This window comes from Ensifer sp. Root31 (assembly GCF_001424825.1).
GTDB classification, from domain to species: Bacteria; Pseudomonadota; Alphaproteobacteria; order Rhizobiales; family Rhizobiaceae; genus Ensifer; species Ensifer canadensis.
In genome coordinates this window covers 396,260-449,791 of record NZ_LMCO01000066.1, presented here as the reverse complement: position 1 = coordinate 449,791, position 53,532 = coordinate 396,260, and the positions used below count along the sequence as shown (strand labels likewise).

The window sequence follows — 53,532 nt, the reverse complement described above, 5'->3', positions numbered from 1 at the left end:
CTGTCGCCCGATGAGGCAGGGGCTAAGTCGATCAAGGAAGAACCGCAGCGTCTGGAACCATGGCTCGCTGGCGTAACGACCTATGACGGGCAGCCGGGGCTGGCCGCGGTCAAAGCCGCGCTCGGTCTTTGATGGTGATCGATCAGCAGTCGTGGGCGGCCGCCAAGCGGCGAATAGAACTGCCCGGCGGCCAGCAGTTCACCTATGTCGATCACGGGCAGGGGCCGGTTCTCCTTCTCTTGCACGGCTACTCCGATACCAGCCGCAGTTTTTCCCTGATCGCGCCATCCTTAGGCGGATATCGCCTGATCATTCCAGATCTCGGCGGACACGGCGGTTCGATGCCCAGGGAAGGGATGTCGATTGCCGAACTCGCCCACGATGTCGATTGTCTGGCCGATCGCCTGGCCATTCACCAGTTTGTGCTTGTTGGTCATTCCATGGGAGCGATGATTGCTGTCGATATTGCCGCGCGCCGCCGGGAGGCGGTGCGTGCATTGATCCTGCTCTCGGGAAGCCTCAAGCCGGACTTTGGTCCGGGGACGGAGGTCGCCCGGGCGATACGCGGGCTCAAAGACCCGCTTGGTCCCGACGACGCCTTCTTCGACCGCTGGCATGCCTGCAGTCGGTCGGTCGACACGGCGTTCCTAAGGCATCTGCGCCGCGAAGCCGCAGCGATGCCGATGACGACTTGGCGAACGCTCCTTGATGCGCTCGCGGTGACGGATCTCAAATCGCGCGCGACTCATGTCAGAGCGCCGGTGCTGTGCATCGCCGGAGCACAGGATCCTCTTTTTGACATCGGGCATCGGCAGGTTCTTGCCGAGACCTTCGCCTCCGTGCGCTCCATCACGCTCGACGGCCATGGCCACAACCCGCATTGGGAGAGTCCTGCCGATGTCGCAGCGCTGATCCTCTCGTTTCTCGGCGATGAGGTCGGCCAACCCGGATCGACATCGGGCCTTTCCGCGACGCATGGGCGGCGCTAGGTATGACGCTTGAGAGTCCTTGAGGTAGAGCCATGTCCCTTCCAGTTGAAATGACCTTCGTTGATCTTCCGTCCCCGGGCGGCGCGGAAAATATGGTGCTGTCGAAGGGACCATTGCCGACGCTCAAGCCGGGCGACATTCTGGTGCGCGTCGAAGCGGCAGGCATCAACCGGCCTGATGTGCTCCAGCGCAAGGGCGACTATCCGCCGCCGCCCGGGGCGAGCCCCATTCTCGGGCTGGAGGTTGCCGGTGAAGTGGTGGCTCTCGGCGAGGGCGCGCAGGGTTTTTCGATCGGCGACAAGGTCTGCGCCCTGGCGAACGGCGGTGGTTACGCCGAGTATGCGGCCGTGCCGGCGACGCAGGCGCTTTCCTGGCCGAAAGGGTATGACGCGGTGAAAGCGGCAGCCTTGCCGGAAACTTTCTTCACTGTCTGGGCCAATGTCTTCGGCATGGCCGAGCTGAAAGCGGGGGAAACCATCCTCGTCCACGGCGGATCGAGCGGTATCGGCACGACGGCAATCCAGCTGGCAAAAGCATTGGGCGCCGAGGTCTTCGCCACCGCCGGCAATACTGAGAAGTGCCGGGCCTGCGAGGCGCTCGGCGCGAAACGGGCGATCAACTATCGCGACGAAGATTTCAAGTCGGTCGTGCTGGAGGAAACCGGCGGTCGCGGCGTAGACGTCATCCTCGACATGGTCGGCGGCCGCTATTTCGACCGCAATATTGGTACGCTTGCCAAGGATGGCCGGCTCTCGATCATCGCCTTTCTCGGCGGCGCCAAGGTCGAGGCCGCCAACATCGCCCCGATCCTGTCAAAGCGGCTGCATGTCATGGGTTCGGCGCTCCGCCCGCGAACGGCGGCAGAGAAACAGGCGATCCGCGACGGCCTGCTGGCAACCGCCTGGCCATTGCTCGAAGCGGGCAGCGTCGCACCGGTCATCCACGCGGTGCTGCCATTCGAACAGGTGGCGGACGGACACCGGATGATGGAAGAGGGCGACCACATCGGCAAGATCGTCATGACCATGCGAACCTCGTCATGACCGCGCGAAGTTCGTCGTGACCATGCGAAACGCATCATAACCTAGCTTGAGTTACGACCTTCGTCGGCCTTGCAATCCCGGGAAATTCACCTACCTTGAAATTATCGCTAACGAACAGAAAGGAAGGTGATCCAATGTCTAATGAGATTTCGGTCGTCGTGACAGGCATGGGAGAGGTGAACACGTCGAGGCGAACTTCGGCCTGATTCCCGCCTTCCTTCGGGTCCTAAGCCCGGGCCAGCCACTTGGCCAAAACTCATGGAAGGGTCGCCTCGCGCGGCCCTTTTCCATTTCTAGCCCGCCATGCAATTTCCCATCCCGATCTTCAGATGCATTCTGCGCCGGCGTGCGCGTGCGCCTGCGATGTCGTCAAATACCGAAACGCCCGACCGCCGGGATCTTGATGCCCGGTTTGGCAATGTCGAAACCGGCGACGAGGCCGAAGAAATGCAGCTCCAGGCCGCTGCGCACCCCCGCCGAAATGCCTGCGAGGCCATAGAGCGTCGCATGCAGGTCGCGGCTATCGGCGTCGATCTGGAACAGTTTCCCCTCCGGCAGGTAGTCGCGCCCGACAGCATCTGGCGGCAACACCGCATTGAGTTCGGGGACCGAGCGCAGCACATGGGCAACGAAGGTGTTTGAGTTCGGCCCCGGCCAGATCCGGTAGCCGCCGGCCGATGAATAGGGGTAGGCAGCGATTGCCGCTTCGATCTTCGGGATCAGCCTGCTCGCCTCGACGCCGCTGGCGGTCGCAACCAATCGCGGCTCGTTCGAATACCAACGGGCGTCCGCCTGATAGGCGTTCCTGCGGATCGGCTTGCCCCAGCCGACCTTGTCGTAGCGATTATAGGCCTGGGCGCCCTGTTGCTTGGTGACGATCCAGGCGTGGCTGGCGACCGCTCCCTTCATGCCGCCCGTCGTGGCGGAGAAGATATAGACCGCCGCATCCGGGCTTTGCGCCGGCTTCGGCAGGATGCCCGCCGAAGACCAATCGGCATGGCGCCAACTCTGCGGTCGCTCCTTCATATACCACCATCCGGCCGACGCTAGAGCCGGCAGAAGGTAGATGACCAGAAAGACGGCGACGAGCCTGCGGATGAATTTCATGAAAGCGCCGGTTTCCTGTTGTCCGATTCCTGCTAAATGCATGCACTAATCTAGGAAATTTGAGGGCAAGACATGTCGAATCCCGTTCTCGTCGAAGTCACGCGCGGCAATCTGGTCGAAAGCCGTCACCGCGGCCTGGTCATCGCTGTCGATAGCGAAGGCCGTACGGTCTTTTCGCTGGGCGATACCGAGAGCGGCGTGTTCCCGCGATCGGCCTGCAAGGCAATGCAGGCGCTGCCGTTGATGGAAAGCGGCGCTGCTGACGCTTACGGCTTCGGCAACAAGGAACTGGCGCTCGCCTGCTCCTCGCATTCGGGCGAGCCGGAGCATGTCGCGCTTGCCACGAAGATGCTGGCTGCTGCCGGCCGCGACGTGTCGGCGCTCGAATGCGGCGCCCACTGGTCGTCTGACCAGAAGACGCTGATCGGCCAGGCGCGCTCGATGGAGGCGCCGAGCGCGCTTCACAACAATTGCTCCGGCAAGCATTCCGGCTTCATCTGCGCCTGCTGCCATTCAGGCACTGAAGTGAAGGGCTATGTCGGCTATGATCACCCGCTGCAGCAGGAAATCCGTGGCGCCATGGAAAACCTCACCGGCGCGATCCTCGGCCGCGACAATTGCGGCGTTGACGGCTGCTCGATCCCGACCTATGCGGTGCCGCTGAAGGGGCTGGCGCACGGTTTTGCCAAAATGGCGACTGGCGTCGGTCTCGCGCCCGAACGCGCGCGCGCATCGAAGCGGCTGATCGAAGCCTGCATGGCCGAGCCTTTCTACGTCGCCGGCACGAAGCGCGGCTGCACGCGGCTGATGGAAACGGCACCGGGCCGGATCTTCGCGAAAACCGGCGCCGAAGGTGTGTTCTGCGCGGCGATCCCGGAAAAGGGCATCGCCATCGCCGTCAAATGCGGGGATGGTGCCACCCGTGCTGCCGAGGCGATGGTCACCGCTACGCTTGCTCGCTTCTTTCGGGGCGAGCCTGACGTGCACGCGGCACTGATGGCGCAGGCCAACCACACCATGAAGAACTGGAACGGCATCCCGGTCGGTGACGTCAGGGTGACGGACGCCTTCGCCGCCTGATGTCGATCGGAATGACGCGCGCGCAGGAATCCCGGCCGCGCGTTGTTGCACACGCCCCGTAGCGACCAGTACTCCGCGTCTCACGCCGACAGAAGCGCCATGCCCTTGTCGCGATAGGGGCCGAGAGCATCATCGTTCATATCTTCCGGCACGATCAGGCCGGCAATGTCTTCGGCGTTGGCGACGTGGTGCGGCGAAGCGGCATCGAACTTTTCGGCTGTCGCGATGACGAAGGTGTCGGCGGCTTGGCCAAGAATGGCGCGCTTGACGGCGGCCTCCTCGTAATCGCCGGTCGAAAACCCATGAACCGGATGGATCGCGGTGACGCCCAGGAAAAAGATGTCGACACGGATAGCGGTAATGGCCGCCAGGGCGGCCGCACCCGTTGCCACCATGGAGTGCTTGTAAAGCCTGCCGCCGATAAGGATCACATCCGCCTCATGTCTCTCCAGCTCCGCCGCAATGGTCGGGCTGTGCGTGATGATCGTCAGCCGCATCTCGCGCGGAAGCGCTCTGGCGATTTCGGCGTTGCTTGTGCCGCCATCGAGAAAGATCGTTTGCCTCGGTGCGACGAGCCCGGCTGCCTTGCGTCCGAGCCGGCGTTTGACGTTGCCAGCAATTTCCTGGCGTGTGGCAAAGTCCGGTAGGGCAGGTGTCAGCGGCAGCGCACCGCCATGCACCCGCTTCAGCAGCCCTTCGGCCGCCATTTCCCGGAGGTCACGGCGGATCGTATCTTCGGAAAGTTGCAATTCATCCGCCAGGCGCTTGGCGACGATCTCGCCATCGCGGCTTAGCCGCGCCGAGATCAACGCTCGTCTCTGTGTGGTCAGCATCATTTCGCTCCTTGACTCTTCACGATATTACACGAAATATCATGAATATTCCAGAGTTATCTGGGTGTATCGTGCAAAGTAAGGAAAAAATCATGTTGATCTTGATTGCGGGTCCCTATCGCTCGGGTACGGGCGACGATCCGGCCAAGATGGCGGAAAATTTGAAGCGTCTGGAGGAACCGTCCTATGCCCTCTTCAGGGCGGGCCATGTGCCTGTTATCGGGGAGTGGGTGGCGCTGCCGGTCTGGCATGCCGCCGGCGGCGCCAGCATCGGTGACGACCTCTACGAGGAGATCTTTCATCCCGTCGCCGGGCGCCTGCTGGCGCTTTGCGATGCCGTGCTGCGTCTGCCGGGCGACAGCAAGGGGGCGGACAATGATGTCCGCATTGCCCGGGAGCGCGGCATTCCGGTCTATTACAACCTCGAAGATGTGCCCGGCTGCAGCGAAGCGCAGGTCGCCTGAGCGACAGCAGCCCCGGCGGGTATAGCTCGCCGGGGCTGCGGATTGGTGCCGGGCATGCCGCGACGCGTGCCTTGTCGCACTTGCGCCGGCTACCCGGAAAGGCGTGGACTTATTCGTGCACGTGCGGCTCGGCGACGAAGGTCAGCGTTGCCGTCAGCCCCTTCTTGTCGGCGGCGGTATCCGCTTCGAGCGGAATTGCGTGGCTGACGGCGAGAATGTTGACGCCGGCATTGCGCAACGTCACTTCGGTTTCGCCCTTCGCGTCCGTTTTTTCGGAGACGAGCTCCGGAAGTCCGGCGTAGTCGACGGTGATTTCCTTGCCTTCGAGCGGCTTTCCATCAAGCAGCAGGCGGACGCGAAATTTTTCGCCGGGCTTCAGCCCGATCGGATTGTCGAGCGGCACGATCTGCAGTGGCTGGGCCGGGAAGGCCGGCATGTCGCCATGCACATGCACAAGCGCGATACTGTATTTCACCGAGTGGCTCGCCTGTTTGGCGCCTGGTACCTCGCTCTTCGGCTTGTTCACCCATTTGCCGTCAGCACCCTGGCTCCAGTAGCCGTTGTCGAATTCGAGCGCGAGCAGGGCCGGTTCGCCGTCGAGCTTCAGCAGGGCATGGGTGCCGGCCGGCTCGATGGTGACCGGCAATGCCGTGCCATCCTCGCCGAGGGCAGAAACGGATTTCACCTTGGCCGGATCATAGGCTTCGTCGGCGGGGCCGTGGCCGTAGATCACCGCAAGGTCGCCCCAGCGCTCGCCGATCCAGGCGCCATGCGCAAATGCCGGCGTGGCTGCGGTGGCCAGCAGACCGGCGGCAAGCAGGGAGGAAATCAAGGTCTTCATGAGTGACTCCGAAAATATGTTATAACGTTACGTTCACGTTGTATTGAAGTCATGTTCGGCTTGTCAACCGAGGAGACTTCATTTCTTCTGCGGCCCGAAGGCGGCGCCAGGGTCGCCTTGATTAGCAAGGAGAGTAACGTGCTGAAATTGTTCTACACCCCGGGAACCTGCTCGCTGGCCTCGCACATCGCGCTGGAAGAGACTGGCATCGATTACACGGCCGCGCCGGTCGATTTTTCCAAGGCGGAACAGACCAAGCCCGACTATCTCGCGATCAACCCGAAGGGGCGTGTCCCCGCGCTCGTCACCGATCGCGGCACAATTACCGAGACCCCGGCGATCCTCACCTACATTGCCCAAAGCGCTCCGCAAGCGAAGCTGGCACCGCTCGACGATGCCTTCGAGTTTGCACGGATCCAATCCTTCCTGAGCTATCTCTGCTCGACCGTGCATGTCGCCCATGCCCACGGCCGGCGTGGCTCGCGCTGGGCCGACGACCCGGCGGCGCATGAGGCGATGAGGGCCAAGGTTGCTTCGAATATGACGGATTGTTTCGAGCTGATCGAAACCAGGATGCTCGCCGGTCCCTTCGTCACCGGCGACACCTACTCGATCGCCGACCCCTACCTGTTCACGATCGCTGGCTGGCTCGAGCCGGATGGCGTCGACCCGACACGCTTCCCGAAGATTTTGGACCACCGCAACCGCATGACGCAGCGGCCGGCAGTCGCCCGGGTTCTCGCGGTTCTGAAGGGTTAAGGATCGGGGCTAACGGCCAGCGAGTCTCTCGGGCAGGTCGAGCGGGGGTTCGTCTGCCCAGGCGACGAATTCCCCGTAGCTGATCTGATCGTCGATAATGGCGCGGACGAACAGGCGGCAATAGGCTGCCGGAATCTCTGCCAGCCGCACGTCAAAATGGGACCCCAGCTTCGCCAGGTCGACATTGGCGATCCGGCCTTCGGCAATTCGCTTTTCCATCCCAAGCCTGCACCCGGTCACTGCACGGGAAAAGGCGTGGCGTTCTTCGCGAAGAGCACGTTTCCTCTGCTGCCATTCCTCGACCGTAAGGTTGTCAGCGCTGGAGGCACGGCCGAATTCGGCCACCCTGAAGTTCATCACAAGCATGAGAACAACGACAAGGCCGAGGCTTACGATGAGTCCGTTCAATGCCTTGCTGAGCCGCATTCGAAACCTTCGCTTTCAGGACACCCTGCATAGCAAATAGAAAACAAAGCTGGAAGCTGCAATGAGTTATCATGGCTATCCTGGCGTGTGTTGCCACAAGCCTGCGGTCCTTGGAAATCTGTCGGCTACATCAACATGTAATCCTTCGGTTGCGGCAATTCGGGCAGGTCGGTTTCTCCAAGCGCCTCGCGCAGATTGATCTCGATCGTATCGGCAAGCGCCACGATCGGCAGGTCGTTCGGCAGCGTGCCGAACGGCTCCTCCAGTTCATCGCCAAGCGCGTCGAGACCGAAGAAGGTGTAGGCGACGAGTGCCGTTACGAACGGCGTCGCCCACCCGAGCGCATCGGCAAATCCGAAGGGCAGGAGGAAGCAGAAGAGATAGGCGGTGCGGTGCAGAAGCAACGTGTAGCCGAAGGGAACCGGCGTGTTGCGGATGCGCTCGCAGGCGGCAAGCACGGCCGACATGCGTCCGACCGTGCCGTCCAGCATCATGTACTGAATGTCGCTGATCCTCTCAGTGGCACGCAGGCTGGCAAGCAGGCCGCCGATCTCGCGCAGCAGCAGGTCCGGGGCATTGCGGCTTGCCTTGTAGGTAGGCAGGAGATCCGCTGGCAGCCTCCGCAACGCCTTGTCGGGCTTGCTGCCCGGCCGCAGGTGGCAGACCAGCGTCTGCGCAAAGATGATCACCAGATTGAGCAAACGTGCCCGCGCGCCGTCCGCGTCACCTGCTTCGAGGATCAGTGTCTGGCGGGCAAAGTCACGCGAGACGAAAATCAGCTGCCCCCAATCCTTGCGGGCCTCCCACCAGCGGTCGTAGCAGGCATTGTTGCGAAAGCCGAGAAACACCGAAAGGGCGATGCCCAAAAGCGCGAACGGTCCGCTGTTGACGCTCGGCACCATCGTCGGGAAGGCCTGGTGCGACCAGACGACGCCGGCTGACAGGGCAAAGACGAACAGCACCTGCGGGAAGATCCGCTGGATGACCGAGCCGCGCAGAATGAAGAAGAGCTTGGGGAGGCTGGGGCGGTCGCGAACGATCATCGACGGGTACCTGTGCGGCAAGGATTTAGCATCGGTACAGGCGGGACACGAAAATTGGAAGAGCGCGCGATGTTGTCAGCGCCCGCATCCGTGCCTTGCCATGACCAGCAATGTAAATTGGCGATCTTCCCGCTGCCGTCCTTTTCGCCGCCTGCACCGCGGCACCAGTCTCCAACGATATTTCAGGCACCTTGTCGGCACGCGGGCGTCCCGCTCGTCCTTGATGAGAGCATCGAAGAGGAGACGAAAATGCGCAAGGTTGTTGCCGGCATGCAAATGTCCATCGATGGCAAGATCGATGGTCCCGATGGCTATGCCGATTGGGTCGAGTCCTGGTCGGATACCTTTGATCTCTTGCCCGAAATCGATGCCTGCGTGCTCGGAAGCGGCATGTATTCGGGCTACGAACAATATTGGAGCGCGATCAAGGCCGACCCGCACAGCCCGCTCGAATTGAGCGGAAACCTGCCGACACCAGAGGAAATCGAATACGCCGACTTCGCCCTGAACACGCCGCATTATGTGCTGTCCAACACGCTCGACGGCGTGCGCTGGGCGAACACGACGGTGCTGCGCGACGCAGCGGATGTTGACGCTTTGCGGCAACGGTCGGGCAAGACCATCTATGTGGTCGGTGGCGCGCAGACGGTTTCCGGCCTGCTCGACAGGGGCGTGATCGATGAGTTGCGCCTGACGATCCATCCGCTGGTGGTGGGGGAGGGCAAGGCGCTGTTTGCAACGATCGCGCAACGGCATCGCCTGCAGCTCAACGAGGCGAAGTCGCGCCCGGACGGCACTGTCAGCCTCGTTTATGCCGTCGGCGATTGAGCGATCCGGCTGGCTTGGGTTCAAAGGCAGGGAGCTAACGGCGTGGCATAGCAGGTATTTGTCGGGTAACGGCCCGGTGATCCGCCAGGCCCACGCGACGAGGAATGTCGAGTTAGGCCGGAAAGTCGGCTGACAGTTTCCGCGGCGCCTTCTCGCGCCAGGCGGCGATCAGCCTCTGTGTCAGGCTCGCGTCGTCGATCGCTCCAAGACGCACCAGCATCGCCGGCCATCCCTTGTAGTGATCGGTTTCGAAGAAGAGTGACGGATCGAGTTCCAGCAGCATTTCTTTTTCTTCGAGCGCGCACATGACCACCAGGGTGTCGGCGTCCTTCATGCGCGCAAAGCTCTTGCCTTTTACCAAGAGAGCGGGCGTGCCATAGGAGGTGCCGAGCGACACCTCCGGCAGGCCAGAGGCTTCGGCCAGCGTCACGACGCGGGCAAAAGGACCGTCGAGGTCTTCGCTCGGGCGGCCATTATGCGCGGCCGGAGGGTGGCTCATCGCCTGGCCGCCGAGGCGCAATCGCAATTGCCGGTCCGCGGCCAGGGCCAGCCCGGGAAGGGCAGGTCGCCGAGTTCGCGCCCGTCCATTCGTTCGAGATCGGGATGTTGCAATGGGTCGCGTGCCCAGGAGAGCGAGGCGTCCTGTCGGGTGTCGGTAAGAGATCGGGTCGGTTTCAACAGGGAGAAAATCTTCAGCATGGCGGGCCATCCTTTCGATGCTTCAGAGCATCTGCCTGTTTGACCACGATTTCAATTGAGATTGCCAAAGGGTAGGTTTAGAAAAACTATATGAAAGAATTGAATGCTATTCACCTGAACGGCTTGCGTGCGGTCGAGGCGGCCGGTCGCCTTGGCTCGCTGGCAGCAGCAGCCGAGGAATTGGGGGTGACCCCCGGCGCGGTCAGCCAGCAGATCGCCAAATCCGAGGCGCAGCTCGGCCGCATCCTGTTCGAGCGCACATCGCGTGGGCTGGTGGCCACGGATTTCGGCCGGCTGTTCCTGGCGCGGCTGAGCAATGCTTTCGGCGAGTTGGCTGAGGCGGTTGCCTCGGCGCGGCGGCGGGACGAATCGGTGCTGACAATCTCGGTCGCGCCGGTCTTTGCCGCGCGCTGGCTGGTCTACCGGCTCAATCGTTTCGCCGAGCGCCATCCTGATATCAGGCTGCGCATCGACGCGACGACCAGGCTCGTTAATCTCGATACATCGGATGTCGATGTCGGAATTCGTGTTGGTGAGGGTCGCTGGCCGGGGGTCAAATCGGAGCTGTTGCTGGAGCAGGAGGTTTTCCCGGTCTGCTCGCCGGCGATGGCTGAAAACCTGCGCGAGCCTGCAGATATTCTAAAGATGCCGGCGGTTATCGACGGCCATTCGATGTTTACCTGGGAGGTCTGGCTGCGCGAGGTCGGGCTTTCCGGTGCCGAATTGGGCGTGCGCCATACCTTCAACGAGGCATCGCTCGTGCTCGATGCCGCGATTGCCGGCCAAGGCGCGATGCTCGCCTGGCAGACGCTTGCCGGTTTCGCCGTGACCGAGGGCAGTCTCGTCGTTCCCTACGGTATCCGCGCGCGTACCGGCTACGGCCACTACTTCGTCAGCTCGCCCTCAAGGCGGGAGAGCAAGGCCACCACGGCGTTCAAACGTTGGGTGCGCGACGAGGTCGAAGAGGGCATGCGACTGCTCGACCTCAAGGCGCCACGCACCCGTTTCAAGCCACCGTCTGCGAGTGACTAATGTCGCTTCGCCGGCGTGGCGTTCGATGGCAGAAGCCTATTCGGCTTCCTTTGACCGAACCTCCATCATCGCCTTGAAAGCCGGACGAGACTGGCAGCGCGCCAGCCACGCCTTGACCTTGGGATGCCCGTCGAACAGTTCCGTCTGGCTCATGGCGTAGCGGAACACTTCCGCGAGGTTGAGGTCGGCGACGGTGAAGCGGTCGCCGACGATATGGTCCCGGCCATCGAGATGGCTTTCGAGATAGGCAAAGGCCTTGCCCAATGCGGTGACAGCCGCGCTGACCTTGGCTTTGCCCTCATCGGTGTTCTCGGTGCCGGCATCGTAGGTGAGAATGATGCGAACGGCGTGCGGCTCGACTTCGGTGGCCGCCCACATCGTCCAATTGCCGATCAGTCCTTCTTCCCGGACGTCGATGGGCGCAAGCGGCCCGCCATATTTGCGGGCGAGGTAGAGATTGTTGGCAAGCGATTCCGTCAGCACAAGGCCATCGTCGTCGATCGCCGGGATCAAGCCCATCGGATTGACGGCGAGAAACTCCGCCGACTTGGTGTTAACAGGCGCATCGTCCGCCAGCGGATCGGCCAGCCTATAGGCCTGCTTAACAGGTACGGATTTGAAGGGAATGCCGAGTTCTCCCGCCATCCAGTAATTGCGCGATGCGCGCGAGCGATAGACGCCATAGATCGTCAGCATGTCCGGTCTCCTCCTGTCATTTGCATACCCTTGTCATAGGCAATCGCGGACCGCGCAAGAAGCGGCGGGCGTTGATATCTCGCATGAAATCTTTTGCTGAACGTCGGTGCGGCGGTAAGGCCGCTTGTCTTTCAGACCTTCGCACACTAGCAATCCCAGCATCGATATGGGGGCTTGATTGGCGCGACCGCGGCGAGAGTGGATGAGGATGGACGCGGCAGTGCGCATTTTCTGCGCGCTGGTGTTCATCGTTTCCGCCCTGGTGCAACTGCCAGCGGGCGCCGCCATGCGGGCTGCACCGGATATGGCAGCCTATGTTCTGCCCGACGGCTCGCTTCCCGACCTCTGCCTGGCCGGCCATGACGATCCGGATGGCAAGGGCGGCACGAAAGCGCATGCATGCCAGTCCTGCTGTCTCGCCGCGCCGGTGCTTCTGCCCACGCCTCAGGCGTTTCACGCCAAGACCGCGCCTACGTTCCTGGCGCTCTCTTCGCCAGCAGCCAAGCTTTTGCTCGCTCGTCCGGTGCTGCTGGCTGGCTCCGGGCCTCGCGCGCCCCCACCGTTTTCCGCCTGATCTGCCTCTGAAGGGTTGAGTGCCAGCACGCGCACTGTCGACGAGGGGTTCTCGGTCGACGCGTTCGCTCCAGCGGCTGGCGCAACCACCACATCCAGACTTCAAGCAAGGGTAAGCCGCCAGCTGGTCATCGCTGGGCTTTTCCCGGGGGGACACCCATGACGACTGCATCTCTTTCCGGCGCCGCGCGACTGCCCGATGTCGCCGAGCGCGGCATTTCGCTCTACCGCGCGATCTGGCGCTGGCACTTCTTCGCCGGCCTTCTGGTCATTCCATTCATGATCAGCCTTGCCGTGACCGGCGGGCTCTATCTCTTCAACGACGAGATCGACGACACGTTCTTTGCCTATCGCAATATCGTTGCGGTGGGGGAGACGCCGCTGCCGCCCTCGGCGATCGTCGCCAACGCCGTCGAGGCGGTGCCGGGCAGCACGGCAGTTGCCTATCGCACGCCGGCCGGTGCCGATCGGTCGGCACGCGTGACGGTGGGCGTAGGCGCAGGGCGCCTGATGGTCTATGTCGATCCCTATACTGCCGGCATACTCGACATGGTCGCCCCGAGCGACGAGTTCAACCAGGTGGTCGAAGACCTGCACAGCCTCGACTTTTTCGGCAAACGTGTCGAAACGATCATCGAGATTGTCGCGGGTTTTGCGCTGCTGCTCGTCGTCACCGGCATTTATCTCTGGTGGCCACGGCAGCAGACCGGCGGTGTGATCACCGTCCGCGGCACACCGGGGCGACGGGTGTTCTGGCGCGACATGCATGCGGTCACGGGCATCGCCTCGGCGCTGCTCATCGTCTTTCTCGCCTTTTCCGGTCTGCTCTGGTCCGGTTACTGGGGCTCGACCGTCAACGGCAAGCTGACGGCGGCTGGTCTGGGCTACCCGGCCGAGCTCTGGGACGATGTCCCGACCTCGACGAAGGTGTCGACCGACGTGCTCTCCAAGGCCGGCTGGCTGGTGGAGAACGCGCCGGTCCCGATGTCGGCGGCCGGCGGCGGCTCAGTCCCGTCCATCGGGCTCGACAGGGCCGTCGCGATTGCCGACAAGGCCGGCATGCTGCCTGGCTATGAACTGGCCATTCCCGCCGACGAGACCGGTGTCTACACCGCGGCGATTTTTCCCGCCGATCTCGCCCGCGAACGCACGATGCACATCGATCAATATTCCGGCGAGCCGCTGGTCGACATCGCCTTTGGCCAGTACCCGCCACTCGGCAAGGCGATCGAATGGAGCATCAACGTTCACAAGGGCCAGGAATGGGGGCTGTTCAACCAGCTGCTGATGCTTGCGACCTGCCTGGCGATCATATTCGTGTCGGTTTCGGCGGTTGTGATGTGGTGGAAACGGCGCCCGGCCGGGCGCATCGGCGTGCCGCCGATGCCGCCGCGGCGTAGTATCTATGCCGGATTGTGGTTGCTGGCGCTACTGTTCGGGCTGGCCTTTCCGCTGACCGGCATTGCGATCATCGTAATGATCGTTGCGGACCAGGCACTGATGCTGGTTCCGCCATTGCGCAGGGTTCTGTCCTGATTTGGCATGGGGCGGCTCGCGCCGCCCCATCTTTCCGGCTATATTGAGCACCGAAATGCAACCTCTGCACGATTTTCCTTGTCTTATTTAGGGACGGCTAACCTTTGGCCGCCTATCGTTGGTTGGGGAAGTCAGACCGATCTCGACATTGTGCTTCCGGAGGCCTTGCTTGGCGAAGAACACGTCCCGCAATCCGCGTTATGCGGCCCTCAATGTGGGCGGCAACGAGGATACGCGCTGCCTGATCGATGCGAGCAATCGTCTGGCCGATGAGATGAGCCGGATATTTCCTTCCGACCCTGACATTGCCGACCGGCATTACTGGTTGGAAACGATCATCAACCACGTGCCCGACTATATCTATGCCAAGGATACCGAGGGCCGGTTCCTCATCGCCAACCAGGTCACTATCGAAGACAACGGACTGGAATCGCTTCGCGACATCATCGGCAAGACCGATTTCGACCTGCATCCGCCACATCTGGCCGAGATCATCGCCACTGTCGAGCGCCGGGTGATCGAGACGGGAGAGCCGATCTTCGGCATCGAAGAGCGTGCGATGGTGACCAAGGGTCGCGATCGCTGGCTGATGACGTCCAAGGTGCCGTTGCGCAACAAGCGCGGCAAGATCGTCGGCATCGTCGGCGTGTCACGCGATATCTCCGACCGTAAGGCGGCAGAACGTTTGCTGGAGGGCCAGGCGCATCTTCTGGAGATGATCGCCAACGGCCGGCCGCTCGAAGAATTTTTCCGCGAACTGATCCTGCTGATCGAGGCGCTGGTGCCGCGGATCCGCGGCTCGATCCTGCTGCTATCGGCCGATGGCCGTCACCTGCTGCATGGTGCCGCGCCGAGCCTGGACGAAACCTATTGTGGCCTGATCCATGGTCTCGAGATCGGCCCGAAAGCGGGCTCCTGCGGCACGGCCGCCTGGCGCGGCGAGCAGGTGATCGTTGCGGATATTCATAGCGACCCGCTCTGGGAGGATTGCAAGGAGGTCGTCACGCCCTACGGCTTCCATGCCTGCTGGTCGACACCGATCCATTCTCGCGATCGGAAGGTGCTCGGCACCTTTGCCCTCTATTCGGAAACCGTGTGCGTTCCCGACGAACCCCAGAAGGAGCTGATCGCCATGGCAGCCCATCTGGCGGGCATCGCGATCGAGCGCAAGCAGGCCGAAGACCGCATCAGCTTCATGGCTCACCACGATGCGTTGACCGGTTTGCCGAACCGGGCGCTGTTCGAAGAGCAGGTCGCCGAAGCCCTGGAAGCGTTGCGCGGAACGAGGCAATGGGCGGTCCTCGCCTTCCTCGATCTCGACAACTTCAAGCTCGTCAACGACACGCTGGGTCATGCGGCGGGTGACGAGTTGCTCAAGGTGACCGCCACGCGCATGCGCGCATCGGTGCGCAAATCCGATATGGTCGTGCGCGTCGGTGGCGATGAATTCATCCTTCTTCTGAACGGCCTGCCCTGCGAGCGCGATGTCGTGCTCGCACGCCTTGAGGATATTCGGGCGGCTATTGCTGCGCCCATGCAGATCAACGGCCGCAGCCTGCAGATATCCTGCAGCATGGGCGTTGCCTGTTTCCCCAACCAGGGCAAGACGGTCGGCGAGCTGCTCGCCAATGCCGACATGGCGATGTACCGCGCCAAGGAGCTCGGCCGCAACAATCTGCAGGTTTTCACCGAGGAGATGGCCGACAAGGCCCACGAAAAGCTGTTGAAGCAGGCGGAGTTGCGCCAGGCGATCGCGGGGCAAGAATTCCTGCTGCATTTCCAGCCGCAAGTGAATATCGAGAGCGGCCGGGTCTTTGCCGCCGAAGCGCTGCTTCGCTGGCGGCATCCCGAGCGTGGCATGATTTCGCCGGGCGATTTCATTCCGCTGGCCGAAGAGACCGGACTGATCGTGCCGATCGGCGATTGGGTGCTGCGCGCCGCCTGCCGTCAGTGCAAGGCGTGGCACGAGGCCGGGCTGCCGTTGCTGATCGTCAGCGTCAACGTTTCCGCACGCCAGTTCCGCGAGCGAAACTGGGCGGCGCATGTCGCCGCCGTTCTCGCCGAGACCGGGCTGGAGCCGCGGTTTCTCGAGCTGGAATTGACCGAGAGCCTGATCATGCAGGACGTGCCGGGCGCATTGGCGGCCATGCACGAACTGAAGGCGATCGGCGTGCATCTGGCGATCGACGATTTCGGCACGGGATATTCGAGCCTTAGCGCATTGAAGCGGTTTCCCGTCCGTCGCCTGAAGATCGACCGATCCTTCGTCGAGGATATCCCTGGTGATGTCGACGACAGGGCCATCACCGCGGCGATCATATCGCTCGCACAAAATCTCGGGCTGCGGGTGATCGCCGAAGGGGTCGAAACCCAGGCGCAGGTGGAGTTCCTGCGCCATAGCGGTTGCGACGAGATCCAGGGCTATTTTTTCAGCCGCCCGCTTGCATCAGCGGATTTTGAGGCGCTGTTGCGCCAGCCCGGCTTGAACGCCGACGGCATTTGAGCCACGCCGGCGTAACGCCGAAAAAGCTGTCGGAAACGTGATCCGACGTTTACCGACACAAGCCTCGTTCCAGCCGTAGATGCCAGCATTCTTAAATTGGGCGGGTCTGCGCGAATCGTTTCATTAATCAATTTCGTGCAGCACTCCAGTTCGTCGCGCACTCAAGCCTTTCAGAGTTCGATGTCCTCTTCAGTTATTTTCTCCCGTCGCCAGTTTCTCCGCACGTCCGGTATTGCGCTCGCCTCCGCGGGCCTTGCGAGCTGCACGTCTTCGATGAACACCGATCGCTTCCGCCAGGAAACTGCGCCGATCTTTCGCAATCCTGCTCTTGAAGGGCGTTGGGTCGATCCGCGTGCCGAGGTCATTCTGGAAGGCCCTGCCTATGGAGGTCCGTTGCCGACGGGCCTGCCGCCGCAGAGCGCCTATTTCGGCGATATCTATGCCGCTGTCGACGATGGCGGCAATCAGATCCCGGCCGTGCCTTATCGCCAGATCGATGCACGCTTCTATCGCCAGGAGGTCAGCGATCCCTTCGGCGAGCGTCCGGGCACGATCGTCGTCGATACCGGTGACAGGTTCCTCTATCTGATCCAGCCGGGTGGCAGCGCATTGCGCTACGGAGTTGGTCTCGGTCGCGAGGGCTTTGCCTGGTCGGGCCGCGGCGTCATCCAGTGGAAGAAGAAGTGGCCACGCTGGACGCCGCCCGATTCGATGATCGCGCGCCAGCCGAAGCTGGCAAAGTATTCCGCCAGCAATGGCGGCATGGCACCTGGTATCGACAACCCGCTGGGCGCCCGCGCGCTCTACATCTTCCAGAACGGGCAGGACACGCTCTACCGCGTGCATGGCTCGCCCGAATGGCAGTCGATCGGCAAGGCCGTTTCGTCGGGTTGCGTGCGCATGCTCAATCAGGATGTCATAGATCTCTATGACCGCGTGCGAGGCAAGGCGCCGATCCTCGTCGTCTGAGCTGCGCTTACAGCGCCGCAGGTTGGATCAGTCCGGGCGTTCGACCTGCGCGCCCGGTTTCTGTGCTGCGCAAGATCGGCGCGACAGCCACGATCCCGGCACGTTTCTCAAGTTTTGAAATTTCGACGTTGCCGCCCGCGATCAGACTTCGCTCTCGCCGGAGGAGAGCCGTCGCGTCAGCTGATGTAGGGTTTCCCTGATTTCACGGGCTTCCTCCAGGCTGCAGCCCGACGCCTTGCCGATATCAGCGAGAATGCCGAAAGCCTCCGTCTTGAGGTCATGACCCTTCTCCGTCAGGCTGACGATCACCTGCCGTTCGTCGCCGGGATCGCGTTGCCGACCGACATAACCTGCCGCCTCTAGCCGTTTCAGCAGCGGGGACAACGTTCCCGAATCGAGCCCGATCTCTTCGCCGATACGCTTGACCGTCATTCCGTCCTGTTGCCAGAGCGCCAGCAGCACGAGATATTGCGGATAGGTGAGGCCAAAACGATCGAGGAGCGGCTTGTACGCGCGGTTGAAGGCATGCGCAGCGGAATAGACGGCGAAACAGAGCTGTTTACCGAGCGTCAGCGCTTCGTCCGGGAGCGTGTCGAATTGTGCCGCTTTGATCGTCATCTCAGCATTGTCGCAAATTTGGGCCGAAAATGCAATTTGCAAAATTAATTTGCGCACAATTTAATTTTGCAGTATGTAATTCTCATTCGACAACGAAACGCAAAGGAGACCCCGCCAATGCCCATTCTCTATCGTACCACTGCATCCGCAACCGGTGGCCGCGCCGGCCAGGCCAAGAGCGCCGATGGCGTTCTCGACGTTACGTTGACCGTGCCGAAGGAACTTGGCGGCGACGGCGCCCGCGGCACCAATCCCGAACAGCTCTTCGCTGCCGGCTATTCCGCCTGCTTCCTCGGCGCGCTCAAATTCGTCGCCGGCAAGGAGAAGGTAAAGCTTCCGGAAGACACCACCGTGACGGGCACGGTTGGCATCGGCCCGCGCGAAGACGGCACCGGCTTCGGCATCGACGCTGCACTCGAAATCACTTCGCCGGGCGTCGACAAGGCGGTTCTCGAAGATCTCGTCCAGAAGGCGCATATCGTTTGCCCCTACAGCCATGCGACCAAGGGCAATATCGACGTCACGCTGACGGTCGCCTAGAGCCTTTGCAGGAAAGTGCGAAGCGGTTTTCCGTCAGGAAATGCTTGGAAACAAAGAGGCCGAGCGTTTGCGGCTTCGTTTAAACCGGAAACGCTCTAAGCCTCTCGTTTCGCTAATAAACAATAAAGCCCGGCTCCCGCCGGGCTTTATTGTTTGTCTGCTCAGCTTCGCGCGTCATTGACGGCGAGGGCGCGCTACCCGTTTCCTGCCGCGCGCAGCAGCATCAGGCCTTCTTCAGGAATTCGGTGCGCAGCACGAGGCCCTTGATCTTCTCGACCCGGCACTCGACTTCGTCAGGATTGTCGGTGAGGCGAATGCCCTTGACCACCGTGCCGCGCTTCAGCGTCGTCGAGGTGCCCTTGACCTTCAGGTCCTTGATCAGGGTGACGTTGTCGCCGTCGTTGAGGATGGCGCCGTTCGAGTCTTTCACGTCCATGGGATGTCCTTTCAAGATGCAGGCACGCCCTGATCCGGCGGATCAGGGCGTGCAGAGATGGTCTATTCTATCGCCGCGGCGGACAGCGTCCGCGCCGTTGCGCTGCGGCGCTTCCGCTTTAGAGGAGCCGGGGAAACGCCCTCGCTCCTGCCTTTCCGTATCTCCTGACGGAAAACCGCTTCGCACTTTCCTGGAAATACTCTAGCGCCTGCTCAGGCTGCCAAGGATGCCGCGAACCAATGCGCGGCCAACCTGGGTTGCAACGGTGCGGGCAACCGATTTCATCGCCGCTTCCACCACGGTTTCGCGTTGATATCCGGAGGAGCGCGGACGGGCCTGCTTTCCGGCCGGGGCCGCAGACTCGTCGTCGCCGAAGCCCGGAAGCGTCCAGCGGCCACCGCCGGTATCGGCTTCCACCGGCGCCTGCTCGGCTTGCTGCTGCGCTTCCGCCACCTTCTTGGCGCGCGCCGTCAGCATTTCATAGGCCGAATCTCGGTCGAAATCTTCGTCGTACTGGCCACGGACGGGGCTGACATCCATGACCTTCTGCCGCTCTTCCGCCGTCAGCGGGCCGACACGCGATTGCGGCGGGCGCACCAGCGTGCGCTCCACCATCGACGGCGCGCCCCTGCCTTCGAGCGTCGAGACCAGCGCCTCGCCGGTGCCGAGATTGGTGATGACGGTGGCGCAGTCGAACTCCGGGTTCGGGCGGAAGGTGTCGGCGGCGGTCTTCACCGCCTTCTGGTCGCGCGGCGTATAGGCGCGCAGCGCATGCTGGACGCGGTTGCCAAGCTGGCCGAGGATCGTTTCCGGCACGTCGAGCGGGTTCTGCGTCACGAAATAGACGCCGACGCCCTTGGAGCGGATGAGGCGGACGACCTGTTCGACCCGCTCGGTCAGCACCTTCGGCGCATCGTTGAACAGCAGATGCGCCTCGTCGAAGAAGAACACCAGCTTCGGCTTCTCGGGATCGCCGACCTCAGGCAGCTCCTCGAACAGCTCGGACAAAAGCCACAGCAGGAAGGTCGCGTAGAGGCGCGGGTTCATCATCAGCTTGTCGGCGGCAAGCACCGAGATCGCGCCGCGCCCGTCATTGGTCGTGCGCATGATGTCGGTGATCTTCAGTGCCGGCTCGCCGAAGAAATGTTCGGCGCCCTGCTGTTCCAGGATTAGCAGTTCGCGCTGGATCGAGCCGACGGAGGCCTTGGAGATGAAGCCGAACTGGTTGGAAAGCTGGGTGGCGTTCTCGCCCATGTAGTTGAGCAGCGCCTGCAGATCCTTCAGATCGAGCAGCGGCAGGCCGCCCTGGTCGGCGATCTTGAAGGCGATGTTGAGCACGCCTTCCTGAGCGTCCGTCGCATTCATCAGCCTCGACAGGAGGAGTGGACCCATTTCCGACATGGTGGTGCGGACGCGGTGGCCCTTTTCCCCGTAGAGATCCCAGAAAATGACCGGGAATTCCTGGAACTCGTAGGGGTTGGTCGGCAGGCCGATCTGTTCGGCGCGCTTGAGGATGAAGTCTTTGGCCTCGCCGATCGCACCGATGCCCGAGAGGTCGCCCTTGACGTCGGCGCAGAACACCGGAACGCCGGCGTTGGAAAATCCTTCGGCGAGGATCTGCAGGGTAATGGTCTTGCCGGTGCCGGTGGCGCCGGTGATGAGCCCGTGGCGGTTGCCGAATTTCAGCTCGAGATATTCGCCTTTGTTGATCGTATCATCCGGCTTGCGGCTGGCGCCGATAAAGAGCTTGCCTTCTTCCACCATGTGGGCTTCATCTCCGTTTCATCAATGAAAGCGGGCGGTTCGCGGCATGTCTGCCGGGCCCGTCATCGAAATGTGGCTCGTTCCTGTTATAGGCGGTGCTGCTCCACCCGGCAACAAGGTGATTGCGGCGCGCAACCCGAAACCAGCGGAGCTGGTGGCGGCCGATCGGTCGCATTGCCAAGCGGTCACGACCGTGAAACGATTGCCCCGAGCCGCGGAATTGCGCCGCTACGCGATGCGCGGAGAGCTGCTTGAAAGCTGGTGGATTGCCCGGCATTCCATCCATCGTCGCTTGTTATTTCGGAAGCGATCATTTACCTTGACGTCAACGTCAAAATTCAACGAGGAGTTATCCATGAATGAACTGGTCACGCGCGTAGCGGAGAATGTCGGCCTAGAGCCTGCGACGGCTGAAAAGGCTGTCGGCATGATCCTCGGCTTCCTGCAGCGCGAAGCGGCTGACGGTCCGGTCGCCCAGATGATCGAATCGATCCCGGGCGCAACCGACCTGATCGCACAGTACAACGGCGAAGGCACGGGCGGCGGCGGTCTGCTCGGCGGCCTGATGTCGGCGATCGGCGGCGGCGGTGTCATGGCGCTCGGCCAGCAGCTGATGAGCCAGGGCCTCGGCATGGGCGAGATCACCTCGCTCGCCAAGGAAACCATTGCTTTCGCCAAGGAAAAGGCTGGCGCCGATGTCGTCGACGAAGTTGTCGCCTCGGTCCCGGGCCTCAGCCAGTTCGTCTGATCTCTTTCGGCTCTGCTTGAAGAAAACCCACCGGCGCCAGCGCCGGTGGGTTTTTTGTTGTCTTGGTGTCGTACCCTCGATCGACGATAGAGCGTTTCGGGTTTGGACGAAGTCGCAGAAACGCTCTATCTCTTTGTTTTTTACGGATTTCCTGACGGAAAATCGCTTCGCACTTTTCCTGGAAATGCTCTAACCATCGGCACCGTGCTTCAGCCGCCGCGTCATCGCATCGATCTGGCGTTCCGTTTCCCGTACCTCGGTCTGATGAAGCGGCAGTCCCTTTGCCAGGCTCGGCACGACGCTGGCCATCGTCCCAGAGAAAGCAGGCCGAGCCCGCCGTATGCCCAGGTGTGGGGATCACTTCAAAATCCGCGGAAGGCAGTTCGCGATCAGCAAAACCACCGGCCATTCGGCAATGTGCCCGGATCTGCCGGCGTTCCAGGGTCCAAACAGCGGTGCGCCGAGGTGGTCTGAGGCCCAATCGCAGGAGGGCATCGCCTGGTGATGGTGGTTGATGTGCTACCGTGCGATCGCGCCCACCGAAACGAGGCCTTCGGCCTCTTCGGCCAATTGCCGCGAGGCGCAGACGAGCAGGGTGCCAGCATCGCGACGAAGTACGAAGGCGCGACCGGTGAAATTGGGGGCGAAGCTGAGCCGTTCCGCCCCGGCGCCGTAGAGGGTGTCGAACAGATGCTCCATCACGCTTTCTTCTGTTCCTTAACAGGAAGGGCGCGATCAAGAGTTGTCGCCAGCAGGATGCAGGCGAGTGCGCCGATGCCGATGAAGGCCGCACCGGAAGTCCAGCCGTAAACTTCGATCGCGGTTCCGACAGCAACAGGTCCGACGAGCTGCCCGAGATTGCTGCCTTGCATCAAGAGGCCCATCGCCATCGGTGCGGGCGCCGGGCTTGGCGACAGCATCGGTACGGTCGATATCAAGGTCGCAGGGATCAGTCCGCCAATCGCCGAAAATAGCACGCATGATGTAAACGTCAGCAAGTCACCCGACTGCGAAAGGAAGATCCAGAGGCCGGCAGCGCCCATCAGCGTGGCTGCAGTGATAACCAGACGACCGCGGCCGACGCCGCGGGACAGCATGTGGCCGGCGGCAAGATTGCCGATGACGTTGGAAAGCGTGATGAGGGCACTGAGCACCCCAGCCGTTCCAAGCGCGACGAGCAGGATCGGCAGGAAGCTGGACAGGGTGAACGTCATAAGGCTGTAGAGGGCGAAAAGGGCGAAGAGCAGCACCGGCCCTCGGCTTTTCACCGTTGCGATCACGTCCGCGTGGAAGCCGCCAGCGGATGGGCGGGGCCTGCTCTGCGAGGGCGATATCGCTGCAATGATCGTCAACAGGCTGAGGAGCGCGACGAGGCCGTTGATCCACCAGATTGCCTGCCAGGAGGCAAACAGAGGACCCGTGAGCATCGCGATTGCCATGCCCGCCGGCATGAAGCAGCTCCAGACCGCAAAGACCAGATCACGCCGCCCGGAGCCGACAATGCGCATGAGGATCGCCGGACCGGCAACGACGACGAGCAGGAAACCGAACCCCTCGAAGATGCGGGACAGGATGAGCAGCGTGAAGTTCTGGCTCGCGGCACCGGTGATGATGCCGAGCAGGAGGATGCCCATGCCGACGCCGAGCATGCGCCGGTCGCCGATGGCCGCGACCATGGCTCCGGCCGGCATGCCGCCGACAACGCCGACGATCGCAAAGACGGAGGTAAGCCAGCCGAGTGCGGTCAGGTCGAGCCCGAGATCGGCCTGCAGCAGGGGGCCGGCGATCAGCCCCTTGCCCACCTGCATTGCGGCGACCATGCCGGCGGCAACGACCGCCGTTACTGCGGTCCAGCTGGTCCTTTCCGGGACGAAAGCGACGACCGTCGACATCAGGCCACCTCCGCCACACGCGCCCGGCCGGCGACCAGCGCCCGCGCCAGTTCGGCGACGTGGCGGCCCTGGAAGCGTGCACCCTCCAGATCGTTGGTGCTTGGCTGCCGGTCGCCGCCATTGCCGTCGTCGGCGAGCGTCGAGGCGCCATAGGGCGAGCCGCCGCTGATCTCATCCATGCGCATCTGGCCCTTGAAGCTGTAGGGCAGACCGGCGATCACCATGCCGAGATGCAGCAGCACCGTGTGTGTTGCCAGGATCGTCGACTCCTGGCCGCCGTGCTGGCTGCCGGTCGAGGTGAAGACGCTGCCGATTTTTCCCACCAGCGCATCCCTGGCCCAGATGCCGCCCGCCTGATCGAGGAAGTTCTTCATCTGCGCGGCCATGTTACCGAACCGCGTCGGCGTGCCGATGATGATCGCGTCATAATCGGGCAGTTCGGCAACGCTTGCGGCGGGTGCGTCCTGGTCGCGCTTGTAGCCGGCATTGATGGCGACGGCTTCCGGTACGATCTCCGGCACCCGTTTCACCGCAACGCTGGCGCCTGCGGCCCGTGCGCCTTCCGCAACGGCTGCGGCCATGGTCTCGATGTGACCGTAGGAGGAGTAGTAAAGCACGAGGATCTTTGTCATTTCCGGTTCCCTTGTTGCGCTTGCTTCGGTCTGCGGAGCGTTCGCGGCCGCTGATGTCAGGCAGGATGGGTGCTTTCATCGATCTGAAAAAGTGATATAAAATGCATCAAACTGATCTATGGAATCGATCATGATTGACGCCTTGACCCTGGACCAGATGCGGACTTTCGTGGTGGTTGCCGAAAGCGGCAGTTTTCGCTCCGGCGCTGCCCGGCTGTCCCGCGTCCAGTCTGCCGTCAGCCACGCCATCGCCAATCTCGAGGCCGGGCTCGGGGTTTCCTTGTTCGATCGCTCCGGCCACCGGCCGGTGCTGACACCCGAAGGCCAGGCTCTGCTTGCCAATGCGCGCGATATCCTGTTGCGCGTCGATGCCATGCGTGCCCGCGCCCGCGGCCTCGGCGAGGGCATCGAGCTGGAACTGTCGCTGATCGTCGATACGCTGTTTCCGATTGTGACCGTCGGCGCTGCACTGAAGGAAATGCGGGTGGCCTTTCCCTCGGTTGCCATCAGGCTTTCGGTTTCGCCGCTCGGCGGCCCGCTCGATGGCCTGATCGAGCGACGCTTCACGCTCGGGATCATGGTGGGTGAAGATTTTCGCGATCCGGCGATCGGCCGGCAGGCGCTGACGGACGTCCAGCTGATCGCGGTGGTGGCCGCGCAGCATCCGCTGGGTCTGAACGCCGTCAACGGCGTGCTCGGCAGCCCGGAGCTCGCCGACCATCTGCAGATCGTCCAGTCGGATCCCTCGCAGCGATCGGAGGGGCGCGACTTCGGCGTGCTTTCGCCGCAGACCTGCCGAGTCAGCAACCAGGATACCAAACATGCGATGATCCTGGCGGGGCTCGGCTGGGGGCGGTTGCCGCTGTGGCAGGTGGAGCGCGATCTCGCCGAGGGCCGGCTCGTTCGCTTGCCTACGGCCTCGCTCGGCCGCAACAGCCAGGTCGCCGCCGAGGCCTATCTCGTGCACCGGATCGACGAGCCGCTCGGGCCGGCGGCGCGTGTTTTTGGCGACGCGCTTACCCGACTTTGTCGGCGCTGACGGCCGCGCCTATCTCCTGCCGGCGACGGCGAATATCAGCGTGAACATGACCAGTACCATGCCGACCCCGAGCGGACCGGCAGTGGGATTGATCAGCGCCATGAGAAAGCCGGTGGCGCCCGATCCGGCCGCGCTGCCGGCAGCATAGGCCAGCGAAAAGGCGGCACTGCCAGCCACCAGCATGCTGCCGCGATATTGCTCGCCGAGCATGGTCAGCGCTGCCGTGTAGAGGGCGAAGCTGGCAGCGCCGATCAGCGCGAACAGCGCCAGCAAGAGCGGTGCCGACGTCACCAACGGAATGGCGAGATAGCCGGTTGCCGCCACCGCGGCTGCAGTAATCGCCACCCGCCGACGCGGCAACTTGTCGAGCAAGACACCAATGAAGGGCTGCGCCAGTGCCGTCGGCACCGCAAGCACCGTCACGCTCAACGCCGCGAAGGCCTGACTGTGGCCGGACTTGACGAAATAGACCGGCATCGCCGAGATCGCCGCAATATCGGCAAAGCCGAACATCAGCACCATCAGGATCAGGGTCGGCGCGTGCCGGAAGAACGCGAACAGATCGCGCGTCGAAGATGGCTCCGGCCGCGTCCGCGCGCCCATCGTCAGAAGGCCGGTGAGGAAGGCGACGAGCGCGATATAGATCGCCAGCAACGCAAAGCCGAGCCCGCCGCTGGTGCCGAGAAGCGGGATCGCCAGCGGCCCGGCGGCAAAGCCGCCGCACATGCCGGCGCCGTAGAGGCCGGATACCCGGCCGCGCAGCCGGTCCGGGCAGGCGGTGTTGAGCCAGGCTTCGCCCAGCATGAAGACCATACTGACGAAGAAGCCGAGCGCGAAGCGGGCGATGAACCAGACCGGAAGCGAGGAGGTGGACGCAAGTGTTGCGAGGCAGAGGGAACAGCCGCAGAGGCTGGCGATGATCAGCTTGTCTGCGGAGGCAAGTCGCGTCAGATGCCCGAGCAGCAGGGTCGCCGCGGCAAGGCCGGCGGCAAAGCCCATGGCATTGAGACCGATCGTGGCGGCCGAGACGCCGCGGCCTTCCAGCGACAGCGAAATCAAGGGATAGGTGAGCCCTTGCGCGACGGAAAAGGCGGTAACGCCAAGCACGACGGCGATGATGGCCGGCCAATCCGGAGCGATGTCGCCCACCTCAACGGTTTTCGACGTCATCGGCCCCTCCCATCGACAGTGCGTCCCCTGGGGAGATCGGCATCGATCTCCCCAGGGGATCTGCATAGATCATCCGCCGCCGGTTTGGAACTCGACCGGCGGCGGATCGGCAACTATTGTCAGGCGGCCTTGTCCCACACCGGCGACAGACCCTCGGGGCTGACGATGCGGCCGTCCGGACGGGCGAGGCCATGGATCGCCGCCATCTCGCCGTCACCAAGCGCGAAGTCGAAGATGTCGAAGTTTTCCTTCAGGCGCTCGATCGTTGCTGTCTTCGACAGGGTGATGACATCCTTCTGCTGCACCAGCCAGCGCAGCGTCACCTGCGCCGCGGTCTTGCCGTGGCGCGCACCGATGTCCTTCAGCAGCGGATCGTTCGGGATCTTGCCGTTGGCCATGGCGTAGTAGGCTGTGATCGACATGCCGTGCTTGCGGGCCGTGGCGAGCACCTTCGTCTGGTCGAGATAGGGATGGTATTCCACCTGGTTGGTGGCAACAGGCGCGTCGCTGAGTTTCACCGCCTCTTCCATCTGGGCGGTGTTGAAGTTGCTGACGCCGATGTGGCGGACCTTGCCGGCCTTGTGCACTTCATTCAGTGCGCCGATGCGCTCGGCCATCGGCACGTCGCTACCACCCGGCCAATGCAGGAGAAGCAGGTCGACGTGATCCGTCTTGAGCTTCATCAGGCTCTCGTCGACAGAGGCGAGAAAATCGCGATGGGCATATTTGTCGACCCAGACCTTGGTGGTGAGGAAGATATCGGCGCGGGCGATACCCGATTTGTGGATGGCTTCGCCGACTTCAGCCTCGTTGCCGTAGATCTGGGCGGTATCGACGTGGTGGAAGCCGAGCTTCAGCGCTTCCGGCAGCACGCGCAGCACGTCGGCACCGGGCATGCGAAAGGTGCCGAAGCCGAGCGCCGGGATGTTGGCGCCGTTGGAATTGACCGAATGCATGTGGGAACTCCTTGTTTTTGCAGAACGCCCGGCCATCGGCCGGGCGGGAAAGAGGCGAGGGTATAGGTGGGCCAGTTGGCCGCTTGGTCAAGCCGGCTGGGCGACTGTTTCTGCCTTGCGATCGAGTGCGCCGCTCAGAAGCGTCAGCAGCAGCGCGCCAACGACCAGAACGGAACCGACGACCGGCGTCATGCCGAGGCCAAGCGACGAGGCAACGATGACGCCGCCAAGCCAGGCGCCGATGGCGATACCGAGGTTGAAGGCGGCAATGTTGAGCGCCGAGGCGACGTCGACAGCGCCGGGCCGATGCTGCTTGGCAAGCTGCACGACGTAGAGCTGCAGGCCGGGCACGGTGGCGAACGACAGGAAGCCGAGGCTTGCCAGTGTCACCAGCGTCAGGACTTGCGACGTGGCCGTGAAGGTGAAGAGCACAAGGACGACGGCTTGAGCAAGGAAGAGGCCAACCAGCGCCTTCACCGGATCGCGGTTGGCGATCTTGCCGCCGGCGATGTTGCCGATCGCAATCGCGACGCCGTAGAGCACCAGGATCAGGCTGACGGCGCCTTCGGAAAAGCCGGTGATTTCCTGCAGGATCGGCGCCAGGAAGGTGAAGGCGACGAAGGTACCGCCATAGCCGAGCGCGGTCATGGCGAAGACGATCAGCAGCCGACCAGAGCCGAGAACGCGCACCTGGTCGATCAACCTTGCCGGCGGCGCCTTGGTCAGCGTGTTTGGCAGCAGCGTGGCGATGGCGGCAAGCGCTATGACTCCAAGCCCGGTGACAGCCCAGAATGTGGCGCGCCAGCCGAAGGTCTGGCCGATCCAGGTGCCGAGCGGCACGCCGGTGACGATGGCGACCGTCAGGCCCATGAACATCATGGCAATCGCCGAGGCACGGCGATCCTCGGGCACGAGGTCGGCGGCAATGGTCGAGCCGACGGAGAAGAAGACGCCGTGGGCGAAGGCGGAAATCACGCGGGCAATGAGCAGAGGCTCGTAGCTCGGCGCCAGTGCCGCCGCGGCGTTGCCGATGATGAACAGCGCCATCAGTCCGACCAGCAGCGGCTTGCGCTCGATCCGGCCGGTGAGCGCCGTCAGGATCGGTGCGCCGAAGGTGACGCCGAGCGCGTAGACGCTGACGATGAGGCCGGCAAGCGGCAGGGTGATGTTGAGATCGTCGGCAACCGTCGGCAGCAGGCCGACGATGACGAACTCGGTGGTTCCGATCGCATAGGCCGCGATCGTCAATGCGAAGAGTGCAATGGGCATGACAAGACCTTTTCCCGTCCGGCTGGGAGGACCGGGCGTTTTGGTGTTGATGTGTTCGACGGGAATATGAGGGTGGAGAGCTTGCGCGATAATCCGTATAATCGGATAAACGGCTGTGAACTGAATTCATAGGTGAGTGATGGACAACCGCGCCGGTGAAATGGAGGTCTTCGTCGCCGTCTGCGAAACGCGCAGCTTTTCTGCCGCCGGCCGGCGGCTGAGGCTATCGCCATCTGCGGTCAGCAAGCTGGTCACCCGGATCGAGGATCGGCTGGGCACGCGCCTGCTGGTGCGCTCGACCCGGTCCCTGCAATTAACGCCGGAGGGTGAAGTCTACCTGCAACGCGCCCAACGCATTCTGACCGAGATCGCCGAGACCGAGCAACTGGTTGCGGCCGGCGGCCGGCTCTCTCCCCGCGGGCTTCTGCGCATCAACGCATCGGTCGGCTTCGGCGAGCGCTACATCCTGCCGCTCGCGCCGGAATTTCTCGAACGTTATCCGGAGGTGCGCCTCGATCTGACCCTGACGGACAGCCTGATCGACGTGGTCGGCGAACGGGCCGACGTGGCGATCCGCACTGGCCCCTTGCGCGATTCGTCGCTGAAGGCGCGCAAGCTGATGGAGAGCCGGCCGGTGGTGATCGCGTCACCGGCCTATCTGGCCAGACACGGCGTGCCGCAGACGCCTGCCGACCTGGAAAATCACAATTGCATTCGCTTCAACTTCCGCCGCAGCGTCGACGAGTGGGCCTTCCGTGCCCCCGGCCAAACTTCGGCCGAGCTTCTGTCGGTCTTCGGAAATCTGCAGGTCTCGAGCGGCGCGATCGTCCAGCAGCTTTGTCTCGCCGGTGTCGGCATCGGCCGTATCGGCCGCTTCCACGCTGAGCCGGACTTGGCCGCGGGACGGCTGGTTGCGTTGCTGGAGGATTATCGGCCGGACGAGATCGAAACGGTCTACGCCGTCTATGCCGGCCATGAACATCTCGCGGCCCGCATCCGCGCCTTCATCGACTTCCTGGCCGAACGGATCTGATGCATGGCCCGCGGGATGGTGTGTCTTAGTCGGCCTTGACGGCGACGACGAAGAACCTGGGAAAGCGCAACAGCACCCGGCCGTCGCTCATCGCCGGATAGGCGTCACGGATCCGGTCGGTATAGGCTGCAGCAAAGGCGTCGCGTCGCTCAGGCGGCAGCGCATCGAGATAGGGGCGCAGGCCCGTGCCCTTGACCCATTCGACGATCGCTTTGGTGTTCGCCAGCCGGTGATAGTAGATCGTGTGCCAGACCTCGATATGGGGCGCATGGCGCGACAGACGCTCGACATAGACAGTCGGTGCCGGCAACGCATTGCGGCGGATCGTCCGGCCCTCGAAGGCATCGGCGAAGTCGGCGCTGCGGGCCGTTTCTTCCATCAGCAGATGGGTCGGTTGGTCGATATTGTCGGGCATCTGCACCGCCAGCGTACCGCCGGGCGCAAGCGAAGCGGTCAGCCGTTCCAGCACGTCGAGGTGATCGGGCAGCCACTGGAAGACGGCATTGGCGAAGAATAGCGACGCGCCCTTCGGCGGCACCCAGGTCGCCAGGTCAGCCTTCTCGAAGGTCAGGCCCGGCAACCGCTTGGCGGCGGCCAGCAGCATGTTTTCGTCGCTGTCGAGGCCGGAAAGGGAGGCGTCCGCAAATCGCTGGTGGATCAGTTCGGTCGAATTTCCCGGGCCGCAGCCAAGATCGAAGGCAGGACCGGAGGGCAGGTCCGGAACCTGCGCCAGCAGATCGCGTGCCGGCCGCGTGCGTTCGTCTTCGAATTTCAGGTATTGCGACGCCGACCAAGCCATTGAGACAAAACCTCAGATACCGAATTGCAGACTTTCGAGCGAAGGCAGGATCAACGCCGGCCCCTGGTCACGATATTCGTCAGGCATGTCGGCCCGGTTGATCCAGACCGTGCGGAAGCCGAACTTCGTCGCCCCTGCAATGTCCCAGCGGTTTGACGACTGGAAGGAAACCGCATGCGGGTAAAGCCGATAGCGCGTGGTGACGAGATCATAGACCGCTGGTGCCGCCTTGTAGGTCTTCACCGTGTCGACGGAGAAGACGTCGTCGATGACGATCTCGAGCGCTGCATTGTGCACCGCTGCGGCCAGCATATCAGGTGAACCGTTGGAAAGGATCGCGAGCCGCGCTCCGCGCTCCTTCAGCCCTTTCAGAACGGCGGGAACCTCCGGGTAGCAATCGAGCGTCCAATAGGCATCAAGCAGCGGTTTCCTCAGCTTGCGGTCGGCGGAAGGGAAGCGGGAAAATGCGTAGTCGAGCGATTGCTCGGTCAGTTGCCAGAAGTCCTGATAGGCGCCCATCAAGGAGCGCACCCAGGAATATTCGAGCTGCTTGGCGCGCCAGAGTTCGGAGAACGCCTGTCCGTCCGGACCGATCTCGGCGGCATGGCGCCGAACCGCCGCATGCACGTCGAAAAGCGTGCCATAGGCATCGAACACATAGGCCGCGTGGGACATTCTTTCCTCCCGTCTGTCATCCCCGGCCACACAGCGGGACAAAATGTCATACCCCGTAAAAGCGTGGCCGAAAACAAAGGCTTACCGCATTGTGCCGGTGTTGGCACGCCGCGAATACCGTTCTTTTGCGCGATCATGTCAAAGATTTGTGCGTTGCACAACGGCATTGCGCCACCAGGCGTCAGCCTTTGCCTGGTTTCCAGACCTTTGCGGGGAAGCGGAGGGCCTGTTTGGCAAGCTTTCCCTTGAGCCCGAGCGCCGCATCGCAAAGCCCGACCACATGCCGGTTCGGCTTGGCTTCCGGCCGCAGGGCATGCAACGCCGCGGCCGCTTCCTCGGGCGACATGTACCGCGCAAGAATGCCGAGGCTCAGTGCCGTCGCGCGGCCGATGCCGCGCAGACAGTGCACCAGCAGATGCGCATCCTCAGGCAAGCCGTCGATAAAATTGAAGGCCGCCTCGATCGCGTCCGGACGGGCGGCGTCAGGAGCATCGGGGTCGGTGGCGTCGCCGAAATAGAGTTCCAGGTGCTTTTCGGGCGGCAGCTCGATCATCGACAGCAGCCGGCTCGCCGGCGCCCGCATCGAGATCAGGTGCGTCGGTGCCCAGAGCGCCCGATTGTGCCGCGCCTCCGTTTGTGAACTGATGACCATCTGGATGGGCCATCCGTTCGGATGGGCCGGATTGGCATTAAGAACGGGGCTGTAGAGTTCTTCCCCGGTGGCAGCTGCCGCTAGCGCCATGACAGGACCTCGTCGTGATTCTTCCTGTGGTGATTTTGCCCTGAAACCGGTTCTGACTTAAGGGCAAAATCGCATCCGCAGCCAAAAGCAAACAGGCTTTGGAATGTCCCCTTCAGAACCGTGTGATCACGCTGATGCCGAGATCGGTGGCGCGGTCCATCGAAACGAGGGCAGGGATCGCTTCCTCGAGCGAGATCTCGCGGCCGATCAACTGTTGCGGATTGAGCTTGCCGCCAGCGATCATCGACAGCATGGCGTCGTATCGCCAAGCCTGCATGCCATGGCTGCCATAGATCTCGAGCTCGTGGCCGATCACCTGCGCCATTGGGATTTCCGGCGTGGCATGGTCGCCGAGCATCAGGCCCACCTGCACGTGGCGGCCGCGCCGGCGCAGGTTCTTGATCGAGTTGAAGCAGGTGACGGGATGGCCGAGCGCGTCGATCGAGACATGGGCGCCGCCGCTGGTGATCTCCTTCACGGCACCTGCGACGTCGTCCGTGTCGCGGCCGTTGACCGTGGCAACGGCGCCGAGCTTCTTGGCGAAGGCGAGTTTTTCTTCGGAAATGTCGATCGCGATCGGATGTGCGCCAAGTGCAGCAGCAATCATGATCGCCGAAAGGCCGACACCGCCGCAGCCGTGAACCGCCACCCATTCGCCGCCCTTGACCCGTGCCTGGTCGGCGACGGCGCGAAACGAGGTGGCAAAGCGGCAGCCGAGGCTGGCGGCAGTCTTGAAGTCCATGTTCTCAGGCAGATGCACCAGGTTCTGGTCGGCGAAATCGAGTGCGACATATTCGGCAAATGAGCCCCAATGGGTGAACCCCGGCTGGAACTGCGCCTCGCAGACCTGCTGGTTGCCCGAACGGCATTCGCCGCAGCGGCCGCAACCGGAAACGAAGGGTACCGTCACCCGGTCGCCGACCTTGTAGCGCATCACGCCGCGGCCGGTGGCGGTCACGATGCCGGCGAGCTCGTGGCCCGGCACGTGCGGCAGGCGAATGTCGGCGTCGTGCCCCATCCAGCCATGCCAGTCGGAGCGGCACAGACCCGTCGCCTCGACCTTGACGACCACGCCGTTTTCGGTCGGCGTCGGATCGGCAAACGTGCGAATCTCGGGCGTCTTCTCAAAGGCGTCGTAGTACATGGCTTTCATCGGGGCACTCCTTGCGATGTCTGGCCGGTGCGGCGCGACCGTCTATGTGCCGCGCCATCAGAATTTCGTCGACCTCTTCCTCGCCGTCGAGCAGGCCACCTGGAACGCGCCCGATTTCGTGGAACTCTTCGCGCCTGTAGAAGCGGATGGCCGTCTCGTTGTCGGCGCGGGCGACGAGCTCCAACATCCGGATGCCGGTCGAGCGGGCATGGTCGGTCAGGTGTGCAAGAAGCTCGCGCGCCACGCCGGAACCGCGCGCCTCGCGGCGCACATAGACCATGATGATGGTGGCACGGTGCGCCATCCGGCTGGAGCGCTGGCGCATGAGTCCCATCATGCCGACAGGCTCACCCCCGTCGAGCGCGACGAAGACGGTGTTTGCGGCGAGCCTTGCCTGCCATTCCGCCGTCGACAGCCGCGCCCAATCCGCCGCGGTGGAAGCGAAGGCTTGCGGCTCGCGCTGCAGCGCCTCCAGCCGTATGCGGCGGAAGATTTCCACGTCGTCCTGATCAAGATGCCTGATGATGTGCACGTCTGCCCCTTTGCCCTGCGAGAGAGACTACGCGAGAGGCCGTTCCGGTGCCAGAATGGACGCCATGACATTTTTTGATGTACCCATTCACCCCCATGCTGCTTTTTCGAGCTATGGCGGAAGATACGGAAGACAAAACGTGAAGGAGACGCAGATGGCCGTCGATACATCCCCCCGCTCAGTGACCTGGACCTATGTCGACGGCGAATGGCTGTCCGGCAATCCGCCGCTGATCGGCCCGACCTCCCATGCCATGTGGCTGGGCTCGACCGTGTTCGACGGCGCCCGCTTCTTCGACGGCATCGCGCCGGACCTCGACCTGCATTGCCAGCGCGTCAACCGCTCGGCAACGGCGCTCGGACTGAAGCCGACCGTGAAGCCGGAAGAGATCGAGGCCTTGACCTGGGAAGGCGCCAAGAAATTCGACGGCCAGACCGCGCTCTACGTCAAGCCGATGTATTGGGCCGAGCATGGTGCGGCCGGGATGGTCGCCATCGATCCGGAATCGACCCGCTTTGCGCTTTGCCTGTTCGAGGCGCCGATGGGTAACGGCCATGGCGGCTCGTCTCTGACCCTGTCGCCGTTCCGCCGGCCGACGCTCGAATCCATGCCGACCGATGCCAAGGCCGGCTGCCTCTATCCCAACAATGCCCGCATCCTGACCGAGGCGCGGTCGCGCGGCTTCGACAATGCGCTGGTGCGCGATATGCTCGGCAACATCGCCGAAACCGGCTCGTCCAACGTCTTCCTGGTCAAGGATGGCGTCGTGTTCACGCCGGCCGCCAACCGCACCTTCCTTGCCGGCATCACCCGCTTCCGCGTCATGACGCTGTTGCGCGAAGCCGGTTTCGAGGTTGTCGAGGCGACGTTGTCGATGGCCGATTTCGAGGCTGCCGATGAGATCTTCACCTCCGGCAACTATTCCAAGGTCCTGCCGGTCACCCGCCTTGACGACCGTGACCTGCAGGCCGGACCGGTCGCCGCCAAGGCACGCGATCTCTACATGGATTGGGCCCATTCGAGCCAGGACGCCTAACGAGATCGACTATGGCGCGGGTCAGGTTGCCCGCGCCACGGTCGCGGCCCAGGTCTCGACGCTGCGCAGCATCGTCGGCGCATGCTCGGGATCGTCAACGAGTTCGGCCAGTTCCGACAGCCGGTGCACGCCGGTCAGCACCGCGATGCGCCGGCGGTCGAGGGCCCGACCCGTCAGTTCTTCATAGGTTTCGACAATCCGCGCCGTCAGATCCGGCGAAATGAAGTTCGAATAGATGAACTCACGGTGAAGCGGGCCAATGCCTGAATCGGCAAAATCATAGATGCCGTTGAGCCGGCGCTCCCCATGGTCGAAGGCCATGTTCCAGCCATGGCCATCGAAGAAGCCGTAGGTGGAGCCGTGCGGGTCGGGGCCCAGGCGCTCGAAGGCTTCGACAGTTTCCGCCGCCAACGTGGCAAGGTCGGCCGGAAGAGCCGGCAAGGCCTTGCCCCGGATCGTCTCCACCGTTGGTCCGTGAAAGGCTGCTTAGCGCCCCTGCACGATCTTTATGAGGTTGACCGTAGGTTGGCCGGGGCGGACGTCCGCATACTTCAGCCGGCCCGATGCCAGAGCGCTCGTCAACCGCTTGCAGGTCAACGCCTGGACCTTGTTGATCGGAACGCTCATGATCAACGCGCCAGTTTCGAGGTCGGATTTCGACCATCTCTTGCTGATGCAATCCTTCACAATCGCTCTCTGAAGCGCGGGGCTGCCTTGAACCGCCGTCTGCACCGTCTCATACTCGCGCTGGCTTGGGGCGCAGGAGGCTAGGGTCAAAAGGGTAAACGCGAACGAAGCAATATGGATCGGTTTCATGGCAATCTCCGGTTGGAGAATTGCCGGTAATTGTGGCGGCTGTGATTCGCAACCCTGACGTTGGGCGGTGCGGTTTCCGGCCGGTTGCTCGACGGTGAGAGCCGGAAACCGCTTGCATGAGCGCTTGTGCGCGCAAGCCCGCGCGGGCCTGCGATCACAGATCGCCGGCGACAGCCTACTTATCTGCGGCCGGTGCCACGACCGTGACGGTGTCGGCTGCCAGTTCACCGCCGATTTCCACCGTCTTCTTCTGCTTGTCGTAGACGCAGATCTGGGTGACGGCATTTTCGGCGCCCTTGGGCTTGCCCGAGACCAGCGCCAGCCCGAAGCTTTCCGAGCCGAACGGATCGACGACGACGACCGGCTTGTCGAGCGAAGGGGCGGCCGCAATGCACTTCTCCGAAACGTCGGCCCGGAATTCTTCCCAGGCATCGCCTGAGGACGCATGGGCGCCGGTCGCGGCAAATCCGGTTGCTGCCACAAGGGCAAGGGTCAGGATCGGGCGATGCAGCATGTTCAGTCCTTATTCTCAACTGGTTGCAATGGGTGCACGCTGCCCGCGAAACGTGGCGCGAATGTGCTCGGGCCGCGGGCGCTTTCAAAATGATGTTGAAAGTATATTCCGTGGGTTGAGGAAAAATTGGCATCGCATCGGTTGCCTCCGTCAAGGCCGGTGCCTATGTTCCCGCTCACAGATTTCTTTGACGAAATCCCATGCCAAGAGGAGATGCCCACATGGCTTTCGAATTGCCGAACCTTCCCTATGACTACGATGCGCTGGCGCCCTACATGTCGCGCGAGACGCTCGAGTACCACCACGACAAGCACCACCTCGCTTACGTGACCAACGGCAACAAGCTTGCCGAGGAAGCCGGTCTCTCCGACCTCTCGCTCGAGGAAGTCGTCAAGAAGTCCTATGGCACCAACCAGCCGCTGTTCAACAATGCCGGCCAGCACTACAACCACATCCACTTCTGGAAGTGGATGAAGAAGGGCGGCGGCGGCACCAGCCTGCCGGGCAAGCTCGACGCAGCCATCAAGTCGGATCTCGGCGGCTACGACAAGTTCCGTGCCGATTTCATCGCGGCTGGCACCGGCCAGTTTGGTTCGGGCTGGGCATGGCTTTCGGTCAAGAACGGCAAGCTCGAAATCTCCAAGACCCCGAACGGCGAGAACCCGCTCGTTCACGGCGCTTCGCCGATCCTCGGCGTCGACGTCTGGGAACATTCCTATTACATCGACTATCGCAACGCGCGCCCGAAGTACCTCGAAGCGTTCGTCGACAGCCTGATCAACTGGGATTACGTACTCGAAATGTACGAAGCGGCTTCCAAGTAAGCCTTCCCAAGCCTCGACTTCAGGACCCGGCGCTTGCGCCGGGTCTTTTCGTTTGGGGGTGACCGGTGGAGGCGGGATGCTCGGCCGTCACCAACGTGTCATCGCCCGGCGCTACTGCATGTTTCCTTAAATCGTCTTCGATTTAAGGATAAAAACATGCAGCAATTCAAAGTGCTACAGCAACCTTTGCGCATCTAATAGGACGCGCAGCGCTGTAGGGAGAAGCACCATGCACGCAGACACATCACCTCTCCTCCGCTTCGGCGTCATCGCCGACCCGCAATATGCCGCTGTGGAACCGAACCTCGTCCTCGGCCGCTATTATGCCAACAGCCTGACGAAGCTCGCCGAAGCGATCGAGACCTTCAACGCCGAAGACCTCGCCTTCGTGGTGACGCTCGGTGATATCATCGATCGAGGCTGGCAGAGCTTCGATGCGATCCTGCCGCTCTACGACAAGCTTCGTCATCCCAAGCATTTTCTGCTCGGCAATCATGATTTCGGCGTCGATCCGGAGAAGCTCGGGCAGGTTTTCGGCCGGGTCGGCATGCCCTCGCCCTATCAGACATTTGCGATGGCCGACTGGCGGTTCGTGTTGATCGACGGCAACGAGGTCAGCCTTTTCGCCCCGCCACCCGGCGACCCGCGGCGAACCGCAGCCGAGACGTGGATCGAGACGCTGAAATCGCAAGGGGCCGATAACGCCCATCCCTGGAATGCCGCGCTCGGCGACGTGCAGTTCGCCTGGCTGGAGGAGACGCTGCGCAAGGCGGAGGCTGCCGGCGAGCAGGTGGTCGTCATGGGCCACTACCCGGTCTATCCGCCGAACGCCCACAACATGTGGGACAGCCAGCGCATCGTCGATCTCTTCGGTCGTTTCAAAAACGTCGGCGCCTATTTCTGCGGTCACAACCACGACGGCAATTACGGCCTCGCCGACGGCACTCATTTCGTCAATATCAAGGGCATGGTCGAGACGCCGGATACGACAGCCTATGCGATCGTCGAGATCCATGCGGACAGAATGGCAATCCGCGGCTACGGCCGCGAAACGGATCGAACCCTGCAGTTGGAGACGATCATGCCCCGCCTGGTTGTGGCCGCCAGCCGCTGATCCAGAGGTCCCGCAGGCCTTCGCCTTCGCCTGGAAAGAAGTCGTCGGTCGCTTCGCAATGTTCGACCCGATCGGCGCGGAAGTTGCGGATCGCCTGACGCAGCTCGCACCAGGCGACGATATTGGCGGTTTCGGAATAGTAGATCAACGCGACCGGCCGGATCGTCCGCTCGGTGGCGCGGCCGAGTTCGTCGCGATAGTCGATGCCGAGCTTGCGTTCGTCGCGGATCGCGCGACGCACCAGTGCCAGATCGACGCCGGTAGGTGAGGGTGCCACCGTTCCCCAGGCATGCAGCGCCTGTGAGCGAAGCGCAAGCCGCAGCGGTTCTGGCACAGCACCTGTGATCTTCTGATTGACGCGGCCGGCTGCCGCCCTCAGCTCCTCGTCTCCGGTGCGCGCCAGCAGCGCCAGCGCCAGTACGATCGCCTCGGTTTCCTCGATCGAGAACATCAGCGGCGGCAGGTCGAAGCCGGGGCGCAGGATATAACCGATGCCGCGACCACCTTCGATCGGCACGCGCATGGCCTGTAGGGCGGCGATATCGCGATAGATCGAGCGCGGCGTCACCTCCAGCGTCTCGGCCATTTCAGCGGCGGTCACCGGCTTTCGGGCCAGCCGCAGGATCTGGATAATCTCGAACAGGCGCGAGGCCTTGCGCATCGAAAAAACTCCGCTGTTCCAAAACGCTCCTGACAAGACCCTGTCAGTTGGCGACGCTTATAACATTGGGCAACGGATTGAAAAATAAGCAATCCGCTCAGGCAACGATCGAACGGACCTCGGACAACTGACATGAGCTATACGGAAAATCTCTGGCTTTTCTTCACCCTTCTCTTCGGCATCATCATCGTGCCGGGCATGGATATGATCTTCGTGCTGGCGAATTCGCTGACCGGGGGGCGAGCCTCCGGCCTGTCGGCGACGGCCGGTATCATGGCGGGCGGTGTCCTTCACACCCTCTACGCGGCGCTCGGGGTCAGCGTCATCCTTCATCTGGTGCCGCAACTGTTCAACGTGCTGCTCATCGGCGGTGCCGCCTATATCGCCTGGATCGGCTATTCCCTCATCCGCAGTTCCATCACCATCGGCGGTATCGACGGCGCCGCGCGGCTGTCGCGCTGGGCGAGCTTTCGTCAGGGCGCACTCACCAGCCTGATGAACCCGAAGGCCTATCTCTTCATGCTGGCGGTCTATCCGCAGTTTCTCAAACCCCAATTCGGGCCGGTATGGTCGCAGGCGGCGGTCATGGCGTTGATGATCGCCACCACCCAGCTTGCCGTCTATGGCGGCTTGGCGCTCGCCGCCGGTCGCGGCCGCGACTTTCTCGTCGGCAGCCCCGGTGCGACGGTTCTGATCGGCCGTATCGCCGGCGTTGTTCTGGTGCTGGTCGCAGCTTTCACCGTCTGGCAGGGCTGGGCCGGCGGACGGTAGAGCCGTCACGTACAAACATGACTGCTGTAGTCATGTTATTGGAACGACGCGGTCGAGACGATCAAGAATCGCGCGGCCGCGTCAAATTATGCTGTTGTGACAAGGACATCAAAAAAATGTTACTTCCGTCGAAAGGCTAAAATGACATCATGCCGGCGCATTCAACACGAAGGCCGCAGATGCGGATTCGAATGACCGGGAGATCACGATGAAGATACGCGCTCTAATGCTTGCGGCCGCCCTCGCTGGGCTTGGCGTTACCGCCGTGACCGCGGCTGACGAACCGCAGGCGGTTCGTCAGGCCCTGATGAAGAAGGTTGGTCAGGCTGCTGGTGCGCTCGGTGGTATCGCCAAGGGCGAAAAGCCTTATGACGCTGAGATCGTCAAGGCGTCGCTGACGACCATCTCCGAGACGGTCAAGGTCTTCCCGGACCATTTCCCGGCCGGTTCCGAAACCGGTTTGGAGACGGAAGCAAGCCCGAAGATCTGGGAGAACATGGACGATTTCAAAGCCAAGGCGGCCAAGCTTGGTTCTGACACCGACGCCGTGCTCGCCCAGCTTCCGGCCGATCAGGCTGGCGTCGGTGCGGCACTCGGCATGCTCGGCAAGGATTGCGGCAGCTGTCATGAGACCTATCGCCTGAAGAAGGACTGACGGTAGGTCGTTCTCCCCGAAATTCTCAGACGATGCGCCGACTGTTTCGGCGCATCATCGCGCTGTTGCCGCAGTAAGGTTGTGGCTTGTCACGCAGTTTTGAGTGTGAGCGAACCTACTGCATGTTTCCTTAAAACGTATCCGATTCAAGGATAAAAACATGCAGCAATTCAAAGTGCTACAGCGGCCTTGGCGCGTCTGATAAGACGCGCGGCGCTGTAGCGGGTTGGGGATGCAGTTGAAAGGAAGCCTGATGGGCCGACGGATTAGAAAGCTGGTCTCGGGTCTCGTGATTCTGGGCCTTGTCGGCGGTGCGGCCTTTTGGTGGCTGACCAAGCCCGCGCCCTGGGCGGCGGCTCATTGGGAGGGTCTCGGAGAGCCAGATCTGACCAATGGCGAGCAGATTTTCTGGGCCGGCGGCTGCGTCAGCTGCCATGCAAAGCGCGGCAGCGAGGGTGACGCCCGGCTGGTTCTTGCCGGCGGGCCGCCGCTAAAAAGCCCATTTGGCACCTTCCACGCGCCGAATATCTCGCCTGACGAAGCGGCCGGTATCGGCGGATGGACGCTTGCGGAATTCGGCAACGCCATGACGCGGGGCGTCGGTCGAAACGGCGAACATCTCTATCCGTCCTTCCCCTACGCCTCCTACATCAGGATGACGCCGAAGGATGTCAACGACCTCTGGGGCTACATCAAGACGCTGCCGAAGGCGAGCGACGTTGCGCCGGACCACGAGCTGCCGTTCCCCTATAATATGCGGTTGGCGCTCGGCGGCTGGAAGCTGCTGTTCCTCACCGACACCCCACGCGTGACCATCGATGCCGCCGATCCGAAGCTGACGCGCGGCCAATATCTGGTCGAAGGGCCGGGTCATTGTGGCGAGTGCCATACGCCACGAAACGCGCTTGGTGGCTTCGAGCCGGCCCAGTGGCTGGCTGGCGCGCCGAACCCGGAAGGTAAGGGACGCATCCCCGACATCACGCCGGGCTCGAAGAGCATCGGCGGCTGGAGCGCCTCCGACATCGCCTCCTATCTCGAAACCGGTTTCACGCCGGAATTCGATTCCGTTGGTGGCTCCATGGTCGAAGTCCAGAAGAATATGGCGAAGTTGACCGCTGCCGACCGCGAGGCGATTGCCGCCTATCTCAAGGCCGTTCCCGCACTCTGAAGCGTAGTCCGGGCCGCTTGATTCCGGGTGGTCGGCACGCTCTAACGTCTCCTGGAACTACTGCATGTTTCCTTAAATCCTATTCGATTTAAGGATAAAACATGCAGCCATTCAAAGTGCTGAAGCGACCTTGGCGCGTCTGATAAGACGCGCGCCGCTGTAGGAGAAGACTTGCCATGCGTGCTCATGAAACCGTGCCCTACGACCAATGGATCGAGCGCAGCCCCGAGGAGATGGCAGCGCGTGCGGCTGAATTCTACGAGGACATCAACCGCCGCCGCACCACGCGCTCCTTCAGCGAAAGGCCGGTGCCGAGCGCGGTGATCGAGACCTGTCTGCTGGCAGCCGGCACCGCCCCGAGCGGCGCGAACCACCAGCCCTGGCATTTCGCGGTCATCGAAAGCCCTGGCATCAAGGCGAAGGTGCGTGAAGCCGCCGAAGAGGAGGAGCGCGTCTTCTATCAGCAGAAGGCCCCGCAGGAGTGGCTCGACGCGCTGGCGCCGCTTGGCACCGATGAGGACAAGCCGTTTCTGGAGACGGCGCCCTACCTGATTGCCATCTTCTCGCAGAAGCGTGGTGGCCCCAATCCGGGCGACACGAAGAAGAACTACTACATCAACGAAAGCGTCGGCATTGCCACCGGCATTCTGATCGCGGCGCTGCACCATGCCGGGCTCGCGACACTGACCCATACGCCGGCGCCGATGAATTTTCTCAACGAAATCTGCGGACGGCCGGACAGCGAAAAGCCGTTTCTGATCCTGGTGGTCGGTTACCCCGCGCCCGACGCGACCGTGCCGGTGGCCGGCAAGGTGAAGAAGCCGCTTGAGCAGATATCGACCTGGTTGTGATCGCCGAAGCATGTCGCGCAAAAGTGTTCAGCGGTTTTGCGATGCCGACAGGCGCAAAAGACAAAGATTTTGAAGCGCGGCAAGCGAATCCTACTGCATGTTTCCTTAAATCCTATTCGATTTAAGGATTAAAACATGCAGCCATTCAAAGTGCTACAGCGACCTTTGCGCGTCTAATAAGACGCGCGGCGCTGTAGAGATCGTGATGCGCTTTAACTTGCTCATGCGGCTGTCGTTGCTGCCGCATGTTCCCGGCCATAAAGCGCTGCATAGCCGTCGAGTTCGGGCGAGCCGAGACCGAGCGCGCGAAAGATCTCGACCGCAAAGGTGACCGGCGCCGTGCCGGCAGCCGTGACCACACGGTTGTGGCTGAGAGCCTGCGGCTGATCGCGATAGGAGCCGTGTCCGTGATAGCCGCGGAGTGACGCAAGGCTGTCCGCGCTGTTTCCGGTGTGATCCGTGGCGTCGAGAATTCCGCTCGACGCCAGCGCATCGACGCCGCCGCAGATGGCGGCGACCAGCCGTTCCTGCCGATGGAAGGAGCGGATCGTGGTGGAGAGGTCGGGGGCGTCGGCGGTTCCCCAGATCGCGCCGCCGCAGATCACCAGGCCATCGAAGCCCGCGGGGTCGAGCGCGTCGATCGACAGATGCGCGGAGACGTCGAGCCCGCCCATCGACGTGACTGCCGCGCCGTCCAGGGTGGCGACGTCGATATCGACGCCGAGGTGAGCGCGCGCCGTCGCCATCAACAACGCGCATTCCCAATCCGCAAACCCTTCATGAAGCACGATTGCAAGCCGCATCGCCTCATCCTCAGCCAAGTTTCTGCATATAGCGCATGCCCGTTACCGGGCGAGGTACGAAGCGCTCGGATTCGTAGAAGTGATGGGCCTTGAAATTACCCGTGGCGGCGCTGACCGACAGGTAATCGCAGCCGGCCATCTTCGCCTGTTCGCGCGCCTTGGCGACGAGGTGGCGGCCGATGCCGGTGCCGCGATTGTCGGAGCGCACGAAGAGATGATGCAGCTCCATGCCGCGCGCGCCTTCCGCAGCCCGGTAGATCGGCACGAGGATGGCGTAGCCGATCAGTCGGTTGCCGGCCTCCGCGACAAGCGCGGTGATCCAGGGCGTGCGACCGAAGAGGTCGCGCTCGAGCTGCTCCGGCGTGATCGGGGCTGCGTCGCCGTGATGGGCGGCGAGTTCCGCGATCATTTCGCGCAGTTCGGGAAGGTCGCGCTGTTTGGCGCAACGGATCGTCACCATCGGCGGCCGCGTCGATGGCAGAGGATGGAGAGAGGGGATGGCGGTCTGTAGCATTGTCGGCTCCTCATGGTTCTCTAGCCATCAGGTGCCGTGAAAAACAAAAGCCGCCTGATGGCGGCCTTGTTGAAATTGATCAGCAGGCCGCTCCTATGGGAACAGCCAAAAATACGCGCGGCAGATGGGTGCGTTCTTGATCATGTGCGTAGATTGTCCGTTTCCGCGCTTTTGTCAACGGGGATTTTTGCACTGAGTTGGAGACGGGTCGCGACTCCGTTCGAAGTCGGCCCAAGTCTGCAGCCTCGCGCCGGCGCTCAATGGTCGCTGTCGCACATGGAATGGTCTGCAAGCGCACGGATGACGTAGCAATCGCCGATCGTGTGGTCGCCGTTGCAGGCGACGATGCGCTCGAGCTCGCGTTCCAGTTTCTGCAACTGGGCGATTTTCTCCCGCACGGTGATCAGGTGTTCCCTGGCGATACGGTCTGCTTCGCCGCAGGGGCGCTCCGGATGCTGGCTCAAGGCCAGCAGATCGCGGATCGATTCGATCGAAAGCCCCAGATCGCGTGCATGGCGGACGAAGGCGAGACGTTCGAGTTCGCGTTTCTCGTAGCGCCGCTGGTTGCCTTCGGAGCGTTCCGGGGCCGCAATCAACCCCATCTGCTCGTAGTAGCGGATTGTCGGAATTTTTACGCCCGTGCGGCGGGAGAGATCGCCGATCGAATACATGTCCATGCTCCAAACCTATAGCTTCTGGAGCATTAGATAATCGCTTTCCGGCGACGGTCAATGTGGGGCTGGGAGGAAAGGCCCGATCGGGCCTTTCCCTTGGCGATGCCGGTTAGCGTGCGAGAAGGGCAAGCAGCGTCTCGTCGAAGAGATCGCTTTCCTCAAGCTGCGGTGTGTGGCCGCTTTTTTCGAACATGCGGACCGTCAGATCCGGAAAGTCCCGGCGATAGGCGTCCCAGGTCTCGGCCGGCGCAACGAGATAATCGCATTGCCCGAGTGCCAAGAGCACCGGCATCGCAAGCCGGTCGAGCCCGTCCCGAATATCGATGTCGCGAAACACTTCGCCCCAGAGATGGTCGAAGACGGGATTGTTGACGGTGACATCACGCCATAGCGGTGCCGCGTCGAAGGCGGGTAGATGCCAGCTCTTGGCGCCAAGACGGATGAGCAGCGACTTGAACCGCTCCTCCGGTCGGGCGGCGATATCGGTGCCAAGTTCGGCCATCTCGCGCTCGAAGATCGCCTTGCGCTCCGGCGCGACCAGCTCCTCCCACCGGCGATCGGCAAGCGCCGTATGCGCGGCGGAATGGCTCGGTCCGGTGCCGACCATGATCACGTGGCTGATATTCTGGGGATGGCGTTTGGCGTATTCGAGCGCCATGTAGCCGTGGCCGGAGTGCCCGAGGACGGCGAAGCGATCGAGACCGAGATGCCGGCGCATCCACTCGATATCGTCGAGGACCACGTCGAAGCCGATATCATCGCGCGTGTAGGACGCATGCGCCGGCGCGAAGCCGCGGTGATCGATGAAATGGAGCTTTGTCCGCTGGCGCAGTTGCTTCGAGAAGGTACTGGGATAGTAGGCGGCGCTGCCAATGACGAGCAGCGGCATGCCGCTGCCCTCGATGCGATAGCCGAGCTCGAACGGACCGGCGCGCAGGCTACCGGTTTCAGGCAGGGATGAACTGGTCGTTGTCATGGATATGATCCTGCAAACGGCCGGAGAACGATGGCTCAATGGTTGGCGCTCTCATCGGCCTTAAAAAAATGCCCACGCCAAACGGTGCCGCGAGGCGGCCTTGGCGTCGGTGGTTCTTTCTTGCCGGTGAGCGTCGCTAACGGATCAGGCGCACGGATCAGTATCCCTGTTTTGTTGCGACTTCATACCAGTCCGCTCTGTTGAGCCGCAACCGTCGAATCGAGACATTCGGGCCGTCATCCTCTCATTCGAAAAAAGGTGGCACAAGGACGCCACAATCACCGCCTAGCGATCTGCACGGCACTCGATTCGGCCCAGCGTCGATCCGAATGCATGTTTTGCAACAGTTAGTTAGAGCGTCGGCATATATGTGTGGCGCACGACGGAGGAACACGTGCCGCTGCTCATCAATCGCCGCCAATTGCTCGTCGGCTCCGCGCTGATCTATCCGGCAATCGCCCTCGGCCCGGCCGCAAAAGCCGCCACCGGCGGCGATGTCGATACACGCCTTGCCGAACTCGAAAAGCGCACGGGCGGACGGCTTGGCGTTTCCGTTCTCGATATGGAAACCAACGTGTCGTTCGGCCGCCGCGAGAGCGAGCGTTTCGCCATGTGCTCGAGCTTCAAGACGCTGGCGGCGGGATTCGCGCTCGCCCGTGCGGATCAGGGCGCCGAAAAGCTTGATCGCCGTATCGTCGTTGCGCAGAAGGATATCGTCGCCCATTCGCCGGTAACCGAGAAGCATGTCGGCGGCGAGGGCATGACGATCGCCGAACTCTGTGCCGCGACGTTGACGACAAGCGACAACGCGGCGGCAAACCTTTTGCTGGAAAATTTCGGCGGTCCGCCGGCGCTGACCGCCTGGTTGCGCACGATCGGCGATGAGACCACGCGCCTCGACCGGAACGAGCCCGCACTCAACGAGGCGAAAGTGGGTGACCCACGCGACACGACCACGCCTGCCGCAATGCTGGAGACGCTCGGCAATCTTGCTTTCGGCCCCGTGCTGGCGGAAGCGTCGCGCAAGCTGTTGATCGAGTGGATGGTCGCCAATACCACTGGCGACCTGCGCATCCGCGCCGGCCTGCCGAAGGCCTGGAAGGTCGGCGACAAGACGGGAACCAACGGCAACGGCGCCGCGTCTGACATCGCCATCGTTTGGCCCGAGGGTAGGGGACCGCTCCTGATCGCGGTCTACATCGCTGAGGCGACGGCGCCGCTGGCTGAGCTGAACACCGTCTTTGCCGATGTCGGCCGGATGGCGGCGGAGATGGTCTAACCGCCGATCGTCAGGTGAGCACTGGTCATGGCGTCTTCAGCTGTCTTCAATCTGATAACCTGGCCGCTGCGACGTCCAGCATTGTTATAGTCAAGGCGATCTACAGCATTCCGGGCATGAAGCCCCAGAAATGTCGTCGCGTTGAAGCTTGCAGGCGATTCATGCGGCGCTTCCGTCGGCGATATCGGATGCGGTATCGTCGCGCTGCTGGTCGATGCCCATCGCGCGTTCGACCGCCTTGCGGATTTCCTCCTCGATCGCTTCGCGCTGCTCCGGATCCATCGCCTTCAGCTCGTCTTCGGTGATGCCATGCGCTTCCAGGATCTGTGCACGGATCTGTTCCGCCAGGCTCATCTTGGCGCGTTTCAGGAATTCGTCGCTGACTGAATTGCCGGAGGCGGTCTGTTCGCCGCTTCCGATCGAAGGCTTGGCCTCTTCTTCCCGGGATGCGCTGATCCAGAAGGCGTTCGATAGCGAGGCCGACGTGGATGCCGGCGCAATGGTCGGCGAGAGCCGCGGGCGCGTGTCACCGCCGCCAGTTTCTTCGAGCGGCATGACCGTTCCCGATTGGGCACGGCGCTGCGAGAAATAATAGTTGGAGATGCTGCTATCGATCTTCATGGGAAGCCCCCGGAATCTGCTGTCCGGGGGAGGCTGCTTCTGGTGGCTTGCGCGGGGCTTGCCGATGCAACCCATTAGCGAGAATTAGGGATGCCTTTTCGCGTTTTAGGGTAGGGTATAGGCGATGACGTAGTCTCCGGGCTTTGTGCCGACCGAGCCGTGGCCGCCGGCGACGATCACCACATATTGCTTGTCGCCGACCGTGTAGCTCATCGGCGTCGACTGGCCGCCGGCCAGAAGGCGCGCCTCCCAGAGCTGTTCGCCGGTCGTCACGTCATAGGCGCGCAGATAATCGTCGACTGCCGCCCCAAGGAAGGCGACGCCGCCCTTGGTGATCATCGGTCCGCCGATGCCGGGAACGCCGACTTTGAAGGGCAGCGGCAAAGGCGTCATGTCCTCGACGGTGCCGTTCTTGTGTTTGTAGGCGATCTTGCCGGTCCTGAGGTCGGCACCGGCAACATAGCCCCATGGCGGCGCCTGGCAGGGGATTTTTAGCGGGCCGAGGAACGGGCCCATGAAGACGCCATAGGGCGCGCCGTCGTTGCGGTTGAGGCCTTGCTCGGATCCCTTTTCGTCCTGGCCCTTCGGCGGGATCTGATCGCGCGGAACGAGACGAGAGGTGAAGGCGAGGTAGGTCGGCATGCCGAACATCACCTGTCGCTCCGGGTCGACCGCGACCGAGCCCCAGTTGAACGTGCCGAAGTTGCCGGGATAGACGAGCGTTCCCTCAAGCGACGGCGGCGTATAGCGACCCTCGTATTTCAACGAGCGGAACGATATGCGGCAGGCGAGCTGATCGAACATCGTCACGCCCCACATGTTCCGCTCTTGCAGCGGGGCGGGCATGAAGGTCAGGCCGGAGACCGGCTGGGTCGGTGCGGTAAAATCTTCCGGGATTGCGCCCTTGGGTGCCGCGACTTCCGCAATCGGGATGATCGGCTCGCCGCTCCGTCGATCGAGCACATAGATGTCGCCCTGCTTCGTCGGACCGACGAGTGCCGGCACGACCGTGCCATCCTCCTTGGTGACGTCGAGCAGTGCCGGTTGTGCGGGCACGTCCATGTCCCAGAGGTCGTGGTGCACCGTCTGTTGCACCCAACGCACAGCACCGGAGTTGATATCGAGCGCGACGATGGAGGAGGAATATTTCTCCACGTGCTCGCTGCGCCCCATGCCGAGCTGGTCCGGCACCTGGTTGCCCATGGGAATATAGACGAGGCCAAGGCCCTCGTCGTAGCTGAATACCGACCAGCTGTTGGGCGAGTTGGTGCTGTAGGTCTGGCCCTCGGCAAGCGGCGTCGCTACATCGGGATTGCCGCTGTCCCAGTTCCAAATGAGCGCGCCGGTGTTGATGTCGAAGGCGCGGATGACGCCGGATTGCTCCTGGGTGGAATAGTTGTCGTTGACGGCGCCGCCAATGATCAGCTTTCCGGCAACCGCAACCGGCGGCGAGGTCGAGTAGTAATAACCGGCCGGATTGTATTTCATGCCCTTTTCGAGGTGCAGCACACCGTTGTCGGCAAAGCCGGTGCAGACGGCGCCGGTTGCCGCATCGAGCGCGATCAGGCGGGCATCGGATGTCGGCAGATAGACCCGCTCGGCGCAGACGCTGCCGGCGGTTGCCGCCGGGTCGGCCCAATAGGTGACGCCGCGGCAGGTCTGGTGCTGCCGGTCAGGGTTCATGCCGGAGTTGCTGTCATATTTCCACTTCTCTTCGCCGGTCGCCGCGTCAAGCGCGATCGCCCAGTTGTGCGGCGTGCAGGCAAAGAGCGTGTCCTTCACCTTGATCGGCGTCACCTGATAGGTGGTCTCGCCCACGTCTTCGGGGCGTTTGATGTCGCCCGTCTGATATTGCCAGGCGACCTTGAGATTGGCGACATTTTCGGGCGTGATCTGATCGAGCGGCGCATAACGCTGACCGAATGGCGTGCGCCCGTATTGATGCCATTCTCCTGATGGTACGTTGCCGCCGAGAGGCGGATTGGCGGCGACCACGTCGCTCGGCAGATCGCCGCGGATGTCGTGCGGATCCTGGGTCATCGAGTAGCCGGCAATGCCGATCGACACGAGCACGGCAAGCGCCAGCGGCCAGGCACTGGCGGCATACCGTTCTCCTGTCGGGCTCTCAAATCCGAGCGGACGCCGGACCGCCGGTAGCATCAGCCACAGGCCGAGCAGCACGATGATGCCGCCACGAGGGCCCAGTTGCCACCAGTCGAAACCGACTTCCCAGACGGCCCAGGTGAGCGAGCCAAGGATGACGAGCGTATAAAGCCAGATGGCGGCGGCCTTGCGCATGAAGAGAAGGATGGCCGTCAGCAGGAAGCCGATGCCGGCGATGAGATAATAGGGACTGCCGCCAAGCATCAGGAGCTTGGCTCCGCCGCCGCCGAGCGCAAGGCCAATGAGGGCGAAGACGATGGCCGCCAGAATGAGCATGGTGGGAACTCCCGAATTGAAGAACGGCGCCGTGGCACGGCTTTTTCATTGAGGCGGCGCGAATGAGCGGCCGCGCGGGAAAAAATCGGTTTCGGGGTCGGCGGTCGCGAAGGAGGCCGCGGCCGTCAGATCGGGCTTGGGCAAGTCACGCGACTGCCCGCCCCCTAGCACCTAACGCGCCGGTCCTGCCTTTCAATAGCCATAATTTCGCAGCGCAAAAAATTAGGGTGCCCGCAATGAAGTTGCGCGCCGAGGGATCGAGTGACGCTTTGCTGCTTTGATGTGAGGGGGCAGCCGTCGTCACGCGGCAGACGATCACTGTCGCGCGCTCACCGCGCGGTCGTGAGAGAATTTGCTCGGCTGACTAAGCGAGCCGAAGGCGCAGCGGTTTGGTGTTTTCCCGACGCAGCACGCCCTTGGCCTCGAGATCGAGCTGGACGGCCTTCAGCCACCAACCGGCCTTCGCGCCGCCTGGAAAAAGATCGTCCGGCAGCAATGGCAGCAGCTTCTGCTTGGCTTCCGCGATCGTGAGGGCGGACTGCTCACGCGATAGGGCGGTGAGAAGCGCATCCTTCATTGCATCGTACTTCACCTTGTCGACACGTGTGACGTGTCCTGGGGAAACGATGTTCTGGATCTCGACCTTTTCACGTTCCATGGCCATCAAGCTCTCCCTTGACATAGTCGATCTTCGGGGACCGGAAAGCCATTGCCGCCCAGGCGCCGATCAGCTTCAGCATGGATTTTCCGGAATGACCGGCGTAGCTCGGCAGGTCGTTCTTGACGCTGACATCTGCCCGGCGGTCCCGCGTCATTACCCGCATCTGCAGGGGTGGGCGGGCGTCCTTGTCGAGACGATGCCGGTAGAGCGTCAGCCAATGGCCGCTGGTAAACTCGAGAAACATCGGCGCATTGCAGCAGGTGGCGACGACACGGCGGGTCTTCGACGTCGGCGTCAGCCGGTGCTCGCGAAGCTGATCGGCCCCACGCACGCAGTCTATCCGATCCTTGCGGAAGAGCACGAAGTCCGTGGACCCATCGCTGTTGAGTACTGGTGCGGCGCCGGGTATTGCCTCGAGCAGTGCGCCTGCCTTCCGGCAGCTCGCGCAATAGCAGGCGGTCGCCACGATCGGCCTGCCGACGGCGTGCATCTGCACCCGCCCGCAGTTGCATTGCGCATTCAAGGTCCGGTTTTCGCTCTTGCTCACCCGCCGTCTCCGCCTTCATAAGAAATCAAACTGTACCGTCCAGTTTGATTTGTCAATGCGGTCGTGCTACTGCGACCTTTGCGCGCCTAATAAGACGCGCGGCGCTGTAGTCAGGAACTTGTGCTATCGCGTGCTCATCTGAGAGGTCGTGGTTGAGAATGACGAATCCCGTCGAGACGCGAATGACGAGAAAGCGCCAGTCCATCCTGACTGCCGCCACTGAGCTGTTTCTGCAGCGCGGGTTCCTCGCGACCAACATGGACGAGGTGGCGGCGATGGCCGTCGTGTCGAAACAGACCGTTTATGCCCACTTCGGAACCAAGGAGGCGCTCTTCCTCGATATTGTCACCGGCATGACGGGCGTGGCCGGTGATGAGCTGGAGGAGCAGGTCGCCGATCCCATAGATGGGCGCCCGATCGAGGATTTTCTGCTCGATTTCGCCGAGCAGCAGCTGGCGATCGTCATGACGCCGCGGCTGATGCAACTGCGGCGCCTGGTGATTGGCGAGGCGGAACGCTTTCCGGAATTGGGCAAAAGACTGCATGCGAAGGGGCCGCGTCGTTCGATCGACAGGCTCAGAAAGGCCCTTGCTCATTACCGCGAGGCCGGCGATGTCGAGGCGCAGGACCTGCGCGCCGCTGCGTCCTTCTTCAACTGGCTGGTGATGGGCGAGCCCGTCAACGATGCCATGCTGCTCGGCGATCGGGCGATTCCCGATGCCGGTGCTCTTCGCGCCCACGCAAGGGAAAGCGTGCGGATATTCCTGTCGGCCTATGGCCGAAAGCCATAGGCCACGACTACCGGGCGCGCGCACTATGCTGCCGTCGATTTACCTCACGTGCCGCAGAAGGTTTGCCGCACTTCCTCTTCCGGCTGCGGCGGATCGGCATAGGCGGTAAAACGCGGCTGGTCTTCGTAGGGCTTGGACGTCACGTCGACGAGCGCTTCGAACAGCGAGAAGTCGGCATCTTCCGTCGCTGCTGCAATCGCCTGTTCGATACGGTGGTTGCGCGGAATATAGGCCGGGTTGACCGCCCTCATTGCCACGGTGCGCTCGCCTGCTGCGCCGGGCTCTCGCTCCAGGCGCTGTCGCCAATCGGCAAGCCATGAGGCAATCCTGGCAGGGTCGGTGAACAGGGATATCAGGGCAGCGTCCGCCGCTGGATCGGCCGCACAGTCGCAAAGCCGGCGGAAGGTGAGGATGAAGTCGGCTTCACCGTGATGCATCGCCGTCAGCAGCGCCTGGACGAGATCAAGGTCGCCTTCCTCCTCGCCGACAAGCCCGATCTTGCGGCGCATGCCGTCGAGCCAATGCCGCTGGAAGATCGCGCCATATTCGCCGAGCGCATCGTTCGCGAGATCGACCGCGGTCGCCGCCACCGGATCAAAGAGCGGCACCAGCGTCTCGGCAAGCCTCGTCAGGTTCCATTGGCCGATCGCCGGCTGGCTCGCATAGGCGTAGCGTCCGAACTGATCGATCGAGGAGAACACCTTCTTCGGATCGTAGGCATCCATGAAGGCGCAGGGGCCGAAGTCGATGGTCTCACCCGAGATCGTCATGTTGTCGGTGTTCATGACGCCATGGATGAAGCCGACATGCAGCCAGCGGGCAATCAATACCGCCTGCCGCGCGACCACCGCCTTGAAGAAGGCGAGATAGGGGCGCTCGTCATCCCGTACCTCCGGGTAGTGGCGGTCGATCGCATAGTCGGCCAGGGCCTGGACCGAAGCCATGTCGCCGCGCGCCGCAAAAAACTGGAAGGTGCCGACGCGGATGTGACTTGCCGCAACACGGGTAAAGACGGCACCCGGCAGGATCTGCTCGCGATAAACAGGTTGGCCGGTTACCACGGCGGCAAGCGCTCGCGTCGTCGGGATGCCGAGCGCGAACATGGCTTCGCTGACGATGTATTCACGCAGCACCGGGCCAAGCGCTGCCCGCCCGTCGCCGCGTCGCGAGAACGGGGTCTGTCCCGGTCCCTTCAGCTGGATGTCACGCCTCTGCCCGTTCCGATCGATGACCTCGCCAAGAAGGATCGCGCGGCCATCGCCGAGCTGCGGCACGAAGGTGCCGAACTGGTGGCCGGCATAGGCCATGGCGAGCGGCGCGGCACCGGCAGGCACGCTGTTGCCGGAAAAGATCTGCCCGCCGTCGCGCCCGAGACTGTCGACGTCGAGGCCGAGTTCTTCGGCAAGCGGCCGGTTGAGCTTGATCAGCCAGGGTTCGGCAACCGGTGTCGGGTCGACACGGGCGAAGAACTGCTGCGGCAACCGCGCAAAACTGTTGTCGAAGCGAAAGACGTCGGTTTCGGCGGTCGGCGAAGGAGGCGCGTAGTTCATGGTTCTGCGGTCAGCGGTTTCTGCCGGGACTTCCGGCCACCGCCCTTTCGCGCCAAGTCTACACGAGCTGTCCCCGTTTCGCGAGGGTTGACAGACGAGGCGGCGCCCTCCCGCGAGAGGTCGTTCGCGGGAGGGCCGGGAGGGCGAGTACCGTCTTCGTTTCAGGCGCTAAGCGCCGTCGGCGATAGGCAGGCCTCGCAAATCGCCGCGATATGGCGGTGGTCGGTGCCGCAGCAGCCACCGAGAACGCGCAGTCGCGGCAAACGATCGGTCAGCATCCGATACTGCTGGCCGAGCGCCGTCGGATCGCCGGGATCGAGCGTCTCGCTTTCGTCGAGCTCGCTGTGGCTTTTCGTCGAGGCATTGGCGCGGATGCCGCCGATCCTGTGGACCCAGGCGCTACCGGCATCGAGACTCGCGTCGAAGTGGTCGGGATGGGCGCAATTGATCATGTAGTATTGCGGAAACCGGCCGGTCGCCGCATCGACGGTCTCGATCGCATCCTTGAGCGCGCGGCCGTTCGGCAGCCGCCCGTCTGTCTCCACCGTAAACGAGATGGCGCAGGGCATGCCGTGGCTCTGCGCCGAGCGGGCGATGCCGATTGCCTCGTCGATATTGGTGATCGTATAGGCGCAAATCATGTCGGCGTCGCTGACGGCGAAGGCAGCGACCTGTGCGGCATGATAATCCTCGGCCTCGTCAGGGCTCATGCGACCAGCCCTGTAGCCGTCGCCACGCGGGCCGATCGCACCGCTGAGCACGATCGGGGCCCGCGGCCGCTCGTACTCGGCGCGCAGTTCCGTCAGCAAATAGACGGCATCCTGGTTCAGTTCGGCGAGCGCCCTGGC

61 protein-coding genes and 1 pseudogene (2 of these 62 only partly in view) are annotated in these 53,532 nt (G+C 62.7%); 25 read left to right on the top strand and 37 right to left on the bottom strand.

Annotated features, from left to right (window positions below; translation table 11 throughout):
* The 3 genes in view from ASD00_RS36455 to ASD00_RS36445 are tightly spaced (at most 32 nt apart) and all read left to right on the top strand, a layout consistent with a single transcriptional unit that may run on beyond the window.
* Positions 1 to 132: the final stretch of a choline ABC transporter substrate-binding protein gene (locus ASD00_RS36455; RefSeq protein WP_025426237.1), read on the top strand. The gene continues 804 nt to the left of window position 1, outside the view; only the last 132 of its 936 coding nucleotides appear in the window; the start codon falls outside the window, past its left edge; the stop codon is at positions 130 to 132.
* The gene (locus ASD00_RS36450) at positions 132 to 989 is read left to right on the top strand and encodes an alpha/beta hydrolase (protein ID WP_025426238.1); all 858 of its coding nucleotides are present in this window, start codon (positions 132 to 134) and stop codon (positions 987 to 989) included. The genes ASD00_RS36455 and ASD00_RS36450 overlap by 1 nt, the downstream gene beginning before the upstream one ends.
* A 32-nt stretch (positions 990 to 1,021) precedes the next feature.
* Positions 1,022 to 2,032, top strand: coding sequence for an NAD(P)H-quinone oxidoreductase (locus tag ASD00_RS36445; RefSeq protein ID WP_025426239.1), 1,011 nt, complete (start codon positions 1,022 to 1,024; stop codon positions 2,030 to 2,032).
* A 369-nt stretch (positions 2,033 to 2,401) separates the two neighbouring features.
* Here ASD00_RS36445 and ASD00_RS36440 read toward each other — a convergent pair whose 3' ends face one another.
* A complete protein-coding gene (locus tag ASD00_RS36440; RefSeq protein WP_025426240.1) occupies positions 2,402 to 3,139 on the bottom strand; it encodes a DUF3750 domain-containing protein in 738 nt (245 codons plus the stop codon).
* Between the two features lie 72 nt (positions 3,140 to 3,211).
* Here ASD00_RS36440 and ASD00_RS36435 point away from each other — a divergent pair, with 72 nt between their 5' ends.
* Positions 3,212 to 4,219: an asparaginase gene (locus tag ASD00_RS36435; RefSeq protein WP_025426241.1), complete on the top strand. Its 1,008-nt coding sequence runs from the start codon at positions 3,212 to 3,214 to the stop codon at positions 4,217 to 4,219.
* An 80-nt stretch (positions 4,220 to 4,299) separates the two neighbouring features.
* On the opposite strand, the gene ASD00_RS36430 is transcribed toward ASD00_RS36435, so the two are convergent.
* Positions 4,300 to 5,052, bottom strand: coding sequence for a DeoR/GlpR family DNA-binding transcription regulator (locus ASD00_RS36430; protein WP_025426242.1), 753 nt, complete (start codon positions 5,050 to 5,052; stop codon positions 4,300 to 4,302).
* Positions 5,053 to 5,144: 92 nt separating this feature from the next.
* Here ASD00_RS36430 and ASD00_RS36425 point away from each other — a divergent pair, with 92 nt between their 5' ends.
* Entirely contained in the window at positions 5,145 to 5,516 is a 372-nt protein-coding gene (locus ASD00_RS36425) for a hypothetical protein (protein WP_025426243.1), read from the top strand.
* A gap of 109 nt (positions 5,517 to 5,625) precedes the next feature.
* Here the strand turns inward: ASD00_RS36425 and ASD00_RS36420 are convergent, their stop codons facing one another.
* Positions 5,626 to 6,357: a DUF4198 domain-containing protein gene (locus tag ASD00_RS36420; protein WP_025426244.1), complete on the bottom strand. Its 732-nt coding sequence runs from the start codon at positions 6,355 to 6,357 to the stop codon at positions 5,626 to 5,628.
* A 138-nt stretch (positions 6,358 to 6,495) separates the two neighbouring features.
* On the opposite strand from ASD00_RS36420, the gene ASD00_RS36415 reads away from it, so the two are divergent.
* Positions 6,496 to 7,116: a glutathione S-transferase family protein gene (locus tag ASD00_RS36415; RefSeq protein ID WP_025426245.1), complete on the top strand. Its 621-nt coding sequence runs from the start codon at positions 6,496 to 6,498 to the stop codon at positions 7,114 to 7,116.
* Between the two features lie 9 nt (positions 7,117 to 7,125).
* Here the strand turns inward: ASD00_RS36415 and ASD00_RS36410 are convergent, their stop codons facing one another.
* Together ASD00_RS36410 and ASD00_RS36405 are read right to left on the bottom strand one after the other, a co-directional pair.
* On the bottom strand, positions 7,126 to 7,542 hold the full coding sequence (locus ASD00_RS36410) for a hypothetical protein (protein ID WP_057211496.1): 417 nt from the start codon (positions 7,540 to 7,542) through the stop codon (positions 7,126 to 7,128).
* A gap of 125 nt (positions 7,543 to 7,667) precedes the next feature.
* Complete coding sequence (locus ASD00_RS36405) at positions 7,668 to 8,585, bottom strand: bestrophin family protein (RefSeq protein ID WP_025426247.1); 918 nt, start codon at positions 8,583 to 8,585, stop codon at positions 7,668 to 7,670.
* 249 nt (positions 8,586 to 8,834) lie between these two features.
* Between ASD00_RS36405 and ASD00_RS36400 the strand changes: the two genes are divergently transcribed.
* Positions 8,835 to 9,413, top strand: a complete 579-nt coding sequence (locus ASD00_RS36400) for a dihydrofolate reductase family protein (protein ID WP_025426248.1) — start codon at positions 8,835 to 8,837, stop codon at positions 9,411 to 9,413.
* Positions 9,414 to 9,525: 112 nt separating this feature from the next.
* On the opposite strand, the gene ASD00_RS36395 is transcribed toward ASD00_RS36400, so the two are convergent.
* Both ASD00_RS36395 and ASD00_RS39610 read right to left on the bottom strand, forming a co-directional pair.
* Positions 9,526 to 9,912, bottom strand: a complete 387-nt coding sequence (locus ASD00_RS36395) for an MmcQ/YjbR family DNA-binding protein (protein WP_051509197.1) — start codon at positions 9,910 to 9,912, stop codon at positions 9,526 to 9,528.
* On the bottom strand, positions 9,909 to 10,112 hold the full coding sequence (locus ASD00_RS39610) for a hypothetical protein (protein ID WP_057212448.1): 204 nt from the start codon (positions 10,110 to 10,112) through the stop codon (positions 9,909 to 9,911). The genes ASD00_RS36395 and ASD00_RS39610 overlap by 4 nt, the downstream gene beginning before the upstream one ends.
* Before the next feature lie 90 nt (positions 10,113 to 10,202).
* Here ASD00_RS39610 and ASD00_RS36390 point away from each other — a divergent pair, with 90 nt between their 5' ends.
* Positions 10,203 to 11,144 carry a LysR substrate-binding domain-containing protein gene (locus ASD00_RS36390; RefSeq protein WP_057211494.1) on the top strand — a complete coding sequence of 314 codons (942 nt, stop codon included), beginning with the start codon at positions 10,203 to 10,205 and terminating at the stop codon, positions 11,142 to 11,144.
* Positions 11,145 to 11,180: 36 nt separating this feature from the next.
* Here the strand turns inward: ASD00_RS36390 and ASD00_RS36385 are convergent, their stop codons facing one another.
* Positions 11,181 to 11,840, bottom strand: coding sequence for a glutathione S-transferase family protein (locus ASD00_RS36385; protein WP_025426251.1), 660 nt, complete (start codon positions 11,838 to 11,840; stop codon positions 11,181 to 11,183).
* 220 nt (positions 11,841 to 12,060) lie between these two features.
* Between ASD00_RS36385 and ASD00_RS36380 the strand changes: the two genes are divergently transcribed.
* The 4 genes from ASD00_RS36380 to ASD00_RS36365 all read left to right on the top strand — a co-directional run bounded on the left by ASD00_RS36380 (position 12,061) and on the right by ASD00_RS36365 (position 17,421).
* Positions 12,061 to 12,414, top strand: coding sequence for a hypothetical protein (locus ASD00_RS36380; protein ID WP_128090418.1), 354 nt, complete (start codon positions 12,061 to 12,063; stop codon positions 12,412 to 12,414).
* A 158-nt stretch (positions 12,415 to 12,572) separates the two neighbouring features.
* On the top strand, positions 12,573 to 13,949 hold the full coding sequence (locus ASD00_RS36375) for a PepSY domain-containing protein (protein ID WP_025426253.1): 1,377 nt from the start codon (positions 12,573 to 12,575) through the stop codon (positions 13,947 to 13,949).
* 169 nt (positions 13,950 to 14,118) lie between these two features.
* On the top strand, positions 14,119 to 16,452 hold the full coding sequence (locus ASD00_RS36370; RefSeq protein ID WP_057211492.1) for an EAL domain-containing protein: 2,334 nt from the start codon (positions 14,119 to 14,121) through the stop codon (positions 16,450 to 16,452).
* Between the two features lie 180 nt (positions 16,453 to 16,632).
* Entirely contained in the window at positions 16,633 to 17,421 is a 789-nt protein-coding gene (locus tag ASD00_RS36365; protein WP_025426255.1) for a L,D-transpeptidase family protein, read from the top strand.
* Positions 17,422 to 17,562: 141 nt separating this feature from the next.
* Here ASD00_RS36365 and ASD00_RS36360 read toward each other — a convergent pair whose 3' ends face one another.
* Positions 17,563 to 18,039, bottom strand: coding sequence for a MarR family winged helix-turn-helix transcriptional regulator (locus tag ASD00_RS36360; protein ID WP_025426256.1), 477 nt, complete (start codon positions 18,037 to 18,039; stop codon positions 17,563 to 17,565).
* A 117-nt stretch (positions 18,040 to 18,156) separates the two neighbouring features.
* On the opposite strand from ASD00_RS36360, the gene ASD00_RS36355 reads away from it, so the two are divergent.
* Positions 18,157 to 18,579: an organic hydroperoxide resistance protein gene (locus ASD00_RS36355; RefSeq protein WP_025426257.1), complete on the top strand. Its 423-nt coding sequence runs from the start codon at positions 18,157 to 18,159 to the stop codon at positions 18,577 to 18,579.
* Between the two features lie 223 nt (positions 18,580 to 18,802).
* Here ASD00_RS36355 and ASD00_RS36350 read toward each other — a convergent pair whose 3' ends face one another.
* Positions 18,803 to 19,015, bottom strand: coding sequence for an alkylphosphonate utilization protein (locus tag ASD00_RS36350; protein ID WP_025426258.1), 213 nt, complete (start codon positions 19,013 to 19,015; stop codon positions 18,803 to 18,805).
* Between the two features lie 201 nt (positions 19,016 to 19,216).
* On the bottom strand, positions 19,217 to 20,779 hold the full coding sequence (locus ASD00_RS36345; RefSeq protein WP_025426259.1) for a helicase HerA-like C-terminal domain-containing protein: 1,563 nt from the start codon (positions 20,777 to 20,779) through the stop codon (positions 19,217 to 19,219).
* A gap of 355 nt (positions 20,780 to 21,134) precedes the next feature.
* Here ASD00_RS36345 and ASD00_RS36340 point away from each other — a divergent pair, with 355 nt between their 5' ends.
* Positions 21,135 to 21,527, top strand: a complete 393-nt coding sequence (locus ASD00_RS36340; RefSeq protein WP_053250731.1) for a DUF2780 domain-containing protein — start codon at positions 21,135 to 21,137, stop codon at positions 21,525 to 21,527.
* Here ASD00_RS36340 and ASD00_RS40650 read toward each other — a convergent pair.
* The 4 genes from ASD00_RS40650 to wrbA all read right to left on the bottom strand — a co-directional run bounded on the left by ASD00_RS40650 (position 21,511) and on the right by wrbA (position 24,051).
* Entirely contained in the window at positions 21,511 to 21,936 is a 426-nt protein-coding gene (locus ASD00_RS40650; protein ID WP_128090419.1) for an MBL fold metallo-hydrolase, read from the bottom strand. The genes ASD00_RS36340 and ASD00_RS40650 overlap by 17 nt on opposite strands.
* A gap of 110 nt (positions 21,937 to 22,046) precedes the next feature.
* Positions 22,047 to 22,226 carry a hypothetical protein gene (locus tag ASD00_RS36335; protein ID WP_025426261.1) on the bottom strand — a complete coding sequence of 60 codons (180 nt, stop codon included), beginning with the start codon at positions 22,224 to 22,226 and terminating at the stop codon, positions 22,047 to 22,049.
* On the bottom strand, positions 22,226 to 23,419 hold the full coding sequence (locus tag ASD00_RS36330) for an MFS transporter (RefSeq protein WP_057211490.1): 1,194 nt from the start codon (positions 23,417 to 23,419) through the stop codon (positions 22,226 to 22,228). Before ASD00_RS36330 ends, ASD00_RS36335 begins: the two co-directional genes overlap by 1 nt.
* Positions 23,419 to 24,051 carry an NAD(P)H:quinone oxidoreductase gene (wrbA, locus tag ASD00_RS36325; RefSeq protein ID WP_025426263.1) on the bottom strand — a complete coding sequence of 211 codons (633 nt, stop codon included), beginning with the start codon at positions 24,049 to 24,051 and terminating at the stop codon, positions 23,419 to 23,421. Before wrbA ends, ASD00_RS36330 begins: the two co-directional genes overlap by 1 nt.
* 130 nt (positions 24,052 to 24,181) lie before the next feature.
* On the opposite strand from wrbA, the gene ASD00_RS36320 reads away from it, so the two are divergent.
* The gene (locus ASD00_RS36320; protein WP_057211532.1) at positions 24,182 to 25,090 is read left to right on the top strand and encodes a LysR family transcriptional regulator; all 909 of its coding nucleotides are present in this window, start codon (positions 24,182 to 24,184) and stop codon (positions 25,088 to 25,090) included.
* A 9-nt stretch (positions 25,091 to 25,099) separates the two neighbouring features.
* On the opposite strand, the gene ASD00_RS36315 is transcribed toward ASD00_RS36320, so the two are convergent.
* The 3 genes from ASD00_RS36315 to ASD00_RS36305 form a co-directional block, all read right to left on the bottom strand.
* Positions 25,100 to 26,260: an MFS transporter gene (locus ASD00_RS36315; protein WP_025426264.1), complete on the bottom strand. Its 1,161-nt coding sequence runs from the start codon at positions 26,258 to 26,260 to the stop codon at positions 25,100 to 25,102.
* 119 nt (positions 26,261 to 26,379) lie between these two features.
* Complete coding sequence (locus tag ASD00_RS36310; protein ID WP_025426265.1) at positions 26,380 to 27,216, bottom strand: aldo/keto reductase; 837 nt, start codon at positions 27,214 to 27,216, stop codon at positions 26,380 to 26,382.
* Between the two features lie 87 nt (positions 27,217 to 27,303).
* Positions 27,304 to 28,485, bottom strand: coding sequence for an MFS transporter (locus ASD00_RS36305; protein WP_025426266.1), 1,182 nt, complete (start codon positions 28,483 to 28,485; stop codon positions 27,304 to 27,306).
* Between the two features lie 139 nt (positions 28,486 to 28,624).
* On the opposite strand from ASD00_RS36305, the gene ASD00_RS36300 reads away from it, so the two are divergent.
* Positions 28,625 to 29,518 carry a LysR family transcriptional regulator gene (locus ASD00_RS36300; RefSeq protein ID WP_025426267.1) on the top strand — a complete coding sequence of 298 codons (894 nt, stop codon included), beginning with the start codon at positions 28,625 to 28,627 and terminating at the stop codon, positions 29,516 to 29,518.
* Positions 29,519 to 29,543: 25 nt separating this feature from the next.
* On the opposite strand, the gene tam is transcribed toward ASD00_RS36300, so the two are convergent.
* The 5 genes from tam to ASD00_RS36275 all read right to left on the bottom strand — a co-directional run bounded on the left by tam (position 29,544) and on the right by ASD00_RS36275 (position 33,419).
* Positions 29,544 to 30,317, bottom strand: a complete 774-nt coding sequence (gene tam / locus ASD00_RS36295; RefSeq protein WP_025426268.1) for a trans-aconitate 2-methyltransferase — start codon at positions 30,315 to 30,317, stop codon at positions 29,544 to 29,546.
* Between the two features lie 12 nt (positions 30,318 to 30,329).
* On the bottom strand, positions 30,330 to 30,992 hold the full coding sequence (locus ASD00_RS36290; protein ID WP_025426269.1) for a haloacid dehalogenase type II: 663 nt from the start codon (positions 30,990 to 30,992) through the stop codon (positions 30,330 to 30,332).
* Positions 30,993 to 31,173: 181 nt separating this feature from the next.
* Positions 31,174 to 31,734 carry a phosphatase gene (locus tag ASD00_RS36285; RefSeq protein WP_025426270.1) on the bottom strand — a complete coding sequence of 187 codons (561 nt, stop codon included), beginning with the start codon at positions 31,732 to 31,734 and terminating at the stop codon, positions 31,174 to 31,176.
* Positions 31,735 to 31,846: 112 nt separating this feature from the next.
* Positions 31,847 to 32,887, bottom strand: a complete 1,041-nt coding sequence (locus ASD00_RS36280) for a zinc-dependent alcohol dehydrogenase family protein (RefSeq protein ID WP_025426271.1) — start codon at positions 32,885 to 32,887, stop codon at positions 31,847 to 31,849.
* Entirely contained in the window at positions 32,859 to 33,419 is a 561-nt protein-coding gene (locus ASD00_RS36275) for a GNAT family N-acetyltransferase (RefSeq protein ID WP_025426272.1), read from the bottom strand. Before ASD00_RS36275 ends, ASD00_RS36280 begins: the two co-directional genes overlap by 29 nt.
* A 154-nt stretch (positions 33,420 to 33,573) precedes the next feature.
* Here ASD00_RS36275 and ASD00_RS36270 point away from each other — a divergent pair, with 154 nt between their 5' ends.
* Positions 33,574 to 34,455 (top strand): branched-chain amino acid aminotransferase, encoded by an 882-nt coding sequence (locus ASD00_RS36270; protein WP_025426273.1) that lies wholly within the window; start codon positions 33,574 to 33,576, stop codon positions 34,453 to 34,455.
* A 21-nt stretch (positions 34,456 to 34,476) separates the two neighbouring features.
* Here the strand turns inward: ASD00_RS36270 and ASD00_RS36265 are convergent.
* The 3 genes and pseudogenes from ASD00_RS36265 to ASD00_RS36255 all read right to left on the bottom strand — a co-directional run.
* Positions 34,477 to 34,917, bottom strand: a pseudogene (locus ASD00_RS36265) (phosphotransferase); the annotation flags it as partial.
* 24 nt (positions 34,918 to 34,941) lie between these two features.
* Positions 34,942 to 35,271, bottom strand: coding sequence for a hypothetical protein (locus ASD00_RS36260; protein WP_025426275.1), 330 nt, complete (start codon positions 35,269 to 35,271; stop codon positions 34,942 to 34,944).
* A 175-nt stretch (positions 35,272 to 35,446) separates the two neighbouring features.
* On the bottom strand, positions 35,447 to 35,782 hold the full coding sequence (locus ASD00_RS36255) for a hypothetical protein (protein ID WP_025426276.1): 336 nt from the start codon (positions 35,780 to 35,782) through the stop codon (positions 35,447 to 35,449).
* Between the two features lie 224 nt (positions 35,783 to 36,006).
* Between ASD00_RS36255 and ASD00_RS36250 the strand changes: the two genes are divergently transcribed.
* Both ASD00_RS36250 and ASD00_RS36245 read left to right on the top strand, forming a co-directional pair.
* Positions 36,007 to 36,609 carry a superoxide dismutase gene (locus tag ASD00_RS36250; RefSeq protein ID WP_025426277.1) on the top strand — a complete coding sequence of 201 codons (603 nt, stop codon included), beginning with the start codon at positions 36,007 to 36,009 and terminating at the stop codon, positions 36,607 to 36,609.
* Between the two features lie 229 nt (positions 36,610 to 36,838).
* Positions 36,839 to 37,723, top strand: coding sequence for a metallophosphoesterase (locus ASD00_RS36245; RefSeq protein WP_025426278.1), 885 nt, complete (start codon positions 36,839 to 36,841; stop codon positions 37,721 to 37,723).
* Here the strand turns inward: ASD00_RS36245 and ASD00_RS36240 are convergent.
* Complete coding sequence (locus ASD00_RS36240; protein ID WP_025426279.1) at positions 37,689 to 38,384, bottom strand: YafY family protein; 696 nt, start codon at positions 38,382 to 38,384, stop codon at positions 37,689 to 37,691. The genes ASD00_RS36245 and ASD00_RS36240 overlap by 35 nt on opposite strands.
* A gap of 132 nt (positions 38,385 to 38,516) precedes the next feature.
* Here ASD00_RS36240 and ASD00_RS36235 point away from each other — a divergent pair, with 132 nt between their 5' ends.
* From ASD00_RS36235 to ASD00_RS36220, 4 genes are all read left to right on the top strand, one after another.
* A complete protein-coding gene (locus tag ASD00_RS36235; protein WP_025426280.1) occupies positions 38,517 to 39,155 on the top strand; it encodes a LysE family translocator in 639 nt (212 codons plus the stop codon).
* A 208-nt stretch (positions 39,156 to 39,363) separates the two neighbouring features.
* Positions 39,364 to 39,810 carry a cytochrome c gene (locus tag ASD00_RS36230; RefSeq protein ID WP_025426281.1) on the top strand — a complete coding sequence of 149 codons (447 nt, stop codon included), beginning with the start codon at positions 39,364 to 39,366 and terminating at the stop codon, positions 39,808 to 39,810.
* A gap of 253 nt (positions 39,811 to 40,063) precedes the next feature.
* Positions 40,064 to 40,978 carry a cytochrome c gene (locus tag ASD00_RS36225; protein WP_025426282.1) on the top strand — a complete coding sequence of 305 codons (915 nt, stop codon included), beginning with the start codon at positions 40,064 to 40,066 and terminating at the stop codon, positions 40,976 to 40,978.
* Positions 40,979 to 41,154: 176 nt separating this feature from the next.
* Entirely contained in the window at positions 41,155 to 41,829 is a 675-nt protein-coding gene (locus ASD00_RS36220; RefSeq protein WP_025426283.1) for a nitroreductase family protein, read from the top strand.
* A 221-nt stretch (positions 41,830 to 42,050) separates the two neighbouring features.
* Here ASD00_RS36220 and ASD00_RS36215 read toward each other — a convergent pair whose 3' ends face one another.
* From ASD00_RS36215 to ASD00_RS36200, 4 genes are all read right to left on the bottom strand, one after another.
* Positions 42,051 to 42,632 carry a DJ-1/PfpI family protein gene (locus ASD00_RS36215; RefSeq protein ID WP_025426284.1) on the bottom strand — a complete coding sequence of 194 codons (582 nt, stop codon included), beginning with the start codon at positions 42,630 to 42,632 and terminating at the stop codon, positions 42,051 to 42,053.
* A gap of 10 nt (positions 42,633 to 42,642) precedes the next feature.
* Positions 42,643 to 43,146, bottom strand: a complete 504-nt coding sequence (locus tag ASD00_RS36210; protein ID WP_025426285.1) for a GNAT family N-acetyltransferase — start codon at positions 43,144 to 43,146, stop codon at positions 42,643 to 42,645.
* A gap of 257 nt (positions 43,147 to 43,403) precedes the next feature.
* Positions 43,404 to 43,817, bottom strand: coding sequence for a helix-turn-helix domain-containing protein (locus ASD00_RS36205; RefSeq protein WP_025426286.1), 414 nt, complete (start codon positions 43,815 to 43,817; stop codon positions 43,404 to 43,406).
* Positions 43,818 to 43,929: 112 nt separating this feature from the next.
* On the bottom strand, positions 43,930 to 44,796 hold the full coding sequence (locus tag ASD00_RS36200; protein ID WP_025426287.1) for an alpha/beta hydrolase: 867 nt from the start codon (positions 44,794 to 44,796) through the stop codon (positions 43,930 to 43,932).
* 394 nt (positions 44,797 to 45,190) lie between these two features.
* On the opposite strand from ASD00_RS36200, the gene bla reads away from it, so the two are divergent.
* Positions 45,191 to 46,075, top strand: coding sequence for a class A beta-lactamase (gene bla, locus ASD00_RS36195; RefSeq protein WP_025426288.1), 885 nt, complete (start codon positions 45,191 to 45,193; stop codon positions 46,073 to 46,075).
* 159 nt (positions 46,076 to 46,234) lie between these two features.
* On the opposite strand, the gene ASD00_RS36190 is transcribed toward bla, so the two are convergent.
* The 4 genes from ASD00_RS36190 to ASD00_RS36175 all read right to left on the bottom strand — a co-directional run bounded on the left by ASD00_RS36190 (position 46,235) and on the right by ASD00_RS36175 (position 50,343).
* Positions 46,235 to 46,696, bottom strand: a complete 462-nt coding sequence (locus tag ASD00_RS36190; RefSeq protein ID WP_057211488.1) for a hypothetical protein — start codon at positions 46,694 to 46,696, stop codon at positions 46,235 to 46,237.
* Between the two features lie 105 nt (positions 46,697 to 46,801).
* A complete protein-coding gene (locus tag ASD00_RS36185) occupies positions 46,802 to 49,135 on the bottom strand; it encodes a glucose/quinate/shikimate family membrane-bound PQQ-dependent dehydrogenase (RefSeq protein ID WP_057211486.1) in 2,334 nt (777 codons plus the stop codon).
* A 364-nt stretch (positions 49,136 to 49,499) separates the two neighbouring features.
* A complete protein-coding gene (locus tag ASD00_RS36180; protein WP_025426291.1) occupies positions 49,500 to 49,799 on the bottom strand; it encodes a hypothetical protein in 300 nt (99 codons plus the stop codon).
* Positions 49,783 to 50,343, bottom strand: a complete 561-nt coding sequence (locus tag ASD00_RS36175; protein ID WP_025426292.1) for a hypothetical protein — start codon at positions 50,341 to 50,343, stop codon at positions 49,783 to 49,785. The genes ASD00_RS36180 and ASD00_RS36175 overlap by 17 nt, the downstream gene beginning before the upstream one ends.
* A gap of 182 nt (positions 50,344 to 50,525) precedes the next feature.
* Between ASD00_RS36175 and ASD00_RS36170 the strand changes: the two genes are divergently transcribed.
* Positions 50,526 to 51,134, top strand: a complete 609-nt coding sequence (locus tag ASD00_RS36170) for a TetR/AcrR family transcriptional regulator (RefSeq protein ID WP_225906244.1) — start codon at positions 50,526 to 50,528, stop codon at positions 51,132 to 51,134.
* A 44-nt stretch (positions 51,135 to 51,178) separates the two neighbouring features.
* Here the strand turns inward: ASD00_RS36170 and ASD00_RS36165 are convergent, their stop codons facing one another.
* Positions 51,179 to 52,684 carry a protein adenylyltransferase SelO gene (locus tag ASD00_RS36165; RefSeq protein WP_025426294.1) on the bottom strand — a complete coding sequence of 502 codons (1,506 nt, stop codon included), beginning with the start codon at positions 52,682 to 52,684 and terminating at the stop codon, positions 51,179 to 51,181.
* Positions 52,685 to 52,845: 161 nt separating this feature from the next.
* A protein-coding gene (locus ASD00_RS36160) for a homocysteine S-methyltransferase family protein (protein WP_025426295.1) crosses the window boundary here: on the bottom strand, positions 52,846 to 53,532 show its 3' portion. Its footprint extends 270 nt past the window's final position; 687 of the gene's 957 nt are visible here — the last part of the coding sequence; its start codon lies beyond the right edge, outside the window; it ends in the stop codon at positions 52,846 to 52,848.

Coding starts and splice junctions, on each gene's coding strand:
- wrbA (WP_025426263.1), bottom strand. CDS start 24,051: ATGACAAAGATCCTCGTGCTTTACTACTCCTCCTACGGTCACATCGAG.
- ASD00_RS36375 (WP_025426253.1), top strand. CDS start 12,573: ATGACGACTGCATCTCTTTCCGGCGCCGCGCGACTGCCCGATGTCGCC.
- ASD00_RS36450 (WP_025426238.1), top strand. CDS start 132: ATGGTGATCGATCAGCAGTCGTGGGCGGCCGCCAAGCGGCGAATAGAA.
- ASD00_RS36215 (WP_025426284.1), bottom strand. CDS start 42,632: ATGCGGCTTGCAATCGTGCTTCATGAAGGGTTTGCGGATTGGGAATGC.
- ASD00_RS36305 (WP_025426266.1), bottom strand. CDS start 28,485: ATGCCCATTGCACTCTTCGCATTGACGATCGCGGCCTATGCGATCGGA.
- tam (WP_025426268.1), bottom strand. CDS start 30,317: ATGGCTTGGTCGGCGTCGCAATACCTGAAATTCGAAGACGAACGCACG.
- ASD00_RS36445 (WP_025426239.1), top strand. CDS start 1,022: ATGTCCCTTCCAGTTGAAATGACCTTCGTTGATCTTCCGTCCCCGGGC.
- ASD00_RS36205 (WP_025426286.1), bottom strand. CDS start 43,817: ATGTATTCGATCGGCGATCTCTCCCGCCGCACGGGCGTAAAAATTCCG.
- ASD00_RS36360 (WP_025426256.1), bottom strand. CDS start 18,039: ATGACGATCAAAGCGGCACAATTCGACACGCTCCCGGACGAAGCGCTG.
- ASD00_RS36300 (WP_025426267.1), top strand. CDS start 28,625: ATGGACAACCGCGCCGGTGAAATGGAGGTCTTCGTCGCCGTCTGCGAA.
- ASD00_RS36280 (WP_025426271.1), bottom strand. CDS start 32,887: ATGAAAGCCATGTACTACGACGCCTTTGAGAAGACGCCCGAGATTCGC.
- ASD00_RS36440 (WP_025426240.1), bottom strand. CDS start 3,139: ATGAAATTCATCCGCAGGCTCGTCGCCGTCTTTCTGGTCATCTACCTT.
- ASD00_RS36395 (WP_051509197.1), bottom strand. CDS start 9,912: ATGAGCCACCCTCCGGCCGCGCATAATGGCCGCCCGAGCGAAGACCTC.
- ASD00_RS36315 (WP_025426264.1), bottom strand. CDS start 26,260: ATGACGTCGAAAACCGTTGAGGTGGGCGACATCGCTCCGGATTGGCCG.
- ASD00_RS36340 (WP_053250731.1), top strand. CDS start 21,135: ATGAATGAACTGGTCACGCGCGTAGCGGAGAATGTCGGCCTAGAGCCT.
- ASD00_RS36290 (WP_025426269.1), bottom strand. CDS start 30,992: ATGTCCCACGCGGCCTATGTGTTCGATGCCTATGGCACGCTTTTCGAC.
- ASD00_RS36245 (WP_025426278.1), top strand. CDS start 36,839: ATGCACGCAGACACATCACCTCTCCTCCGCTTCGGCGTCATCGCCGAC.
- ASD00_RS36425 (WP_025426243.1), top strand. CDS start 5,145: ATGTTGATCTTGATTGCGGGTCCCTATCGCTCGGGTACGGGCGACGAT.
- ASD00_RS36390 (WP_057211494.1), top strand. CDS start 10,203: ATGAAAGAATTGAATGCTATTCACCTGAACGGCTTGCGTGCGGTCGAG.
- ASD00_RS36250 (WP_025426277.1), top strand. CDS start 36,007: ATGGCTTTCGAATTGCCGAACCTTCCCTATGACTACGATGCGCTGGCG.
- ASD00_RS39610 (WP_057212448.1), bottom strand. CDS start 10,112: ATGCTGAAGATTTTCTCCCTGTTGAAACCGACCCGATCTCTTACCGAC.
- ASD00_RS36350 (WP_025426258.1), bottom strand. CDS start 19,015: ATGGACGTGAAAGACTCGAACGGCGCCATCCTCAACGACGGCGACAAC.
- ASD00_RS36190 (WP_057211488.1), bottom strand. CDS start 46,696: ATGAAGATCGATAGCAGCATCTCCAACTATTATTTCTCGCAGCGCCGT.
- ASD00_RS36285 (WP_025426270.1), bottom strand. CDS start 31,734: ATGGCGCTAGCGGCAGCTGCCACCGGGGAAGAACTCTACAGCCCCGTT.
- ASD00_RS36355 (WP_025426257.1), top strand. CDS start 18,157: ATGCCCATTCTCTATCGTACCACTGCATCCGCAACCGGTGGCCGCGCC.
- ASD00_RS36260 (WP_025426275.1), bottom strand. CDS start 35,271: ATGAAACCGATCCATATTGCTTCGTTCGCGTTTACCCTTTTGACCCTA.
- ASD00_RS36320 (WP_057211532.1), top strand. CDS start 24,182: ATGATTGACGCCTTGACCCTGGACCAGATGCGGACTTTCGTGGTGGTT.
- ASD00_RS36240 (WP_025426279.1), bottom strand. CDS start 38,384: ATGCGCAAGGCCTCGCGCCTGTTCGAGATTATCCAGATCCTGCGGCTG.
- ASD00_RS36210 (WP_025426285.1), bottom strand. CDS start 43,146: ATGCTACAGACCGCCATCCCCTCTCTCCATCCTCTGCCATCGACGCGG.
- ASD00_RS36345 (WP_025426259.1), bottom strand. CDS start 20,779: ATGGTGGAAGAAGGCAAGCTCTTTATCGGCGCCAGCCGCAAGCCGGAT.
- ASD00_RS36165 (WP_025426294.1), bottom strand. CDS start 52,684: ATGAACTACGCGCCTCCTTCGCCGACCGCCGAAACCGACGTCTTTCGC.
- ASD00_RS36335 (WP_025426261.1), bottom strand. CDS start 22,226: ATGGAGCATCTGTTCGACACCCTCTACGGCGCCGGGGCGGAACGGCTC.
- ASD00_RS36420 (WP_025426244.1), bottom strand. CDS start 6,357: ATGAAGACCTTGATTTCCTCCCTGCTTGCCGCCGGTCTGCTGGCCACC.
- ASD00_RS36435 (WP_025426241.1), top strand. CDS start 3,212: ATGTCGAATCCCGTTCTCGTCGAAGTCACGCGCGGCAATCTGGTCGAA.
- ASD00_RS36310 (WP_025426265.1), bottom strand. CDS start 27,216: ATGCATTCGGTCAATTCCAACGGCGCCAACATCCCGGCGCTCGGCTTC.
- ASD00_RS36410 (WP_057211496.1), bottom strand. CDS start 7,542: ATGCGGCTCAGCAAGGCATTGAACGGACTCATCGTAAGCCTCGGCCTT.
- ASD00_RS36200 (WP_025426287.1), bottom strand. CDS start 44,796: ATGACAACGACCAGTTCATCCCTGCCTGAAACCGGTAGCCTGCGCGCC.
- ASD00_RS36405 (WP_025426247.1), bottom strand. CDS start 8,585: ATGATCGTTCGCGACCGCCCCAGCCTCCCCAAGCTCTTCTTCATTCTG.
- ASD00_RS36220 (WP_025426283.1), top strand. CDS start 41,155: ATGCGTGCTCATGAAACCGTGCCCTACGACCAATGGATCGAGCGCAGC.
- ASD00_RS36365 (WP_025426255.1), top strand. CDS start 16,633: ATGTCCTCTTCAGTTATTTTCTCCCGTCGCCAGTTTCTCCGCACGTCC.
- ASD00_RS36170 (WP_225906244.1), top strand. CDS start 50,526: ATGACGAGAAAGCGCCAGTCCATCCTGACTGCCGCCACTGAGCTGTTT.
- ASD00_RS36400 (WP_025426248.1), top strand. CDS start 8,835: ATGCGCAAGGTTGTTGCCGGCATGCAAATGTCCATCGATGGCAAGATC.
- ASD00_RS36230 (WP_025426281.1), top strand. CDS start 39,364: ATGAAGATACGCGCTCTAATGCTTGCGGCCGCCCTCGCTGGGCTTGGC.
- ASD00_RS40650 (WP_128090419.1), bottom strand. CDS start 21,936: ATGGCCGGTGGTTTTGCTGATCGCGAACTGCCTTCCGCGGATTTTGAA.
- ASD00_RS36180 (WP_025426291.1), bottom strand. CDS start 49,799: ATGGCCATGGAACGTGAAAAGGTCGAGATCCAGAACATCGTTTCCCCA.
- ASD00_RS36185 (WP_057211486.1), bottom strand. CDS start 49,135: ATGCTCATTCTGGCGGCCATCGTCTTCGCCCTCATTGGCCTTGCGCTC.
- ASD00_RS36430 (WP_025426242.1), bottom strand. CDS start 5,052: ATGCTGACCACACAGAGACGAGCGTTGATCTCGGCGCGGCTAAGCCGC.
- ASD00_RS36270 (WP_025426273.1), top strand. CDS start 33,574: ATGGCCGTCGATACATCCCCCCGCTCAGTGACCTGGACCTATGTCGAC.
- ASD00_RS36235 (WP_025426280.1), top strand. CDS start 38,517: ATGAGCTATACGGAAAATCTCTGGCTTTTCTTCACCCTTCTCTTCGGC.
- ASD00_RS36385 (WP_025426251.1), bottom strand. CDS start 11,840: ATGCTGACGATCTATGGCGTCTATCGCTCGCGCGCATCGCGCAATTAC.
- ASD00_RS36330 (WP_057211490.1), bottom strand. CDS start 23,419: ATGTCGACGGTCGTCGCTTTCGTCCCGGAAAGGACCAGCTGGACCGCA.
- ASD00_RS36225 (WP_025426282.1), top strand. CDS start 40,064: ATGGGCCGACGGATTAGAAAGCTGGTCTCGGGTCTCGTGATTCTGGGC.